Here is a 52,129-nt window from a genome sequence, read left to right on the forward strand (position 1 = left end):
CCCGTGTCCAGCACCTCCGCCGCCACGCCCTCGTCCGCGCGCACCCGCTGGGAGAACACCGCCTGCAGCCGCACGCGCGCCTCCGGCACCGCCGCCGCCGACGCCACCGTGCGCAGCCACAACCCGTCCTCCGACAACAGCCGCAGCGCGCACGCGGAGCCGAGCAGGGGCACCACCAACCCGCACAGCCGCTCCATCACCGCCGGGGGCTCCAGCGACGCGTCCGCCAGCACCCGCGAGGCCTCCGCCAGCAGCGCCAGCCGCTCTTCAATCTCCGGAAGCCGCGCCCCGTACTGCCGCGCTTCCCCCAGCCTGGTTGCGACCATCGTCATGCCACGTCCCCCCGTTGCACCCGCCATGGGAGCACGCCCTCGCTCGCGGCGCTCTGCGTCCCAGGTCCCGCCATCCCTGACTTCTGCGGATGCTCGACACCCACCCGCCGGAAGCGTTGGTGACGGGCACCTGCCTCGTTCCGGGGCCCGGCACCCCCGAGGGCAGGGCGCTCAAGCGCGCACATGGGAACACCTGGCGCGGTTGGAAACCAGAGGAGCGGCAAGGCGCCGGTTGCTCCGGGCCCGCGTTCGGCTAAAGCGGGGGCCGTGAACGCACCCTCGGAATCACCGGCCGCCCCTTCGGAGGGGCCGGAATCTCCCAAACGCATCGCGATGCTCGCCCTGAGCGCGCTGGGCATCGTCTACGGAGACATTGGAACCAGTCCGCTCTACGCGCTGCGCGAATGCTTCACCGGAGCGCACGGCGTCACGCCGACGCCAGCCAACGTCCTGGGCGTGCTGTCGCTCATCGTGTGGTCGCTCATCATCGTCGTGTCGGTGAAGTACATCATCTTCGTGATGCGCGCGGACAACCGGGGCGAGGGCGGCATCCTCGCGCTGATGGCGCTGGCCATGCACCGGCCCCGGGGGCAGTCACACCGCGCACGGCCCGTGCTCATCACCCTGGGCCTCTTTGGCGCGGCGCTCATCTACGGTGACGGCGTCATCACCCCGGCCATCTCCGTGATGAGCGCGGTGGAGGGCCTGAGCGTGGCCACCCCCGTCTTCCAGCCGTACGTGATTCCCATCTCGCTCGTCATCCTGCTGCTGCTGTTCATGGTGCAGCGCAAGGGCACGGCGGGCATCGGCACGGTGTTCGGCCCCCTGATGACCGTGTGGTTCCTGGTGCTGGCGGTGCTGGGCGTGAAGGAGCTGCTGCACAACCCCGCGGTGCTCTGGTCGCTGTCGCCCGTGCACGGCGTGCAGTTCTTCATGGACAACGGGTGGCACGGCTTCCTGGTGCTGGGCGCCGTCATCCTGGTGGTGACGGGCGGCGAGGCGCTCTACGCGGACATGGGCCACTTCGGCGCGGGGCCCATCCGGCGCGCCTGGTTCCTGCTGGTGCTGCCGTCGCTGGTGCTCAACTACCTGGGCCAGGGCGCGCTGCTCCTGCGCCACGCGGAGGCCGCCCGAAACCCCTTCTTCCTCCTGGCCCCGGAGTGGGCCCTGTATCCGCTGGTCGCCCTGTCCACCGCCGCCGCCGTCATCGCGTCGCAGGCCCTCATCTCCGGCTCCTTCTCCACCACCCGGCAGGCCATGCAGCTGGGCTACTGCCCGCGCATGGAGGTGGTGCACACGTCCGCGGAGGAGATGGGGCAAATCTACCTGCCCGGCGTCAACGGGGCGCTGCTGGTGGGCGTCATCGCGCTGGTGCTGGGCTTCGGCTCCTCCAGCCGGCTGGCGGCCGCGTACGGCATCGCGGTGACGACGACCATGGGCATCACCACCGTGCTGGCCTACGTGGTGGCCCGGGAGCGCTGGGGCGTCCGCCGCTCCGTGGCTCTGCCCATCGCCAGCCTCTTCATGGTGGTGGACCTGGCCTTCTTCGGCGCCAACGCGGCGAAGATTGCCGACGGCGGCTGGTTCCCGCTGCTGCTCGCCGTCTGCATCTTCACGATGATGACCACCTGGAAGCGCGGCCGGGACATCCTCGCCGGCAAGCTGCGCGCGGCCAGCCTGGGCCTCAAGGACCTGTTGGGCAGCTTCGGGGACCACCCGCCCCTGCGCGTGCCCGGCACCGCCATCTTCATGACGGGCAACCCGGAAGGCACCCCGCCCGCGCTCCTGCACAACCTGAAGCACAACAAAATCCTGCATGAGCAGGTGGTGCTGCTCACCATCATCTCGGAGGAGATTCCCCACGTGGTGGCCCAGGAGCGCGTGGAGGTGGAGCCCCTGGAGCAGGGCTTCGTGCGCGTCGTGGCCCGCTACGGCTTCATGGAGAACCCCAGCATCCCGGACATCCTCAAGCGCTGCCGGGAGAAGGGCCTCCAGTTCCAGCTGATGGGCACCAGCTTCTTCCTGGGTCGCGAAACGCTCATCCCCACCAAGAAGCCCGGGATGGCCGCCTGGCGCGAGGCCCTCTTCACCTGGATGAGCCGCAACGCCCGCAGCGCCACCGCCTACTTCCGGATTCCACCCAACCGCGTGGTGGAGCTGGGCAGTCAGGTGGAGCTGTAACCCAAAGCGTTACCGCACCGCGACTTCACCCCAGGAGTAGAAAACCTACTCGGGCGGTGTTGCACTTGTTTTACCGGGCTTGAGGTTTATTCCGCCTCGTAACTCCTTGAAAAGACATGGGCAGGGTTCTCCAGGGAGGGGTTGTTCCGACCCAGGGGTGTCAGTAACTGACTGCCACACGGCCCTTTACGCAGGGGCTTGCCTGCTTCAGATTACACCGCCCCTGTCCGTTTTTTCCGGTTCAGATAGAAAAATACGGCAGGGCAGCAACACTTTCGTCGATGAATCGAGAATCTTTTCGCGGGGCAGAGAAAAATACTGTCCCAGCGCAATAGAACTTGGTTACCCTGCGGCCAGGTGTCCCCCGGCACCCGGCGTCTGAAACGAGGTCAGCCCTTCCATGCTCCAGGCCATCTCCCCCGCCCCCGTGTCGTCCCCGGCCGTCTCTCCGGTGAAGTCCGTCATGTCGTGGATGGCCGAGCCGAGGATGCCGCTGTCGGAGGCGGCGCCGTACACGGTGCTGAGCGCGCAGGAGCTGTACCCGCGCATCTGCGTGCGTGATCCGTACTTCGCGCTGAAGGACGTGACGGTGCTGCCGGGTGAGGTGGTGGCGCGCGTGCCGGTGCAGATGGCGTCGGACGCGGAGGCGATGCCGCTGGGCCTGGGCGAGGCGGGCCGGCACCTGGCCATCCTGGGCTCGTGCGGCGCGGCGCTGGTGGCGCCCAAGGACGGGCAGCACTTCTACCTGGCCAGCGCGGCGCGCGGTCAGTGGCTGCAGCCGGCCCCGCAGGAGCGCGCCACGGACATGCTCTGGGCGCTGGCGCAGGCGGAGTACACCGGCAAGCGCACCTGCACGGCGCGCACGCTGCTGTCCTCGTCGGACGGCACGCCGCTGTTCAAGCTGGAGGTGGACTACAACGTGCTGTCCGCCGCCGCCTTCACCCGCCTGTTCGGCGAGGCGCGCCAGGAGATGCGCCGTGAGCCGCGTCCCGCGGACACCGTGCAGCGCACCCCGGAGGAGTGGGCGAAGCTGCGGCAGAACCCGTACAGCAAGCCGTTGGACCTCCAGGACTTCCGCGTGGAGGGCGACATCATGCGCTCGTCGCTCGTCGTCACCCCGGAGCTGTGCAAGGGCCACTTCGCCATGCACCCGGTGATGCCGGTGGCGGTCGTCGCGGGCGGCATGACGCGCATGGCGACCACGCTGGGCCGTTCGCTGGAGCGCGCGCCCGGCGCCCGCTTCGTGGCCAAGGACGTGAAGCTGTCCGCGGACAGCCTGGCCTACGCGGGCCAGACAGTGGTGTTCGGCGCGCACCGCACCCGCGTGCGCGGCGCGGACCACACCTTCGCCTGCTGGGCGTCCGTGGGCGAGCGCGTGGTGGCGCAGCTGGACGTGACCTACACCCGCGTCGACTGAAGTCCGCTTGGAGCGCACCCGAAGCGCTGTCGACGCGCGGCCCCGCGCCCCGCTTCAGGCCCACTCGATGTCGTAGTCCACGCGGTCGATGCCCTGCGGCTTCGCGGTGGCCTTGCCCGTCAAACCCAACACCTTGAGCGAACCGGTGAGGATGCCCACGTGGTACGCGGGCGGCATCATGTCCCGGCGCATGCGCAGGGTGCCGGACTTGGGGCCCGTCGTGAGGTACTCGCGGTTGCCGTAGGACACCGCCGCGCTGTACGCCATCTGCGCGCCCGCGAAGAGCTTCTGGGGGTCCCCCCGGGAGATGATGCCGAACACCAGCATCCCCGGCCCGGTGGAGTAGCGGGTGATGCTCACCTCGCCGCACGCGTGGAACACCGCGTCCTGGGCGCCGAGCGCGCTCTCCAGCACGTCCGCCGCGCTGTACAACAGCGTGAGGAACTCCCGCGCCGGGTATGAGCGCAGCTCCGCGTAGTCGTGGTTCAGCTCCCCCACGCGCAGCTTCTCCATGCCGATGGCGCCCGAGTGCTGCTGCACCAGGCCGAAGACGGACTTGAAGATGAGTCCACGGATGGAGTCCCCCGACTGGAGGATGGCGATCCGGGCGGCGAGTTCGGCCTTGTCCGACGGCATGACTTCCACTCCTTGGTTCACGGGCGAACCCGGGGCCAGCTTAACGGCCCCTTTTCACCTGTCGACAAAGCGCTTCACCGGGCGTCACACCCGTCCCGACCTCCCATGTCCGGTGTCCGGGCCGACGCGGCAGGTTCCTTGGGGCTCCCGTGACTTCGGGCGCCGGGGAGGGCGTCAGCGCTCGTCCAGCAGCATTGGCGCGAAGCCGGCCGCGTCGCAGGACGCGAGCACGTAGCGCACGCCCGCCCGTTCGCCGGTGAAGCCCGCGGGGATGCCGCTCGAGTGCAGGTGCCCGTACACGCACACCTTGGGGGCGAACGCTTCGATGGGGGCGCTGAAGGCGGTGGCCCGCTCGTTCGCGTACACGGGCGGGAAGTGCACCGCGACGATGCGGGTGAGCGGCGTGGGGGAGGCCGCCTCCTTCTTGAGCGCGTCGTCGATGGACGTGGTGAGCCGGCGCGTCTCGCGCTCCACGTAGCCGGAATCCCCCTGCTCGTCGCCCATCTCCCCGCCCGGCATGGGCGGCGCTTCGGGCGCGGTCCACAGCCGCGTGCCGGCGATGACCCAAGGCCCCAGCACGAACGCGTTGTTGTGGAGGAATCCCTCCAGCGTGCGGAACGGCTCCAGCAGCTTGCGCAGCTTGGACGCGGAGTCGCCCCACCAGTAGTCGTGGTTGCCGCGCACCAGCACCTTGCGCCCCGGCCGCGCGTCCAGCCACGCCAGGTCCTCCATCACCTCGTGGGCGCGAGTGGCCCAGGAGATGTCGCCCGCGACGATGACCGCGTCCTCCGGCCGCACCCGCTCGTCCCACGCGCGCTGCAAGGGCAGCGGGTGGTCCGTCCAACCGAAGCGGTGCATGTCCTTCTGCCGGGTAGAGGGCAGGTGCGTGTCGCCGATACCGAAGAGCCGCATGATGGTGGCGTCATAGCGGATGCCCTGGCCCCATGTCGGCCCTTCCAGCGCGGCGCGCGCCCGGACGGCTCTCTGGCTTGGTCCGCCATGGGTGCAAATAGTGATTAATACAAGAAATGATGTAACAAAACGTTACGTCACGGATGTCCTGAATTGCGGCAGTGCGGCATCCGTGTGCCATCTCGGACTCCGCGTGAAACGGCGGGTCCTGGGATGTAGGTAATTCCGTGATTTCAGGTGCTTGAAGTCACAAGGAACTTCGCGCGCCCGGTGCGGGTGGAGCATGCATGCACCGGTCGAGGAAGAAAACTGGACGAAGGTGACGGATGGAGGCGGCTGGCACGCACGGTGCTGTGAAGGCGTGGAGTTCCTCCCCCCGACTTTGGAGTCCCCTCATGTCAACCTTCCGCAATCCCTTCGCGGCGGCGGCCGTCGCCCTGGTGCTCTCCGCGTGCGGTCCCCAGGCGCAGCAGCCCTCCGAGACCCCTCCGGCCGAGACGCCGTCGCAGCCCTCCCCGGACACGGCGGGCAGCACGCTGCCGCGTGAGATGGACCCGCTGTTCGCGCAGGCCGCGCAGGAGTTCAACGTCCCGGCGGAGCTGCTCAAGGCGGTCTCCTACGCGGAGACGCGCTGGCAGATGGTGCGGGGCGAGGCGGAGTTCCCGGGCCAGCAGCCGGCGTTCGGCCTGATGGCGCTGCGGGGTGAGGACCTGGAGCAGGGCGCGGCGCTGGCGGGCGTGACGGCGGAGGAGGCGCGCACGGACGCGCTGTCCAACCTGCGCGCGGGCGCGGCGCGGCTGTCCCAGCTGGCCATGGACGCGAAGGTAGAGCGCGGGGACCTGGCCGCGTGGGCGCCGGTGGTGGCGCAGCTGAGCGGCATCACCAACCCGGAGGCGCAGGCGGAGCACGTGCACCGCTCCGTGTACGCGGTGATGAACGAGGGCGCGGTGGCGCTCAACCAGGACGGCTCGGTGGCCGTGTCGCTGGAGCCCGTGAAGGTGGAGGCGAAGTTCGAGCGTCCCCAGGTGCGCGCCATGGCGGCGGGCCCGGACTACGCGTCGTCCATCTGGCGGGCGGCGCCGTCGGGCAACTACAGCACGAGCAGGTCGCACAACCCGTTGATGATCATCATCCACACCTGTGAGGGCTCCTACGGCTCGTGCTGGAGCTGGCTCACCAACAGCGCCGCGGGCGTGAGCGCGCACTACGTGGTGAACGAGAGCGGCTCCGAAATCTCCCAGCTGGTGCGCGAGGCGCACCGGGCCTACCACATCGGCGCGACGTACGACTCGTCGCTCAACAGTGGCAAGGAGGCGTGGCTCAACGGCGTGCAGTCCAACAACTTCACCATCGGCATCGAGCACGGCGGCTACGCCAGCCAGACGTCCTTCCCGGCCGGGCAGATTGACGCGTCCGCGAAGCTGTCGTGCGACATCGCGCGCGACAACTCCATCGTGAAGGACAGCTACCACATCGTGGCGCACGGCAAGCTGCAGCCGGCGACGCGCACGGACCCGGGTCCCAACTGGCCGTGGTCCACGTACCTCAGCAAGGTGAACAGCTACTGCGGCACGACGACGCCGACCGGTGAGATCATCATCGACAGCAACAGCGCCAACAACGACGCGTCCAAGGCGAGGTTCTCGCTGACGGGCGCGTGGTCGGACGGCTACAGCGCCGGCTACTACGGCAGCGGCTACTACTACGCGACCACGGAGGCCATCTCCGCGCCGGCCACGTTCGAGTTCTACCTGCCCACCGCGCAGACGCGCACCATTTCCGCCTGGTGGGTGGCGGGCACGAACCGCTCCACCACGGCGCCGTTCATCTCCTACAACGCGGCGGGCGCCGAGGTCGGCCGCGTGTCCGTCAACCAGCAGGCCAACGGCGGCAAGTGGGTGACGCTGGGCACGTACAGCTTCACGGCCGGCTGGAACAAGGTGCAGCTGAGCCGCTGGACGACCCCGGGCTACGTGGTCATGGCCGACGCCGTCCGGGTGCAGTGAGGTGATGCACGAGGGCCTCGAACGACGGAAGCGTTCCGGGCCCTCGCGGGCACGGTGGGGTTGGGCCGTGCTCGCCCTGCTGGGCGCCATGGGCTGTCAGGGCCGCTGCGGCGGCGCTGGCGGAGTCCAGGCGCCCGGCACGTTGTCGGAGGCGGAGCGGCGGGCCCTGCCGGGCACCATCGTCTTCCTCTCCGAAAGGGCGGGACAGAAGGACGTCTGGAGGGTGACGCCCGCCGGAGAAGAGAAGCAGGTCACCTCCGCGCCGGAGGACGAGTACCCCGGCCCGCCGTCACCGGATGGCCGCACGCTGCTGGTGATTGCGTCGGGCGAGGCGAACGGGCGCGTCTTCCAGCAGCTGCGTCTGCAGCCGCTCGAGGGAGGCCGCCAGGTGGCGCTGCATCCGCCCCGGCCCCGCGCGCGCAACGCGAGCTGGGCGCCGGACGGCACGTGGCTGGTCGCGGAGTCCGACGCGCAGGGCTTCAGCGACGTGGTGCGCGTGCTGCCCGAGGCGAACGCGGTGGACACGCAACTGACGCACGTGAAGGAGGGCTGCTTCGAGCCCGCGGTGTCTCCGGACGGCACGGAGGTGGCGTGCGTTTGCAGCGGTGACGGTGACCCGGAGGTCTACGTCTTCCGAGCGGACGGCACGGGCGAGCCTCGCCGCATCACCACGTTCTACATGGAGGACCGGACGCCGCAGTGGAGCCCGGACGGCAAGTGGCTGCTGTTCGTGAGCAACCGCGAGCGCAAGGAGCGCGTGTACCTGGTGCGCGCGGACGGCGCGGACCTGCGAGCCCTGTCCGGAGAAGGCTTCGCGGGCGACGAGCGCGAGGCGGTCTTCAGCCCGGACGGCAAGCGCGTGGCGTACGTGGCCCGGCACCCGGACGGCAAGAGCCGCATCTGGGTGGCGGACGTGGCGGGAGGCGCGCCGGTGGCGCTGACGGACGGACAGCACCGCGACGACATGCCGGCATGGAGCCCGGACGGCAAGGCGCTGGTGTTCGTCTCCGAGCGCGACGGCGACACCGACCTGTACCTCATGCGTCCAGACGGCACCGGTCAGACGCGGCTCACCACGGCGAAGGGCGCGGACTGGCTGCCGCGCTGGTTCGTGCCGCGCTAGGCCCTGCTTCCCTGCAACGGAGTCGTCCCCTCGTTCAGGATGGCGAGGTAGCCGCGGTACGCGAAGACGCGGCCTCGTTTGCGTCCGGTGACCTCCTCGACGATGCCCAGCCGCTCCAGGTCCGCGAGCGCTGCGTTGACGGTGGGAGCGGTCAGCCCGGTCCGAGCGACGAGTTGGTTCGACGTCAGGTACGGGTGCGTCTGCAACAAGTCGTGCACACGAAGCGCTGAGCTGGTGCGCTCACTCTTGTTGTTGATGAGCTCCCGGTCCTGCTTGAAGCGCTCGGCGATTCTTGTCGCCGCGTCGAACGCCTGGTTCGCTGTCTTCTCGACGCCCTCCAGGAAGAACTCGAGCCAGGCCTCCCATGCGCCACGTTCGCGGACCTCCTGGATCAGCCGGTAGTAATCGGCCCGGTGCGTCTTCAGGTAGAGGCTCAGGTAGAGCAGTGGCTTCCCGAGCACGCCGTGGACGCACAGATAGAGCGTCACGAGGAGTCGTCCGATACGGCCATTGCCGTCGAGGAAGGGGTGGATGCTCTCGAACTGCACGTGCAGGAGCCCCGCCTTGATGAGCGGGGGCAGCCGGGACTGCTCCTCGTGCATGAAGTTCTCGAATGCAGCGAGGCAGCCGTCGAGCTCCGTCACTGGAGGTGGAACGTACAGCGCGTTTCCAGGCCGCGTTCCTCCGATCCAGTTCTGCGAGCGACGGAACTCCCCCGGATCCATCGTGCCTCCGCGACCGCTTTGCAGCAGCCGCGCATGCATCTCACGGATGAGTCGGAGCGAGAGTGGCAACTCCTTGAGGCGATCGAGCCCGTACATCATCGCGTCGACGTAGTTGGAGACCTCTCGCACGTCGTCGATGGGCTGTCCTTCCTGGGCCCCGAGCTCGAACTGGAGCAGGTCGGAGAGCGTCGACTGCGTCCCTTCGATCTGCGAGGAGAGCACCGCCTCCTTTCGCACGTACATGTAGAGGAACAGTTCCTGGCTCGGCAGGAGCACCGTGATTCCATCGAGGCGGCCCAACGCCCGGTCGGCTCGGCTGAGCCGGTCCAGCAGGCCCAGAACGTCGATGGAGGGGATTGGCGGCAGGGGCGGCGGGACGAATGACCGCACGCGCTCGCCGGCGGCGGTGGTCTCCACGAACCGGCCCAGCCTCGAAGGTGCCATTGAGGCGTCAGTCATTCGGCCAGCATTCGACCGAGGATTATTTAAGTCAAATGGCCTTGGCTTAAATAGAGTCCAGCCCAAGGAAAGCTGGCTTGAATAGCCTCATTTCCATTGTGATTCCAATGGGTTAGCCCGCACGCTGGCGCAGCGGTGCGGGCGCCGTGGGGGCGGCGGGGGCTTCCAGGGGCACGCTGAAGAAGAAGGTGACGCCCCGGTCCGGCTCGCTCTCCACCCAGATGTGACCGCCGTGGGCCTCCACGATGAGCCGGCTGATGTAGAGCCCCAGGCCCAGTCCCTTGCCGTCCGCCGAGCGGCCGTCCTCCGTGCGGTAGTACTTGTCGAACAGGCGCGCCGCGTCCCTCGGGGACAGGCCCGCGCCCTGGTTGGTCACCGACACCACGGCCTGGTCGTGCGCGGCGGCGAGCCGCACGTCCACCGGCGTCTCCTTGGGGCTGTACTTGAGCGCGTTGGTCAGCAGGTTGGTCACCACGCGCTCCAGGCGCGCGGCGTCCATGGGCACCGGCGGCAGCGGATCCACCCGGTGCAGCCGGAAGCGCTCGCGCGCGTCGGGCGGCACGTCGCGCTCCAGCACCTCCTCCAGGAAGCGGCCCAGGTCGCGCGCCTCGCGGCGCAGGTTCACCCGGCCGGACTCCAGCCGCGAGCCCTCCAGCAGCTCTTCGATCATCGTGCTCATCCACTCCACGTTGTGGATGATGGCCTGGGCCATGATGCCCTCGCGCTCCAGCTTCCGCTCGTGCAGCGCGCGCTGGAGCAGGTGGGCGCGCAGGTTGATGGTGTTCAGCGGGTTGCGCAGGTCATGGGAGATGAGCCCCACGTACTCCTCGCGCAGCTTCTCCAGGTCCCGGCGCTCGGTGACGTCGCGCAGGATGGCGATGCGCGTGGCGTCGTCCTCGCCCTTCATCGGGCTCAGCCGCACCTCCAGCGGCACGCTGGTGCCGTCCTGCCTCTGCCCGACCACCAGCCGCCCTCCCGTGGCGCGCTCCGGGCCCTCTCCGGGGGCGGCCGGGCCGTGGAGCCCCTCCGGCACCAGCAGCTCCACCTCGCGGGCCAGCAGGGCCTCCCGGCGGTAGCCGAAGACGCGCTCCGCCTCCGCGTTGGCGAAGCGCACGCGGCCGGTGGCGTCCACCACCACCATGGGGTCCGGCGCGGTGTCCAGGAAGGTGCGGAAGCGCTCCTCGGAGGCCTCCAGCGCGGCCGTGGCCCGCATGCGTTCGGTGTCCAGCACGTCCAGCGCCCGCGCCGCCAGCAGCACCAGCGTGACGCCGCCGGCGGCCACCACCGTGGCGAAGAGCGGCAGCTTCGCGTCGTGGCTGAGCCCGCCTATCAGGTGGAGCAACACCAGCGTCAGCCCCAGCACCGGCGGCCCCAGCAGCATCACCGGCACCAGCCGCCGCGCCACGAAGCCGCCCAGCGTGTCCCGCGTGAGCCGCGCCATCAGCCCCAGCTCCGGCCGGGCGCACAGCGTGCCCATGGCCAGCAGCATCAGCACGCAGGTGGTGTGCAGCCCCATGCTGCGCTCCTGGAAGAACGGAGCGGCGACGGGCGTCACCAGCGGGCCCAGCAAGAAGCCGTTGAGCCCCGTCAGCGCCGCCATCAGCGCGAGCACCACCAGCGCGTCCGACCACGACAGCCGCTGCGGGTGACCCCGGTCCACCAGCGCCAGCGCCGGCCCCAGGAGCATCAGGCACAACCCCGTCAGGGGCGACGGCACGATGCCCGGCGACGCGCTGACGTCCTCGCCAAAGAGGCGCAGGAACAGCGCGTCCAGGCCCCCGTTGCCTCCGGTGATGACGCCATCCACGAGGCTCGCCGCGCCCAGCAGGGCCGTGGCCAGGGCGAGCGCGGTGCCCAGCCGGTGTTGGATGCGGTGGGGAGTGGCCGGCAGCCGCAGGCCCAGCGCGGCCCCACCCAGCATCAACCCCAGCGCGGCGCTGGGGCGCATGGCGGGGAGCGCGGCGCCCATGGACTTGAGCACCATGACATCCAACGCCCAGCCCACCAGCACCAGCAGGCCCACCAGGCAGGAGGCCGCCGCGGAGCTGCGCGCAAGGGCACGGACCAACGCCGTGCTTCGTGGCATGGATTGGCCGCTCATCATCCGCGTCCCCCCGGAACGCCAGCCCTGCATCCTGCCACAACATCTCGCCTCATGGGCCCCCCCGGCAATGGGACGCCGGGGTTGGAAGGATGTCCGTCCTAGGCGGGGATGTCCGACTTGTCCAGGGTTGGGTCAGGGTGCGTAGCGGCCTGGATACACGGTGAGGACGACGCCCAGGCCCGGGCCCACGTCGACGTTGCGCGGCACGTACGTGTCGGTGCCTTCCACGGACAGCTGGAAGGAGGAGGCCCCGGCGCCGGAGTGGACGAAGAGGAACAGCCCATGGGCCGCCGTGCCCGCGGTGTCCACGGACGTCAGGTCACCGGACGGGTAGTAGACGCGGTCCGCCAGGTCGGCGCGGTTCAACGCCACGCGCGCGCCGCTCACGGGCTGACCGTTCAGGTCCACCACGCGCCCCAGCACGAAGCCCGCGGAGGCCAGGGTGGCCTCCGGGTCCCCGGTGTGGCCCTGGAGGCGCGGCGCACCCACGGCGGCGCCCAGCTGATCCACGAACGCGATGGGGAGGGCCCACGCGTGCGCGTCGATGACGTCCGTGCGCGGACGGGTGCCGGTGAAGGCGGTGTCGTAGACGAGCGTGGTGCTGCGCACGAGGCCTTCGTGCACCAGGCCCACCGCGAGCCCCTGGTGCACGTCTCGCACGGGCACGTCGGTGATGCGGAAGGCGCCGTCCTCGGACACCTCGCCGGTGGCGAAGGTGGCGGCCGCGTCGTTGACGGCCACGCGCAGCGGCTCCTCCACGGTGAGCGCCATCCCGGTGAGCGACGCCGGTGCCGCGGCCGAGCCCTCGGCCTCCGGGAACACGCGTGCCTCGCCCGTCACGAGGATGCGAAGGTTTTCCAGATCCACCGCCTCGGCGTCCTCGGTCCGCACGCCGGGGTCCGGTGTGAAGCCGCCGTCGCCACAGGCCATCGCCAACAGCCCGAGCACGGCACCACCCGCCGCCCGAATGTAGTGTTTCATCGGGCGGCAACATCTTCACGGCGGGGGAGGCACGCAATCCGTCCCCGGGTGTCGTCCGTCCCCTTCACGACGCACCGCCGCGCTCGCGGGCAGGACGCACCGGACATCGGGCCCTCCGGGTGTTGAAAACACGTCGGCACCGGGAGCCTGCCTTCCGCTGGAAACGGAAGGCCGCGCCCGGTGCCGCGGGTCACGCCAGGGAGGAGGAAGCGGAGCGTCTACCAGCCCGAACCGCTCCTGCCGGAGGAGCCGGAGCTCTTGCCGGTGTTCCATCCGCCGCCGCTACTGCCGCTGTTTCCGCTGCTTCCACTGCTACCGCCGCTGCTCCGGCCACCGCTGCTGCCGCTGCTGCCGCCGCCGCTGTTGCCACTGGGAGGGGTGCTCCAGCCGCCGCTGCTCCTGCCGCTGCTCCCGCTATTGCCGCTGTTGCTGCTCCCGCTGTTGCTGTTGCCGCGGTTGTTGTCCTTGTCGTCGTCGCGGCTCTTGCTGGCCGGGGTGTCCCAGCCGCCGCTGTTGCGGCTGTTGTCCCTGTCGTTGTCCCTGTCGTTGTCCCGAGCGTTGTTGGAGGGAGCGGCGTTGTTGCCGCGGCCCCAGCTGGAGCCGCTGGGAGGCCGGGCGCCGGTGCCCGTGCCGCCGGGAGGCGCGTTGCGGCCCTGGTTGACGGGGGCCGGAGCGGGCGCGGGCCGCGAGGGGGCGATGTTGTTGCGGCCGCCAGGGACCGCGGAGGCCGAGTGGCTGTTGCTCCAGCGGTAGCCCCGGGTGCCGCGGTCGTAGCTGTAGCCCGCGCCCCACGAGCCCTGCGGATAGAAGTCGTGCTGGTGGCGGCCGTGGAAGTTGCAGTACGCGCCGCTGGGGGTGGGGTGGTAGTCCCAGTACCAGACCACCGTCGGGCCCCGGTAGTAGTAGACGTCGTCCGTGTAGACGTAGGACGCCTGGGGCGGCTGGTAGTCGTGGACGTGGGCGTAGTCTTCCGGGCACCAGCCGCCGCCGTAGTCGTCAGGGACGGGGTGCGCGCCGGCGAACCGGTACTCCACCACGGCGGCGGGGGCGATGTAGGCCGCGCGGCGGACGACGGGGCGGTGCGAGTGGGCCTCGACGACACAGCCCGTCCCCATCAGCAGGGCCACGGGGACGACCAGGGCGAGCAAGCGGTTCATGAAGAGTCTCCTGTCGCGGAAGTGGACCCTCAAAGCATCCCGCTTCGCAACCTCTGCCCCTCATGACGGCCCGCTGCCCCGGAAATTCACCCGGGACGCCTGCCCGCCGGGAAGGGAAGGGGCCCGCCTGATATGACACCCGGGTCGCGGCCCCTGGGGGCGTCGCGCCTTGGGAGGCATACGGATGTCGGATGTGGATTTCGGACGCGCGATGGGGGCGTCCTGCGCGCTGCACCCGGGGCGGGAGGCCACGGGCACCTGCGCCCGCTGCGGCAACTTCACGTGCGACACGTGCAGCCAGAACGGCGCGTCGCCCCGCTGCCCCACGTGCCGGGAGCGCTCCGGCGCCACGTTCCCGCTCCAGCGGGAGAACTGGAACTTCAGCAAGCTGTGGGACGTGTGCTGGGCGGCGTTCCAGCGCGAGTGGGGCATGTTGTCGCTCGCGGTGTTGATCACCCTGGGCGTGTCCCTGGGCGCGAACCTGCTCGTCAACGTGGCCACGGGCATTGGCGCGGCGGTGGACAGTGTCGTCGTCGCCGTGGTGCTGAGCGTGGTGGGGCTCGTGGCGCAGCAGCTGGTGCAGGGCCTGGTGCAGCTGGGCCTCTTGCGCGTGTGCTTCGACGTGCTGCACGGAGGCCGCGCGGACGTGGCGCGCCTCTTCAGCCAGATGCACAAGGCGGTGCCCTACACGCTGACGATGCTCCTCGTCTTCGCCATCGTGATGGTGCCGCTGGCCCTGCTGAGCGTCCTGGTCATCCTCGCGCTCGTGGGCACGGGCATCCTGAGCGGCGTGGACCTGAACTCCTCATCGGACCAGGTCTGGAGCGCGCTGGCACCCATGCTCGGCGTGATGGGGCTGGGGTTCCTGGTGCTGCTGGGGCCCATCGCGTACCTGGTGCTGCCGCTGTACCTGGTCCAGCCGGAGCTCGCGTACGAAGAGGTGCCGCCCTCGCCCGTGGAGGTGCTGCGCCGCAGCTGGGAGGCCGCGCGCGGTCAGCGCCTGAGCATCCTGGGCGTGGGGCTCGCGGGGGGCGCCGTCATGGTGGCGGGGTTCTTCGTGTGCTGCGTGGGCTTCATCCCCGGCATGGCGCTGGCCCAGCTGCTCATCGCGGGGATGTTCCTGTCCATGCGCTCCCCGCGGGAGGACGCCGCGGAGTCCTTCCCGGGCTGAGAAGCCGCGGGAAGCCAGGAGGCGCGCCTTCGCGAACAGGGCGAAGGCGCGCGGGCGACTTCAGTGCACCAGCCGCTCGGAGTAACCCGAGCGGGGTGTGACGACCTTGCCCAGGCACGCGAGGATGTGCTCGCGGTACTCGGACAGCTCGCGCAGGCCACACAGCATCCACCGGCCGCCAATCACCAGCGAGGGCACGCCGCGCACGCCGCGGCTGCCGGCCAGCCGGTGCTCGTCGTAGATGAGCCGGCGCGTCTCTTCCGAACGGAAGGCCGCGGAGAACTGGTTCATGGACAGGCCCACGCGCGACGCCAGCTCGAACACCACATCCGAGCGCGACACGTTGACGCCCTGCTCCAGAGCGGCGCGCTGCATGGACCGGGCGAGGAAGGCCCGCGCCTGCGGTCCCTGCAACCGCGCGGCTTCCAACGCCGCCAACGCCGGCACGCTGGAGCGCGGCGGATCACCGCCAAGCCACAGGTCCGTGGAGAGCAGCGAGGCCGTGGGGTCGGGTTCGCGCTGCGCGCGCTTCACCTCTTCCACCAGCCCGCGCACTTCGCGCTCCGTGGGCAGTACGTCGTGCAGACGCAAAGGGTAGGGACGCACGCTCCAGCGGACGGCATCGCCAAACTCCTGGCGAAGCACCTCCAACCGTTGGTCGGCGAGGTAGCACCAGGCGCAAAGCACATCCTGGTAGACGGTGATCTGCAGCGGCTTGTGCAGCGTTTTCATCGGGGGTCGCCAGATTAGAGGCGCATCCCCACCGCTGCCAACACCCCTGGACAATCCCCGCCCGAAGGCATTCCCGTATTCCTGAGGAGCATCCAAGGCACCGTGCGCACCGTGAAGTCCCGCACGCATGCCATGGAGCAGGCGGGCAGGCACGCAGGTGCTGCTCGCGTGCCTGCTTTCAACACAACATCTCGATCAGGAAGCGCGGCCTGCCCGTGCGCGCAACGCGCTGCCCCGGGTCCCCGCGTACACCAACGCGTGCTCCACGATGTGGCCCGCGATGTCCTGACCGGTGGCGCCCTCCAGGCCCTCGAAGCCGGGGCTGGAGTTGATCTCCATCAGGCGCGGGCCTTCGCGGCCCTCCAGCATGTCCACGCCCGCGACCTCCAGGCCGATGATGCGCGCAGCCTTCACCGCGGCCTCCATGTAGTCCGAGGACAGGGTGATGGCGCGGCCCTCGCCGCCGCGGTGGATGTTGGAGCGGAACTCGCCCTTCTTCGCCTTGCGGCGCATGGCGCCCACCACGGTGTCGCCCACCACCAGCGCGCGCACGTCGCGGCCCTCGCTCTCCGCGACGAACTCCTGGAGGACGATCTCCTGGCCCAGGTCCCAGAAGGTGTCGAGGATGGTCTGCACCTCCGGCAGCGTGTGGGCGATCATCACGCCCACGCCCTGGGTGCCCCTGATCAGCTTGATGATGACGGGCAGTCCGCCCACCTCCTGCACCAGCTTGCGCACGTTGCCGCGGTCGTGCGCCATCACCGTGCGGGGCATGTCCAGGCCCGCGCGGGCGAGGAACTGGAGCGCGCGCAGCTTGTCGCGGCTGCGCGCGATGGCCGTGGGCGGGTTGAGCACCGGCACGTCCATCATCTCGAAGTGATTCACCACGGCCAGGCCGTACGCGGTGATGGACGCGCCGATGCGCGGAATCACCACGTCCACGCCCTTCACCTCCGCGCCGCGGTAGGTCATGCGCGGCTGGCCCCGCGCCAGCAGCAGGCAGCAGCGCAGCGTGTCGAACACGAGCGCCCGGTGCCCCCGGGCCTTGATGGCCTCCACCAGCCGGCGCGTCGAGTACAGCGAGCGCTTGCGGGACAGGATGGCCACGGTCTTCTTCACGCGGGGCCGCTTGGGTCGCGGTGCGTCACCGCGCTCGGGTGCCTGTGCGCCAGGCGGAACCGGCGCCTTCTTCGGCTGGGCTTTTCGGGGGGGCATGCGGGGCGCGGGACACTAGCACGCACAGGCGTGGAGGCACGGCACGTGGGCACCCTTTGCTATCCTCGCGTTCACTGATGACCGCACCCAACCCGCATCCCGACGACATCCACACCAATCCAGGAGACGTCGGCCTCGAGCTGTCCTCCCAGTCCCCTCTGCTGGGGGAGACACTGGTGGTGGATCCGCGCGCCAGCGTGAAGATGCACAAGTGCCGGTTGCTGGTGACGTCGGGACCGGACACCGGGCGCTCCATGGTCAGTGACAAGGAGCGGCTGCGCTGCGGGGCCCACCCGGGCAACGACCTGGTGCTGGTGGAGGACCGCACCGCCAGCCGCCACCACTTCGAGGTGCAATACACCGAGCGCGGCCGCCTCCTGGTGGACCTGAACTCCACCAACGGCACCTTCCTGGACGGCCGCCGCATCGAACGGGCCTACCTGTCCCCGGGCTCGCAGATTCGCGCCGGCTCCTCGGTCATCACCTTCGCTCCCATGGACGAAGAGGTGGCGGTGGAGCCCGACCGCGAGGGCGAGCTGTGCGGCATGGTGGGCCAGAGCGTGAAGATGCGGCAGGTGTTCGGGCTCATCAAGCGCATCGCGCCCATGGACGTGTCCGTCATCATCCAGGGCGAGACGGGCACCGGGAAGGAGCTGGTCTCCAGCGCCATCCACGAGCTGTCCGGCCGCGAGAAGGGCCCCATGGTGGTGCTGGACTGCGGCGCCATCCCGCCCAACCTCATCGAGAGCGAGCTGTTCGGCCACGAGAAGGGCGCCTTCACCGGCGCCACGTCCAGCCGCCCCGGCGCCTTCGAGCGTGCGCAAGGGGGCACCATCTTCCTGGACGAACTGGGCGAGCTGCGCCTGGACCTGCAGCCCAAGCTGTTGCGCGTGCTGGAGAACCGCGAGGTGCGCCGGGTGGGCGGCAACGACGTCATCGAGGTGGACTGCCGCGTCATCGCGGCCACCCACCGCGACCTGGTGAAGGAGATCGCCGCGGGCAACTTCCGCGAGGACCTCTACTTCCGCCTGTCCGTCATCCACATCCAGCTGCCGCCGCTGCGCCAGCGCCGCGACGACATCCCACTCATCCTCAAGCGGGCGCTGGCGGAGCCGGAGGTGGTGGACACCCACGGCCGCAAGCGCTTCTCCGCGGAGGCCCTGGGGCTGCTCATGGCCTACCCCTGGCCCGGCAACGTGCGCGAGCTGATGAACGTGCTCTCCCACGTGCTGACCTTCTCCGACGAGGGCGAGGAGATTCTCCCCTCCCACCTGCCCCCGCGCGTCCGGGGCCAGGCCCGCGAGGGGCCGCTGCCCTTCAACGAGCACCTGGCCTTCAAGGACGCCAAGGAGCAGCTCCTGGAGAACTTCGAGCGCGAGTACGTCACCAGCGTCCTCACCCGCTGCGAGGGCAACCTGTCCCGCGCCGCCCGGGAGAGCGGGCTGCACCGAAAGTCCATCGAGCGGCTGGTGAAGAAGTATCAGCTCGACGCCAAGGGGCTGAAACCGCGCTGAAACAGCGTCGTCACACGGTTTCACTGAGAGTGTTGATTCCCCAGGAAGTTTTCACCGGGCCCATCCTCTGAGACAATCCCGGCCCCCTTTCAGACCCCGACGCAGTGTGTCGGCGGTCACTTGACGGATACTGCGAGATTCCCCCATCCCGCAGGATGAGTCTCCGTATGAGCGCACGATCCCCCCGTGAAGCAGGCGAATCCGGCCAGGCCCTGGTGGAGGCCGCGCTGTCGCTGCCACTGGTGACGTTCCTCATCCTGGGCGCGTTGCAGCTGTTCCTGATGATGCAGGCGCGGGTGATGACGCACTACGCGGCCTTCCGGGCGACGCGCGCGGGCAGCGTGGCGCACGGGGACTGCGAGCGGATGACCCACGCGGCCATCCTGGCGCTGATTCCGACCTTCCACTCGTTCATGGGGCAGGGGACGGGTTCGCTCAACGGTCCGCTGGCCCGAGGCGCGGGTTCGGACGCGCCCCGGCTCCTGGCGGAGGCGTTCGCGGCGCGGATGAACAACCGCTACTCGGGCCCGGGCCTGGACGGCGTGCACAACCGCAGCATCGTGTGGATCCAGCGGGACCTGGCGGGCGGCGGCGTGGACAGCCCGGAGGACAGCGACTTCGACCGGCCGGGCCACCTGCGGCGGCTGGAGGTACAGCTGGTGTTCTGGTACCCGCTGCGCATCCCGTTCGCCAACTGGGTGATGTCGCGCATGTTCCTGGCGCACTTCAACCTGCGTCCCTACACGGACGCGAACCCGCTCATCGTCGCCGAGCGCAACGCCAACTGGAACGGCAGTGACGTGACGGCGGTGCACGATCTGGACGGCGAGCTGGGCATGGAGCTGGCGGACCGCGTGCTCAACCGGCAGTACGTGTTCCCCATCATCACCACGTTCACCATGCGAATGATGACGCCCGTGAAGTCGCGTTTCTTCGCCACCATGGCCTGTCCCCGGTGAAAACGATGAAGCGCTCCTCCCCCCAGCGCGGTCAGACCCTGGTGCTGTTCGTCCTCAGCATGCTGCTGCTGTTGCTGATGGTGGCCCTCACGCTGTCGTTCACCATGAAGGTGCGTGAGCGCATCGAGGTGCAGACGGTGGCGGACGCGGCCGCGTACTCCAACGCGGTGGCCACGGCGCGCACGTTCAACACCATCGCCGTCAGCAACCGCGCGGAGATCGCCCACATGGTGGCGAACGCGGGCGCGGCCAGCCTCTTGAACTGGGCGAGCCTCTACCGCGGCGAGCTGAACGCGGCGAAGTTCGGTTACGCGGCGTGGGTGCCCGTCTACCAGGCGTTCGCCACCGCGGGCTGCCCCTGCGCCTGGTCCAACGGCTTCTGCGCCCGCATGTGTCAGTGCGGCTTGCGCGGGGTAGGCGACCTGAACCTGCTGATGGGGAAGCTGCAGATAGAGGACCTGCGCGTGGAGGCCGTGTTCCAGGCCCTGGACCCCATGGTGGGCCTGCAGATGCGCCTGCACCAGTTGGCGGCGGGCGCGCTGTACGCCTCTTCGTATGAGGACTTCAGGAGCCTCAAGAACAAGGTGGACGACCAGGGCTTCGCCAACGACATCCTGGGAGACCTGATGGCGGGGAGGAATCCTCACGACGCGGGGTGGCGGGCGCCATCCGCGGGCAACGTCTCCAAGAATGAGCTGTCGGACAACGCGGTGTGTGTGGGCGGGGGCGCGGTCTGTGATCCGCTGCCGCTGACGGTGGCCCACAGCGTGGATGCGGCCATGGGCAGCCGCGGCTTCACCTTCGTCACGTCGCGCATGCTCCACCAGTACATCGCGCACGAGGCGAACCTGGCCTACGTCATCATGCCGCCGGACATCGTCACGCTCCCGTTCGCCGCGGGCACGTCCCACTTCGGCAAGCCGATCCTCCAGTACGGCCTCTTCCCCCCCTACGCTCCCGCCGTCACGGCCGAAGACGAGGGCGTCGTGGCCTTCATCTACAACCACATCGCGCATGGCGGTGGACCGCCGTGCCCGGTGATGGTGGGCGGTACGGTCCCGACCCTTGCCCTGTTCGCGGCCTCCGGTGGCGTCATGCCCACGCCCACGCATATGTGGTTTGGCGGCACGGACCCCGCGCCCTTCGCGCGGCACATGCTGGCGCCGTGTCTGGGCGGCCCGTCCAGCTGCCCGGGCATCTGGCCGCCGTTCCTGGACTACAACCTGACGGAGCTGTGGCCCAACGGCGCGGACAACAACTTCGGGCAGCCGAAGAACTTCGCGGTCATCCAGCGCGACCGCAGCACCATGTCCGCGATGGATCAGGACCCGTGGAACCTGGCGTTCCGCTTCCGCTTCAAGGCGGCCAATCCGAACCCGAACGCGGGCAAGTTCGACAACACCAGCGTCACCATGGCGGACGGCGTCACGCCGCTGGGCGTCCAGACGGCGTTGTCCACGGGCATCGCGTACTACCACCGTGGCCGCAGCCTGGGCGTCTCCCACTGGAGTGAGCCGCCCAACCTGCTCAACCCGTACTGGCGCGCCACGCTGGTGCCGGTGGACACGGACGAGTCGGGCCTGCAGGACGCCATCGACGCGTTGGGTTCCAGCTCTCCTTCCTCCGCCGCCACCATCCAGGAACTGCGGCGCGTGGGCTTCAGGGGGTTCCAGTGATGCACCGCCAGCTTCGTCGTCACCGCCGGCAGGCGCGGGGCCAGTCCATCGTCGAGGCGGCCCTCGGCGTCACGCTGTTCATCACCATCCTGGTGTTCGGCATCCACTTCGCGGAGGTGGGCTTCCTGTCGCTGAAGGTGCAGGAGGCCGCCGTGTCAGCGCTGTGGAACGGCACGCACGGGGAGATGCACGACATCCCGCTGGACTACGGCTCGGCGCATGACTCCATGCGGCAGGCGGGTGAGGACGCGCAGGCGCGGTACGCGGACTTCAACGGCCTGTCGTCCGTCAACCACGGTGACACCATCACGCAGGTGTTCACGCAGGGTTCGGGCCTGCGTGTGAACTGCAGCCGGAACGGGGGCCTGGACTGGGATGGCCCCGTGCTGACCCGGTTGATGTACCGCGACGAGGGCGGCACGGCGTGCACGTCCCAGGCGAACCTGAGCTCCTGGAACATTCCCACCCGGTTCCTGGATCAGTCCTCGGAGACGGGCCTGTACAACGAGCAGCACCAGGAAGCGGCCAACGCCAACATCCAGGTGTGTGGCATTGGCCGCGCGGTGGGCGGTACCTGCCGGGGCAGCTTCTCCATGCTCGTGGACGACTGGGGCCTGTCCAATGAGATGGAGTCCTCCACCTGCTTGTTTATCCAGGACATGGCGCTGCCGTGCAGCAACGGGCCGTTCTACGCGGCCACGAAGGGCGTCTACGAGCCCACCACGCTGCCCATCCCGACCTACGCCAGCTTCCTGGCCATGGATGCCCTCTTCATGAATCCGCTGCCGCCCCTGGTACTGATGCAGCGGGAGAACACCTTCTGGATGAGCGCGGCGGGTGAGGAGAGCCAATTCATGCAGGCCTGGCTCACGCCGACGCCCCTGGGCAACCTGTGGAACACGTCGCCTGGCGCGCTGATTGGCATCACCACGCCCCATTACGGTCTGGGCTATCTGGACCGTAACGGCTGTTTCCTTGGAAAGGACTGCTGAGATGAAGATGCGAAGCCTGCTGTCGGGTGGAGTGCTGGCGTTGGTGCTGGGCGTGTGCCTGACGGCGTCTCCGGCGCGCGCGGACAGCAACTCGTGCAACACGGACTGTGCGACGAAGAACGGGGACACGCTCAACGCCTGCATCACCGCCTGCCCGGCGCCGAGCAGTCCGGGGGCGGCGAAGGATAGCAGCCGTACCTGCTCCGCACGCTGCGCGCAGAAGTTCCAGGCCCAGTTCAACCAGTGCAAGTCCCGCTGCCCCAAGCCGGAGGGCGACACGGGTCCGAAGTCGGGCAAGTCCGTCAAGGCCGCGCGGTCGCACCGGCAGTAGGAAGGAACCGGGGATGAAGCGTTTGATTTGGCGCTGGAGCCTGTTGCTGGCGCTGGCGGGGGCCGCCCCCACGTGGGCACAGCGGGCCAACTTCACCTGGGACATCCCGAAGACCGTCAGCGTCGTGGACGTGCCGGGGCAGGTGGACGCCAACGGCGTGCCGGTGAAGCTGCTCGCGGTGCGCAGCAAGGAGAAGGCGCAGGTCATCCTGCAGAGCGTGGTGGACCGCTTCCAGTCCTGGGGCTTCGCGGTGCAGGAGGCGTACAAGCAGCCGCAGCTCCTGCGCGAGCCGATGGTGACGGCCCTCGACACGCGCAACTTCATCTCCTACACGGCCATCCTCCAGGTGAACCCGGACGGCACCACCACGGTGTTCCTGGGGCAGGCGAACCTGGGCGCGGCGAAGGCCCCGCAGCCGGCCGGGCTGCCCGTCTTCCCCGGCGGCTCCGGGGTGCTGACGGCGCAGACGGAGGGCTCGCACACGGTGAGCTATTCGGTGCCGGGCAAGACGACCGCGGACGTGGAGGCCTTCTACCGCGAGGTGCTCACCAAGGCGGGGTTCAAGGAGATCCAACCCCGCGTGTTCAAGTCCTCCACGGAGGAGGTCTCGCTCACCCTGGGCGTCACCAAGGAAGGTCCGGTGGCGGTGCGGCTGGTGCGCCGGGCCGTGGCGGCGGACGATGACATTCGCCCGGGCGAGTGACGCCATCGGGCAAGGGAAGACGAGAGCGACATGATGACGCGTATCGCGGTGCGGGGCTGGCTGGGACTGATGGCGTTGGGCGCGGTGCTGGTGGCGCCCCAGGCGCTCGCGCAGACGTGCGACGAGAAGTGCTCCATCAACGCCGGCCCCACGATGCAGGCCTGTGTGAAGAAGTGCTCCGCCAAGGACAGGAACTGCACGGACAAGTGCACCAAGGCGTTCCAGGCCGCGAAGGCGAAGTGCGCCAAGAAGTGTCCCAAGGGCAAGGGCAAGAACACGCCCCAGCCGCACACGCACGAACACGGCGACGACCACCACGACGAGTGAGTCCGCGGGTGTGATTGAAGGACCGGCGGGAGGGTGTTACGGGCGCTCAAGCCATGAGCGACGCCCCCTCCCGCAAGGACCTCGACGCCACCGTCCACCTGCCGCGCACGGAGTTCCCCATGAAGGGGAACCTGGGCCAGCTCGAACCGCGCCTGCTCGCCTGGTGGCGGGAGCAGGACGTGTGGACACAGTTGCTCGCGAAGAACGCGGGCCGTGAGCCCTTTGTGCTGGCGGACGGGCCGCCGTACGCCAACGGCCACCTGCACGCCGGGCATGCGCTCAACAAGGTGCTGAAGGACATCGTGGTGAAGTTCCGGAACCTCACCGGACGCCCGTGTGACTTCATCCCCGGCTGGGACACCCACGGTCTGCCCATCGAGCAGGCGGTGGAGAAGCGCCTCAAGGAACAGAAGCTGGACAAGCGCACGCTGTCGCGCGACGCGCTGCTGGAGCGCTGCCGCGAGTACGCGCTGGAGTTCGTGGACATCCAGCGCGCGGAGTTCCAGCGGCTGGGTGTCTTCGGGACGTGGGACGCGCCCTACCGGACGCTCGACTTCAGCTACGAGGCGCAGGAGGTCCGCGAGCTGGCCGCGTTCGCTCGCCGGGGCATGCTGTACCGGCGCAAGAAGCCCGTGGCGTGGTGTCTCCAGGACCAGACCGCGCTCGCGGAGGCGGAGGTGGAATACGCGGAGCACACCTCGCCATCCGCGTACGTGGCCTTCGACGCCGGGCCCGCGCTGGTGGACAAGCTGCCGCAGCTGAAGGGTCAGCGTGTGTCCTTCGTCATCTGGACCACGACGCCGTGGACGCTGCCGGCCAACCTGGCCATCGCGGTGAATGCCGAGTTCGAATACGTCTTCTACCGGCTGGAGGACCGCGTCCTCTGCGTGGCGAAGGACCTGCTGGCGAAGGTGCTGGCGGAGGTGAAGTCGGACGAGCTCGCCGTGAAGCACGTGCAGCTGCCCACGGGCGAGGTGTCATCGCCGGCGCTGGTGGACCCTTCACGCATCCTCGCGTACGCGACGGGCGAGGACCTGGAGCACGTGACGTATCAGCATCCGTTCCTGGAGCGTCAGGGGCGCGTGGTGCTGGGCGAGCACGTCACGTTGGACGCGGGCACGGGGCTGGTCCACACGGCGCCGGGACATGGCCAGGAGGACTACGAGGTCGGCCTCAAGTACGGCCTGGACATCTACAACCCGGTGCGCGCGGACGGCCGCTACGACGACACGGTGGGCGAGGGGCTCGCGGGCCGGCGCGTGTTCGAAGCGAACCCGGTGGTGCTGGACCTGCTAATGCAGCGGGGCGCGCTGCTCAATGACAGGTCGGACACCGTCACGCACAGCTATCCGCACTGCTGGCGCTGCCACCAGCCGGTCATCCAGGCGGCGACCTACCAATGGTTCATCCCGATGGATGCGCCGTTCCACGGCACGCAGACATTCCGGCAGGTGGTGCTGGAACAGGTGGAGCAGGTTCAGTGGGTGCCGTCGTGGGGACAGTCACGCATCCGAGGCATGCTGGAGGGCCGCCCGGACTGGTGCATCAGCCGGCAGCGCAGCTGGGGCGTGCCGATTCCCATCGCGTACTGCGACGGGTGCGACGACGCGGTGGTGTCCTCGGAAGTGATGGAGCGGGTGGCGGCGGCGGTGGAGAAGGAGGGCGCGGGCGTGTGGTACCGCACGCCGGTGAAGGATTTCCTCGGGCAGGACTTCACGTGCCCGCGCTGCGGCAAGGGCGAGTTCCACCGCGAGACGGACATCCTGGATGTGTGGTTCGACTCGGCGTGCATGGCGTCCGCGGTGCTGGCGAAGCGGCAGCGTGTGCCGGCGGACCTGTTCCTGGAGGGGAGTGATCAGCACCGGGGCTGGTTCCATTCCTCGCTGCTGGTGTCGGTGGGCACTCGCGACGTGGCGCCCTACAAGGCGTGCTTGACGCATGGCTTCGTGGTGGATGGCCAGGGCGAGAAGATGTCCAAGAGCCGGGGCAACACGGTGGCCCCGGACAAGGTCATCCAGCAGTACGGCGCGGAGGTTCTCCGGCTGTGGGTGGCGGCGAGCGACTATCGCAACGACGTGCGCCTGTCGGACGCCATCCTCAAGGGCCTGTCGGAGGGCTACCGGAAGATCCGAAACACATTGCGGTACGCGCTGGGCAACCTGCACGACTTCGACCCGGCGAAGGATGCGGTGGCGGGGGACGCGCTGTTGCCCCTGGACCAGTGGGCACGCGGACGGCTGGCACAGGTGGCCGCACGGGTGCGGCAGGCGTACGAGGACTACGAGTTCCACCTCGTCTACGCGACGGTGGTGGACTTCTGCGCCAATGACTTGTCGGCCGTGTACTTCGACATCCTGAAGGACCGGCTCTATACGGCGAAGCAGGATGGGCCCGCGCGGCGGGGCGCGCAGATCGTGCTGCATGAGGTGCTCACGGTGCTGTTGCCGCTGCTGGCGCCGGTGATGAGCTTCACGGCGGAAGAGGCGTGGCAGCACCTGCCGGGCGAGCGCACGAAGAGCGTGTTCCTGGCGGGCTTCTCGGATGTGCAGGCCACGATGCCGCCGGAGCTGGAGGCACGCTACGCGAAGCTCTTCGCGGTGCGCAGCGCGGTGCAGGGCGTGCTGGAAGTGGCGCGGCGGGACAAGCGCATCGGCGCGTCGCTGGAAGCCCGCGTGGTGCTGAGCGCCACGGGTGCGGTGCGGGAGCTGCTGGAGGCGCACCTCACGGAACTGCCCGGGCTGTTCATCGTGAGCCAGGTAGAGCTGACAGAGACTCCGTCCGAGGCCGCGAAGGCGCTGGACGTTTCACAGGCCTTCGGTGATGGCGCGTCCCTGTCCGCGGAGGTGCTTCCTGCGCTGGGTACCAAGTGCCCCCGCTGCTGGGTCTACTCTGAAGCGGTGGGGCAGGGCGGGGACGTGTGCCTCAAATGCCGTGAGGCGTTGGGCTGAAGCCAAGCGTGGATTGCAAGAGGAATCTCGCGTTGCCGGCGGGCTCTGATGTGAGCGATGGGGCAGGCAACTATATTTGCATGCCATCCATTCAGCGCTGACTTCTGTCAGGCAATGGGATAGTCCAGACGTCGAAGTACTTCGGCTGCTGCTGAGGGGGCTATCTCTTGTCGTTCAAGGAGTTGTGCGCGCTGATGTTAAAAATCCAGACATATTCAATTCTTTCCTTGGGACTGCTGGCTCTGTCGGCTTGTCAGGCTGCTTCTTCGCCTGATAGCGAGTTGGGGACGATAGACACGGCGAAAGTCCAACAGGCAGTCGAAACGCCTGTGAGCAGGGTGACTGCCCAGCCCACTTGGGTTGGCTATCTCAAGGTCCGGAGTTGGAGCAGTGGGAGTTGGACGACGCCGTCGACTGCCAACCGCCAGTGGAAAACCAGTTACAGCTTCGTCTCGCCCGTCGTGGTGACCATGATACCGGCGTCCATGTTCGCGCTGGTCGACATCAAGCCTGGGTTTTCCAGCTTTGATGTCGTGGATGACTCCACCTTCCAGGGGACATCGGTCCTGAAGCATGTCGCGAAGTGCTTCAGGGCAACGCCGGGGAACTTTTCGTTCATGCAGTTCCCCACGGACAGCAGTTATGCGTTCCAGCCTGCTCCATTCAACGGTTCTGCGTGTTGGGGAACTGGCACCCAGGGAGACGTCACGACTCCGTCGAACGTCGGGTGGCACTCGTACAACACGATGAGCTTCGCGAATGAGTTTGTTTTCCCTGTCCCCGCGGTGGATGCGCCCCTTCGCCTGCATCACACGAAGCACTTCATCACGGTGGATGGTGCGATCGTCCAGAGCGTTCCCTCTCCGTTGCCCTATGGAATCATGCCTGTGGAGTGGGACTTCGAGTGGGACCTGATGCCCGAGGATCCCGACGTCGACCTCGTCCTGAGCGCTGACGGCTACGAGACTTGGCTGCCGAAGGCGACCATCTCTCCTGGAGGAGTGTCCCTGACCAGGTCTACGCAGATCGAGCCGGGCTCCACCCTGGTGGTCAAGGCGAAGGCTGAGCCCAAGGACCCGTCGTTGCCCGCCGTCGCGATGAAACAGGTCACGTTCCTTCTCGATTCTTCGAGCCTCCCGGGCATCGCTATGAACAGGACGCTGCAGGATCTTGTGATGGTGAATGGCGACGACGCGGATCTGATTTTCGAGCAGGATCGTAATGCAGCGTATGGACTCATCTCCGTAGATCCTACTAAGGTCGAAACGCCGGTTGGCTCGTTCACAGAAGCAACGGCGGAAGTGTCTTCGTTTGACTTTGGTGGCTATGGGCAAATCATGGCCGTGGGTATCACGGAGAATGACCGCATGGTCTACTCGCGGATCAAAGACCCTTCCGTTCCTCCAGGGAGTTCTAGTCCCCCTGTGGAAGGGTCTCTTCTTCTTCCCAAGCGTTCGGCCGCCTCGTATATCGCCGACTCATGGAAGTCGGATGAGAACAGTTCGCTCAAAGCAGACGATGACGATAGTGACGATCTACCTGCTTCCATGCAGAATGCGCATCTAGGGGATGCTCTGACGCTCTTTGAAGAGTACCGGGGGTTCGTCATCCGAGGCGCGCACGTCCGAACAAAGCCGTCTGAGCCGGATTATTTTCTTGATGATCAGATCAAAACCTCTGAATCCAGTGCTGGGATTCAGAGGTTTGCGGATGCGACGAACCTGAAGGTTCACCTTCTTGGAGGCGTGGACTATCTCCCGAATATTCGGGTCATCAATGGCAACTACCAGGGTGGGGTTCATGGTGGCGATAAGTATTTTGTGCGGATGAGGAACGAGTGGGAGGAGAATGGGACCTCCAGGGCAGTTGGTGGGCCTGGAACTCCCAAAGCCATCGACCGGGTCGCGATTGCGAGCAATGCCCGCGACGGAACGGTTGTCTCCACCATTGCCCATGAATTGGGGCATACTGTAAATCTTCATCATCACGGTGAAGGAGCGGCTTTTCTGGCCAACTGGGATGATATTGCGGGAGGAAGAGCGGAAGAGCTTCCCATCAAAGCTCCGGAGTTGGTGCCAGGTACAATTGAAATATATTATGAGACGCTTTTCGCCAGGGGCAATAGTTCACTTGCTGGGAATTTGAGCAAGTTGATGATTGGCGGCCGTTGCGAGGAGAGCGGAGTAGGGGGGCGCTTCAGTGGAGATGTCGGATGCATTATGCGAACCCCTCCGCAAGTGTTCATACCGCACGAGTTCGGACATCGGCATGAGCGTTGGTTTGTGACAGAACCCGAAGGAACGTCAGTTTGTCTGTCGCGCACTGGAACTGGGATTAATGCGGGAGGTGCGTCCTCCAGGTATGGCGATGCTGCGCAAGGTAGGGGAGCATGTGCTAAGAGAGTCTGTGTCAATGATAATCATGTGCATGATAGCCCTCCTGCCGCGCCGACCTGCACATTGATCCGGACTACGCTGTAGTCCCTGATTGTGGCCCCTGGGCTGGAACGGTCTTTCTGGATGTGCCTCAGGCGGACTGTTCCAGCTTGCGCAGCGTCTCCACCAGGTTCTGCATGCGTTGGTGGTGCGTGCCGGGCCAGAAGACGCGCTGGCAGCCGGGGCACTGCTGGAAGTGGCTGTGGCGTTGGGCCACGCCTTCCGGGACGCGGCCCTGCACTTCTTCCGGGGTCGCGGTGGACAGCGGCGCGTTGCACGCGATGCAGCGGGAGAAGGGCCGCATGCGCGAAGTCAGGCCGTACCTCCGCACCACCTCCACCAACTGGTGCGCGGGGTCGGTCGCTCGCGGGAAGTAGCCGTGCACCACCTCCGAGCGCTTCAGCACGCCCAGGTCCCTCGTGAGGAGTACTCGCGATTCGTCGTGGGACAGGCGCGCCAGTTGGTCGTCCGCGTAGTCGTTGCGCCAGAGCGTGTCGAAGCCCAGCATCCGCAGGAAGCCCGACAGCCTCCCCAACCCCACGTCCAGGATGAAGCGCGGCATCTCTGGCAGGGGCGGCCCCACTCGCGCTTCCCTCGCCACTTGCGGCGCTGATGGATCCGACGCCGGATACACGTCGAGGCTCGTGCCCTCCTCCGCGCGGTGCGCGAAGTCCACCGGCGCTCCATCCACCAACACCACGTCCACCTCCGGGTGCGGTGGACCCAGCGACTCGATGAGGTCCTTCACGGACGGGCTTCCCTGCAGCACGTGCGTGAACGCCTGCCCCCGGCGCTCCGGTGCGACGAAGTCGTTCAGTGCGCCGTGGATCCGCACCGTGAGCTGCCGTGATGACATCCTGGACTCCTCACGTCCTGCTGCGTCGTAGCCAATGCCCGTGATGCCTTTCTTTGAATCCCCGCCTTCCCCAGCTGCGGAGCGACGAAAATCTCGGATTCTTGAAAGGCAGTGACGCAATCCTCACGGGCGGTCAGAGGACAGCCTTCTTGCAAACTTCTATACTCACGCGCCAGTCGGCGCGCCGAAGCCGATGGGTCACCCCCTCGACACCCTCGGAAGCAAGGATCCAGGCCCTGCATGGCAATGAAGCTCCCCCCGTATCTCCGCCCCCTCCTGGCGATGGGCTTCTTGGCCCTCGCTTGCGGCGAGGGTGAAGAGCCCACCGCGCCTCCGGACTCGGGGACCTCCGTCGATGCCGGGACCCGCACCGACGCGGGCACCACCGTCGATGCCGGATCCGACGCGGGTCAGTCCACGGACGATGCGGGCACCACCGAGGACGCCGGATCCGATGTGGATTCAGGCACCAATGATGCCGGCACCGAGGTCGAGGTGGACGCGGGCACCACCGAGGACGCGGGCACCACCGAGGACGCGGGCACCACGGTCGACGCGGGCACGACGGTCGATGCTGGCACCACGACCGACGCAGGCACCACCGAGGACGCGGGCACCACGACGGACGCGGGCACCACGACCGACGGTGGCTCCGCGGACGCGGGCCCGATTGGCGAGACGGATACCGACGGTGGCTACACGCAGATCCGCCTGATGGCCGCCAATCTCTCCAGCGGCAACGGCCAGGACTACGACCCGGGCCACGGCATCCGGCTGATGCAGGGCGTGAAGCCCGACGTCGTGATGATCCAGGAGTTCAACTACAAGTCGGACTCCGCCTCGGACATGCGCTCCATGGTCGATATGATCGGCGCGGGCTTCTACTACTACCGCGAGACCGGCGCGCAGATCCCCAACGGCATCATCAGCCGCTACCCCATCATCGAGTCGGGCGAGTGGAAGGATGCCAAGGTCTCCAACCGCGACTTCGCCTGGGCCCGCATCGACATCCCCGGGCCTCGCGACCTGTGGGCCATCAGCGTCCACCTGCTCACCACCAGCTCCAGCAACCGCAACGCGGAAGCCACCCAGCTCGTGGGCTACATCAAGGCGAACATCCCCGAGGGCGACTACCTGGCCATTGGCGGTGACTTCAACACCGACTCCCGCTCCGAGGCGTGCCTCACCACCTTCAAGCAGGTGGTCGACATCGCGGGCCCGCACCCCGCGGACAAGAACGGCAAGGAGGGCACCAACGCCGGCCGCAGCAAGCCCTACGACCATGTCATCGTGGACTCCGACCTGCGCCAGTACCAAGTGCCCACCGTCGTCGGGACCAGCACCTTCAACAACGGACTGGTGCTCGACAGCCGCGTGTACACGCCCATCTCGGACATCTACCCGGCGCTGAACTCCGACAGCGGCGCATCCAGCATGCAGCACATGGGCGTCATCAAGACGTTCCGCACGCCCAACTTCTAACGGGCACCCCGCAGGCAACTCGGGCCGGTCATCGGGAGCTCCCCGGTGCCCGGCCCGCGCCGTTTCAGAGCAGGTTGCTCCACTTGTGCCGGTTGCGCTCCAGGAAGCGCGCCACCGGCGGGATGCGCGCCACCAGCGGCGTCAGCACGAACACCGCGCCCAGGCGCAGCGGCTTGATGACCTGCGTGGCCACGTACGCCGCGCCCCACGCACCCGCCTGCGCCCCCGTGCCCTCCGGCTGGAAGCCGGCGCGGATGGCCGCCCAGAAGCCCGCCAGCGATAGGAAGAAACTCAGCCAGTACAGGGCGAAGGCCACCGGGCCGTACTCCAGGAGCAACGCCTTGAAGCGCGCCATCAACGTCGGCTTCGCCGCCGGCGGTGCGGTGGTTCCGGGTGGGGCAATGTCGGGAGTGGAAGGTTTCACGTCGGGCTCAACAGGCGCCATGGGCGCACCATGCCCGAAACGGGCGGACTCCGGGAGGGAGAGGGCAGGCGGGCCGGCGGCGTGCGGCCCGGGTCCGGGTTGTCAGGGCTCCCGGGGGCGCGATAGAGGTTCGGGTACCCCATGAAAGCCTCCTTCCGTCTTCTCCTCGTGGTGGTCCTCGCCGTGCTGGCGGCGGATCAGGTGACCAAGTACCTGGCCGTGTCCCGGCTGACGGAAGCGCTGGATGGCCGCAGCGGCATGGCGCGCGTGTCCGGCTTCCTGAGCGAGCAGAACCTGGACAACGACCCTCCGGTGGAGGGCGTGTTCCGCAAGAACACCCGGCCGTACCGCTTCATCGAGGACTACTGGCACTTCCGCTACGTGGAGAACCCGGGCGCGGCGTGGGGCATGTTCTCCAACCTTCCGGAGACGGCGCGCAAGGCGTTCTTCCACGTGGTGAGCCTGGTGGCGCTGGGGTTCATCCTGACGCTGTACCGGAAGACGGAGCCGTCGCAGAAGCTGGTGCGCGTGGCGCTGGCGCTCATCACCGGCGGCGCGCTGGGCAACTTCGTGGACCGGCTCATCCGGGGCTACGTCATCGACTTCATCGACTGGCACTGGCGCAACCAGCCGGGCATGCGCTGGCCCACGTTCAACGTGGCGGACGCGGCCATCTGCGTGGGCGTGGCGCTGATGCTGCTGGACTCGGTGCGCCGGCCGGAGGCAGCCGCCGCTCAGCCGCTGCCCCAGGGCAGCAGCCCGCAGCCGTGACGCGCGGGGGTGGGCTGGTATAAGCCCTCTCCGTGCCGCGCAAATACGTCATCCTCCTCGCCCTCACGTTGGGCGTCATCGTGCTGGACCAGTGGACGAAGTACCTGGTCGTGCGCGATCTCACGACCCGCTTCGACGGGGCCACCACCCTGTCGGAACGGCTGGGCGAGTTCTATTCGCCCGCGGAAGCGCCGGGCTTCCGAGGCCTGCACTTCCAGCCGAAAACGCACGTGGAGGTGGCGGAGAACTTCTTCCGCCTGCGCTACGCGGAGAACCCGGGCGCGGCGTGGGGCATGTTCAGGAACCTGGCCCCGAACGTGCGCGGCCCGCTCTTCCACCTGGTGAGCCTGGGCGCGGTGCTGCTCATCGTCTTCTACTTCCGGAAGCTGTCCGGCAAGGACCCCGCGGAGGTGTGGGCGCTGTGGGGCCTGCCGCTGGTGCTGGGCGGCGCGCTGGGCAACTACATCGACCGCCTGTCGCGGGCCTTCGTCATCGATTTCCTGGAGGCCCATTGGTACGACAAGGCCGCCTGGCCGTCGTTCAACGTCGCGGACATGGCCATCTGCATCGGCGTGGGCATGCTCGTGGTGGATGCCTTCGTGCGCAAGGAGAAGCCGGAGGCCTCCGCTTCCGCGAAGGCCGCGCAGTGACGTGACGGCGGGCCGGGAATGTCCCTCCCGCCCGTCCCGGTTGTCCCCGCCGTTCGTCCGGGCCTCCCGGGCAAGAGGTCCCCATGCTCCCCGTCCTGTTCCGCCTGTCCTTCACCACGCTGTGGATGCAGCTGTTGCTGTACGCCGCCGCGGTGGGAGTGGTGGCCTCCGTCGCCGTCAACGGCTGGCGCGGCACGCTGGGGCCGGTGGACGCGAAGACGGGCAAGGAGGGCCCCGCGTCGCTCCAGGACAAGCTCCTGCGCGCGGTGGGGTTCGCGGTGGTGGGCGGCTTCCTCGCTTACTTCGGCCTGATGTACGCGCTGCCCGCGGACGCGTTCCCCGGGGGAAGGGGCGAGGGCATCCCGCTGCACACCTACGGCGTGCTCCTGGCCGCGGGCTTCGTCACCGCGGTGTCGGTGGCGGGCCGGCTGGCGCAGGACGAGTGGCGCCGGGTGAGCTTCGTGGACGGCCGGGGCTGGGTGGACACGGAGGGGCCCCAGAAGCGCGAGCAGGTGCTCGACATGGCGTTCTGGGTGCTGGTGGGCGGGCTCGTGGGCAGCCGCGTGCTGTTCGTGCTCATCAACTGGAAGGAGTATGCGCGCGACTGGACGCAGGTCTTCTCCCTGGGCGGCGGGCTGGTGTTCTACGGCGGCCTGATTGGCGCGGGGCTGGCGGCGTTCCTCTTCGCTCGCAAGAACAACCTGAACTTCCTGCGGCTGGCGGACGTGTGCATCCCCACCGTGTCGCTGGGGCAGTGCCTGGGGCGCCTGGGGTGCTTCTCCGCCGGGTGCTGCTGGGGCGACATGGCCGGGAGCCACTCGCACACGGGGGTCACCTTTCCGGGCTCCGGGCTGGCCCAGGACCTGTTTGGCCAGTTGGGGCGTGCGTCCAGCCTGGCGTATGGCTCACAGGCCTCGGATCCCCGCTACGTGGTGGAGGCCACCGGACAGGTGCTCCACGAGTGGGCGCCGGGCGCGGTGCGCATCTCCGACTGGGTGGCCCAGCACGGCACCACGCTGCCGGTGTACCCCACGCAGCTCTTCGAGTCCGTGGGGCAGCTGGTGCTCTTCGTGGCGCTCCTGTACGCGCGCCGCATCCGCCGCTTCCATGGGCACATCTTCGCCCTGTGGCTGATGGCCTACGCCGTCCTGCGCACCACGGTGGAGCTGTTCCGGGGCGACGTGGAGCGCGGCACCCTGCACGGTCTGCTGGAGTCGCTGGGCGCCCAGGGGCTGGCCGGGGCGGTGCCCCTGGAGGCCTGGTACAACCTGTCCACCAGCCAGTTCATCTCCCTGGGCATGTTCACCTTCGGTGTGCGGCTGATGCTGCGCCACCGACCGGCGGGTGAGGCCGCTGGCCTGGGGCCTACACCGTCGGCGGCCTGAGGTTGCGAGCCGCGCCCGGGTTGGGGACACTCCGGGAACATGCCGCCGCCCGACAACGCACGGTCCGCCGCCAAAGGTGGGGTCCGGCCCGCGCAACTGGACGCCAGTTCCTCCAGCGAAGCCGCCCTTCAGCAATGTGAAGAGCTGGAGGCGGCCATCGCGGAGCTGCGCCACAGCTACGAGCAGTACTTCCTGGGCATGGAGCGCCAGGCGCCCATCCGCGCGCATGAAGACCTGAAGAAGCGGATGCTGAAGCTCAAGGGGGCCTTCATCCGCAGCACGTCGGTGAAGTTCCGCGTGCAGAGCCTCCACAACAAGTTCCTCACCTACGAGCGGCTGTGGGTGCGCACCATCCAGGAGATTGAAGCCGGCACCTACCGCCGCGACCTGGCCAAGGCCCGCCGCCGCGCCGGGCCGAAGCAGGCCGGTGCCGCTGGCGACCGCCCGAAGGGCGTGGTGGAGATCCCCGAAGAAATCGACGACATGGACTTCGAGGAGATTGAGGAGCTCACCGGCCGCCGCCCCATCAACGAGCCGAAGCTCTCCTCGGAGTACCTGGCGGAGCAGCAGTCCGCGGGCGGTACGCCCTTCCGCGGCAGTCCGTCGGTGGCCCCTGTCGCGGCGCAGCCGGCCGGCGCGCCCCGGGGCACGCCCGCGGGGCTGGTGCCTCCGAAGCAGGGGACCCCGGCGGTCGCGCCCGTGAGCGGGCTGCCGTCCATCTCACCCGTGGCGGGCACGCCGCAGAAGGGGACCCCGGCGGTGGGGACGTCGAAGCTGCCCCCGGTGACGCCGGCGGTGGCCCCGGGTGGGACTCCGGCGGCGGGGCGTCCGGCGGTGCCTCCGGGCATGGCCACCAGGGCTCCAGCGGCGGCCCCGCAGCAGCCCGCGCGTCCGGTGGCTGCCGCCGCGCCCCGTCCCGCGGCGGCCGGTCCCGGTGGCGGCATGTCCGACGACAAGCTGCGCGCGGTGTACGACGCGTACGTCACCGCGAAGCGCCGCTGCCAGGAGGACACGTCCAAGCTGTCCTACGAGTCCGTGGCGGCCACGCTGCGCAAGCAGGTTCCGGAGTTGCTCAAGCAGCACAACGCGAAGGCCGTGGAGTTCAAGGTCGTCATCAAGGACGGCAAGGCCTCGCTCAAGGCCGTGCCCAAGTAGCGAAAGGCACGGATGAACCAGGACCTGGAGTCGCTCAAGGCGCGGGTGGCGCGCCTGTCGGTGATGATCTTCGACATCGACGGCACGCTCACCGACGGCCGCATCTTCTGGGTGCCCAACTCCGGCTGGACGCAGATGTACAGCGTGCGCGACGGCATGGGCATCAAGCGCCTGCAGGAGGTGGGCATCGAGGTGGCCGCCATCTCCGGCGGCGACAGCCTCTCCGCGCAGATGCGCATGCAGTCGCTGGGCTTGCGCCACGTGCACTTCGGCAGTCAGGACAAGGTGGCGCATTTCGAGAAGCTGCTCACCCTCCTCAACGTGTCCGCCGAGCACTGCGGCTACATGGGTGACGAAGTGGTGGACCTGCCGCTGCTCAATGCGGTGGGCTTCTCCGCCACCGTGCCGGAAGCGCCGGACGAGGTGCGCGCCCAGGTGCACTACGTGGCCCAGCGCGCCGCGGGCTTCGGCGCCGCGCGCGAGGTGTGTGAGTTCATCCTGAGGCATCGGACGCGCGTCGCGCCGTGATGTGAAGAAGGGGAAGCACCGCATGAAGTGGGGGATGTTGTTGGGGGTGGGAATCCTGGGGCTGACGGGTTGCGCGAGCGTCATGGGGCCGAAGGAGCCCGACTCGCCGCCCATCGGGCGTGCCACCGTGAAGTGCATCATCACGAAGAAGGGCCGGGCGGAGCAGTGCCGCGCCATCACGTGGGACCCGACCGTCAGCAACGCGCGTCTGGCGCAGGGCATCCGCGACATCGAGTCGACGCAGTACGGACCCGAAGAGGGAGAACGGTTCGGATGGTACGCGGAGGACCACCCGTACACCTTCGAGCTCAGGTTCTGGGATCCGCCCGTTACGGACGGCGGGGTGACGGCGTCCACGCAGTGAGGGCATGACCCTCCCGACCTGGGACAGGCCCGGGGCGTGTGCGGCGCGCGAAATTCACGGGCCTTCTGCCTCACCGTCAAACCGGTGGGACAGGAAAGAGGCCCAAACGTTCGCTCCTGGAAACGCCTACCTCCCCGGCTGGCGTTCGGGTTGTCGCTCCCAGGGCCCGTTCCTACCTTGCGCTGCCTGAAGGCCGGTGGACGGCCCGAGACACCTGGGAGGCGATGTGGGGATGCGGCGGATGTGGCTCGGACTGGCGGTGGCCGTAGGGGTCGCCGTGGCCACCGGATGCGGGCAGTCCCCCGAGGATTCCGAAGCGCGGCTCGCGGCCCTGGAGGCCGAGGGCAAGCAGATGGACCAGGCCCTGGACGCGGTCGAGGACCGGCTCCTGGGCAGCCAGGGACGGCTCGCCATGTGGAACGAGCTGGGGCGGCGTCACCAGGAGGTGAGCGCCATCCAGTGCAAGGTGGCCGACGCCCACATGGCCGCCATCCTCAAGCACGAGGGCAAGCAGAACCAGAAGGCGCGGATGGTGAAGCAGCGCAACTCGATGGCGTCCGTGGACGCCACCGTGCTCACGTCCGGCAAGGGGCCCACGCAGCAGCGCAGCAACTGAGGTTCTAGCCGGGGATGCGCGCGGTGCGCTCGCGGAGGCGCTTCTCCACCGCGATGACGCCCCGGAGGAACAGCCCGGGCGCCAGCCGCCGCAGCCGCCAGAACCAGCGCGCATCCGCCATGGGCAGCGCGTGCGGCGCGCCCTGGTCCACCGCCTTGAGCAGCCGCTCGGCGACCCACTCCGCGCCAATCTTGGACTGGTCCACCAGCTTCACGCTCATGCGGCGCGTCTCCGGGTCGGAGTAGGGCGCGGCCGCGGCGGCGATGTTCGTGCGGAAGAACGTGGGGCACGCCACCGTGACGCCCAGCCCCAGCGGCTGCAGCTCCGCGTAGAGCGTCTCCGACAGCGCGACGACGGCCGCCTTGGACGTGTTGTACGCCGCCAGGTTCGGCGCGTACACGAGCCCCGCCGCGGACGCGATGTTGAGCACGTGCCCGGAGCCCTGCTTCTTCAGGCGGGGCACGAACGCGTGGCAGCCGTGGATGACGCCCCACAAATTCACGTCCAGCACGCGCTTCCATTCCGCCAGGGGCAGTGTGCCCACCGCGCCTCCGGTGGCGACGCCCGCGTTGTTCACCACCAGGTCCACGCCGCCGAACGCTTCGTCCGTGGCGCGCGCCAGCGCCTCCACCGCGTCCGGGTCCGTCACGTCACACGGGTGCACGCGCGCCTCGCCGCCCAGCTCCGTGACGCGGCGGGCGGTCTCCTCCGCGCTGGCCGCGTTCATGTCCGACACCATGACCCGCGCCTGACGGGCCGCCAGCGCTTCACACAGCGCACGGCCCAGACCGCTGCCGGCGCCCGTCACCACCGCGCGAGGACGAGAGGGAAGGCTCATGGTTTTCGGACTCCTGGGGCGAGAGGGAGAATGGCATGACGCGACAGGGCTAGCACGGCGGGCGAAACGCTGGCCATGCATGGGTGCTCGCTTTCCCGGGGAACTCCTGCTTCCGGGCGGGCAGGCGGGCGCACGGTTCGTGACCCGGGGTCGGAAGTTGGCTAGAACCCACAGCCGTGCAACGCGCCTTGGTGGCAGCAATGGCAGTCGCGGCGGCGGCGCTCCTGGGATGCAACGACCTGGAGAACTGCGGCTCGACGGCGGTGGACATCACCCGGACCGACGGGGGCCTCTACCGTTGTGTGACGTCGGAGGACTGCCCCAGGACGTCGCGCGTCTCCGTGTGCGTGACGGACGTCTCCTCGGAGCGCGAGTGCGTGCGCTGCGACGAGACGCGCTGCGTGCGCGTCATCCCGGAGTCCTGCTGATGACGCGCGCGCTGTCGCGGTGGGCATGTGTCCTGGCGGTAGGGGCGCTCGCCGTCACGGGTTGCCGCGACAAGCCGGTGGACCACATGCAGCGCGCCCGCGACGCCATCTTCGAGAAGCGTCCGGACGAAGCGCTGGTGGAGTACCGCAAGGCCTACGAGATGCTGCTGCGCGACGAGACCCCGGAGGCGCTGGTGATGCGCGCCCGGGCGCTCAAGGGCGCGGCGGACGTGTACTGGCTGGAGCAGCGCAAGGTGAAGGAGGCGGTGAGCGTCTACCGCCAGCTCATCCAGCAGTGCCCGGAGGCGCCGGAGTCGCTGGAGGCGCGCATCATCCTGGCGGAGCTGCTGCGGGTGCACTACCGCGACCTGCGCGGCTCCATTGATCAGCTCACCGCCGCGCTGCACCGCAACCCGCCGCAGGGCGCGGAGCTGCAGTACCAGGTGGCCAAGACGTACTTCGAGCTCCAGGACTATCCGCAGTGCGAGCTGGAGGCGAAGAAGCTGCCGGACCGCTTCGCCACCAGCCCCTACGTGGACGACGCGCTCTTCCTCCAGGCGCAGGCCCTGGCCATGGTGGACGGCAAGCGCCAGGAAGCGCTGAAGACGTACGCGGACCTGCGCACGCGCTTCCCGGACTCGGAGCTGGCGCCGCACGCCCTCTTCGAGATGGGCAAACTGCGCGCGGACGCGGGCGACAACGAGAAGGCCATCGAGACCTGGGTGGAGTGCTTGAAGACGCACCCCGACCCGTCGCTGGTGCAGGACGCCATCACCCGGGCACGCCGCCGCCTGGCCAACCTCACGGTGGAGGGGATTGGCAAGAAGGAGGTGGCGTTCGACCGCAGCAAGCAGGCGCGCACCTCCGTGGAAGCCATGGGCGGCAGCGCCGAAGAGGCCGCCCGCGACCGCGGCGACTGACGTTGTTCCGTCGGGCGCATTCGCGTGCGCCCGTTCCTCCCGCGTGCCATGTAACGGCCGGGCCATGCCCTGACGGGGCGCAAGCGGCCCTTCTCGCGTGGGAGGCATTCACATGATCGTGCTGGTGACAGGGGCCACGGCGGGCATCGGGCAGGCCATCGCGCGCCGCTTCGTGAAGGAGGGCGCGCGGGTCATCGCCGCCGGACGGCGGAGCGACCGGCTGGACGCGCTCAAGGCGGAGCTGGGCGAACGGCTGCTGCCGGTGACGCTGGACGTGACGGACAAGGCGGCGGTGAAGGCGGCGTTCGCCTCGCTGCCGGCGGACTTCGCGCAGGTGGACGTGCTGGTGAACAACGCGGGGCTCGCGCTGGGGCTGGAGCCCGCGCAGGCGGCGCGGCTGGAGGACTGGGACGTGGTGGTGGACACCAACGTGAAGGGCCTCCTGTACTGCACGCGTGAGGCGCTCGCGGGCATGGTGGCGCGCGACCGGGGGCACGTCATCAACATCGGCTCCATCGCGGGCGAGTTCCCGTACCCCGGCGGCAACGTGTACGGCGCGACGAAGGCGTTCGTGCATCAGTTCACGCTCAACCTGCGCGCGGACCTGCACGGCACCGCGGTGCGCGTCACGGACATCCAGCCGGGGCTGTTGGGCGGCACGGAGTTCTCCCACGTGCGCTTCCGCGGCGACGAGGCGAAGGCCGCCGCGCTCTACGACAAGACCCAGCCGCTCACGCCCGAGGACGTCGCGGACACGGCGTACTGGGTGGCCACTCGCCCCGCGCACGTGAACATCAACGTCGTCTCCATGATGCCGGTGGCGCAGGCCTTCGGGCCGCTGCTGGTGAAGCGCGGCGGCTGAACAAGCGAAGGCGCCACGATGCCGGCGTGAGGCGCAAGGCCTCGCCGCGACGCTGGCGGCGCGCCAGGCGCTTCAGCCCGGCACGGGCAACGCGGCTTCCAGGAGCGGCGCGGGCACCGACGGGTCGTCCGCGTCCGCCACCAGCAGCACGTGGACGCGGCCACCCTCCACGCGCGCGTCCACGCCCTCCAGCTTCACGGGCACGTCCACCGCGTCCAGGTACACGGGCGTGCCATCTGGCGCGAGCACGCCCACCGCCGAACCTTTCAACGGCCCATCCGCCACGCGGTCGCGAGACGCCTCCGCCGTGGCGGTGAACACCACGCGCCCGTCCGGCAGCGGCGACGCGTCCGTGAAGGACAGCCGGACGCCGTTGGCTTCACCCAGCTCCCACCGCCGCACGGTGCGCACGGCCTCCGGCCCCATCACGCCCACGTCCAGGCTGGCCAGCACGCGGTCCAGGTCCAGGTCCACCAGCGCGTCCACGCCGCCCTCGCCGTTGCCCCGGTTGAGCAGCCGCAGCCGCTTGCCCGCCACCGCCGCGCCCTCCACGTTGAGCGCCACCAGCTCGCGCTCCAACTGCACGTAGAGCGACGTGCAGTCCACCGTGCGCGGCTCGCCCGCGAGCGTCCCGTCCGCGTTCAAGGGCAGCACCGACGCCCGGCGCCGCGCGGGCGTGGACCCCGAGGGCAGGGCCAGGAGCGCCCCGTGCGCGAAGGACGCGGACGGACCCAGCCTGCACAGCGCCTCCAGGTCCGGCTTCGCAGCCTTGCGCTCCGCGTGTCCTGCCGGAAGCTCTCCGGGAAAGAGGCGCACGGTGTGGCCCGGCGCGTCTCCGGCCGCGGGGAACACCGCGAGGTGGAGCGCGTCGTCCGCGACGACGTAGAGCCAGTCCCCCGCGCGCACCAGACCACTGGCGGCGGAGACGTGCGCGGGACGGCCGGGGGCTTCGGGCGCCGCGAGGGTGAGCGTGCGCCGACGGGTGGTGGGAATCATGGGTCCCGGGAGCGTCGCCGACTACAGCAGGGTTCCGCTCAGGAAGAGGCTCGCGGCCGTGAAGTAGATGACGAGTCCGGACACGTCCACCAGCGTGGCCACGAAGGGCGCGGACGCGCTCGCGGGGTCGAAGCCCACGCGCCGGAGGATGAACGGCAGCATGGAACCGGACAGTGTGCCGAAGATGACCACGCCCACCAGGGACACGCCCACCGTCATGCCGATGAGGAATGCGTGTTCGCCGTAGCTGTGGAACAGGCCCTGCCACACCATCACGCGGGTGAAGCCCACGACTCCCAGGATCGCGCCCAGCGCCAGGCCCGTGCTGAGTTCGCGCCGGGCCACGCGCCACCAGTCCTTCAGCCGCATCTCCGACAGCGCCAGCGACCGGATGATGAGCGTGGTGGCCTGGCTGCCGGAGTTGCCGCCGGAGCTGATGATGAGCGGGATGAAGAGGCTCAGCACGACGGCGCGAGCAATCTCATGCTCGAAGTAGCCCATGGCCGTGGCGGTGAGCATCTCCCCCAGGAAGAGCACCATCAGCCAGCCGGCGCGCTTCTTGAGCATCGCCAGGAAGCCCACGTCGAAGTAGGGCGCGTCCAGGGCCTCCATACCGCCGACCTTCTGGATGTCCTCCGTGGCCTCTTCCTGGACCACGTCCACGATGTCGTCCACCGTGACGATGCCCTTCATGCGCCGCTGCTCGTCCACCACGGGCATGGCCATGAAGCTGTGTTCGGAGAAGGTGCGGCTCACCGCCTCCTGGTCCGTGTTCTCCGCCACGGTGATGACGTCGCGGATCATCACGTCCGCCACGCGCTTGTCCGGCGCGGCCTGGAAGAGCTGGCGCAGGGACAGCACGCCCTGCAGCCGCTGCTCGGCGTCCAGCACGTACGCGTAGTAGACGGTCTCCACCTTCTCGCGCGCCTGCTTGCGCAGATACCCGATGGCCTCGTCGATGCTCATGTCCGGGCGCACGCGGGCGAAGCGCGGGTTCATGAGACCGCCGGCGTCGTCCTCCGAGTAAGCCAGCAGGACGTTCACCTCGCGGCGGCTGGCGTCGTCCAGCTGCGACAGGATGGCGTCCACCTGCTCCGGCTCCACGGCCTGGACCAGGTCGGCCAGGTCGTCCGGGGGGAGCAGGCGGACCCAGGTGCGGCGCTCGCCCTGGGGGAGGCTGAGGATGAGCTCGGATTGCTCGCGCGCGGTGAGGCCCAGGAAGAAGTCGTCCGCCACCGCCGCGGGCAGCAGGCGGAACCCCTCCAGGCGCTCGTCCATGGAGAGCACGGCCCACGCCTCGTGAAGCTCGTCGGGGGACAGCGCGTTCTGGCTCTGGGGACTCTCCACCATGACGACGGCCTCGAAAGAAGAGGGGGAGGGTGCGCGCCTCGCTGCATCGCGCGCGGGCCTCTCTACACCCCCGCAGGGGGCGCGGCGAGCGGAAGGCGCGAAACATCGTGTGGAAATCGCGTCCGCCTGCCTGCCCATGCCGCCCGTGTCCACGGGTTCACGGGAGGGCGCCCCGGTTGTTGGGGGCGCCACGGATGGGTCAGGCCTTCTGCTGGATGAGCTCCACCTTGTAGCCGTCCGGGTCCTCCACGAAGGCGATGACGGTGGTGCCGTGTTTCATGGGGCCGGGCTCGCGGACGACCTTGCCGCCGGCCTGCCGGATGGCGTTGGCGGTGGCGTGGATGTCGCTGACGCCCAGGGCGATGTGGCCGTAGGCGGAGCCCAGCTCGTACTTCGCCGTGTCCCAGTTGTGGGTGAGCTCCAGGGCCGGGTGGGTGTCCTCCGGGCCGTAGCCAACGAAGGCGAGCGTGAACCGGCCGTCCGGGTAGTCCTGGCGGCGCAGGAGCTTCATGCCGATGACGCGGGTGTAGAAGTCGAGCGACTTCTCCAGGTCGCCGACCCGGAGCATGGTGTGGAGGATGCGCATGCGGTCGCTATAACCGCGCCAGCGTGTAGGTGCGCAGGCTAAAGCGCGCCGTCCGCACGGGGGACGGGCCGGGTGGCCGCATCGAAGCAGGCCCTGGCGGTGCCGGTGAACGCGGCGATGAGCCGCTGGCGCATGTCCGCGTCCGCCGCGAAGACAGTCATCCAGATGGACCAATGGCCCAGCGCCGTGGCCTGCCGGATGACCAGCCTCCGCATGTGGGGCGTGTCGGAGGCAGCGAGGCAGTCCCGGGCTTCTTCCGCTCGTGCCCACGCCTCCCTGCGATGCTGCCAGCGGCGGTCGCTGGCCCTGGGGTGGTGGGGCGGCAGCTTGTCGAGCCCCGTGAGCTGAAGCGTCCGCTCCGCGCGACGCCGCTCCTGGGGGCTCAGGTTCGGCGCCGCGGTCACGACTCCGTCCGCGGCGTGGACGAAGGCCCGGGCCGTGTTGTCGCGGTCCGGCCAGTAGTAGCTCCCCAGGCGGATGCGTTTGGCGCTCTTGGTGCTGTTGCAGTTCACGCAGGCGAGCAGGAAGTTGTGCCACTCCCGCGCGAGCCCGGGGTGATGCTCCTGGGGAAGCATGTGCTCCACGGCGAGGCTGGCGTTCATCCGGCCCTCGCAGAACGAGCAGTACTCACCCATCCGCTCGATGAGGGCGCCGCGCGCCTCCGGGTAATCGGAGAAGGTCCGGCGCACGCCCTCGCCGTCGACGGGCCAGTCCCCCCGCTCCACGGGCCTCACGATTCGTCTCCGGGGAGCCCGGCCTTGCCTCGCTGCATCTCCAGGAAGGCGTGGTAGGCGACGTCGTCGCTGAAGGGCGCGGAGAGTTCGTCGAGCTCCTGCTTGAGGCGTTGGAGTTCCTTGCCCTTGGAGCCCTTCGCCTGCTCCAGCGCCGCGTAGTACTTCCGCGCCGCCTCCATCATCACCTGATGGCGATGGCTGCGCTGGGGAAGGTCCACGCCCATCACCTCCTGTGCGATGTCCTCGATGCTCCGGCTGGGGAGCGTCTCGCGGGATTGATCATCCAGGTTGATGAGCTCGTTCTCGCGCAGCGACTGGATGATGAAGGGCGAGTGGGTCGTGGCCACGAACTGCATCTGGGGGAAGACCTTGCGCAGGTCGTCCACCACTTCGCGTTGCCAGTTGGGGTGCAGGTGCAGGTCCAACTCGTCGATGAGGACGATGCCCGGCGTCTGGGAGGGCGCCTGCTCACGCAGGTGCGGATTGAGGGTGGCGGTGCGGTAGGCGATGTTGCCCACCATGGCCAGCATGCTCCGGGCGCCGTCGCTCAGCATGTCGAAGGGCAGCTGGGCGCCGTCCTTCTTGCTCGCGACCAGCATGCCCAGCCGCAGGTCGTAGCGGACGTCCGTCCAGTCCCGCATGCACTCGCGAAGCGCGTGCTTCACCGCGCCCAACGTGCCGAGCGCGCGCCCCTCCTGGAGCTGGATCAACTCCATGGTCTTGAACCAGGAGATGAAGTCCTTGTGATTGGAGGAGGGGTCGAGGCACCCGTGATAGCCCCTGAACCGCGAGCGGGGCTTGAGGACCCTGGCTCCATCCGACGCCGTGGACTGGCGGGCCCGGCGTTGCAGCCAGAGGCGTCCCGTCCCGTAGTAGGCGATGAGCGGCAGGGCGACGTCCTTGCCCTTGCGCACCTGCGAACGCCAGGACAGCGTCCGCTTGGACAGGTCGGATGTCTGTCCATGGGTGGTGTGCTTGTTGGGGCCTTCGAGCGTCCGCGCCCACTCCAGGCTCTTCCCTTCGATGAGGCCTTTGCAGCGCACCTCCACGGGGTAGAGGGCCTCCAGCGTGGGGACCTCGCCCGCGGTGTGCATCACGCGCCGCACGTCATCGCGATGGATGCCGGGAGGCGTGGCGCCCTCCAGCCCCAGGAAGATGGCGCCCGCCGCGATGGAGAGCGCGTCGAGGATGGCCGTCTTCCCCGTGCCGTTGTCGCCGATGAGCACGTTGAACGAGGGCGAGAACTCGAAGGCTCGCGACGCGAATCCACGGAAGTTCTTGACCTCGATGCGCTCGATTCTCATCGGTGCTTTCGTCGGGACCTGTGGGACATCGTGTCCGCCAGTATCTTCCAGGTCCCTGGCGACGCACGTGAATTCCCTACGTTGCGAGAGCGCCCCGGTCAGCCAGGCAGGCGTCCGCTCTGGGGTGAAAAGGCGACATCGGAGGGCCACTCGGGGCAGGGACGCGCGTCCGGCGCGTGCTATGCCCACCGGCATGAAACACGCTCAAAGCCAGGCCCTCTTCGCCCGTGCGCAGGCGCGCATCCCGGGCGGCGTGAACTCTCCGGTGCGTGCCTTCCGTGGCGTGGGAGGCGACCCCGTCTTCTTCAAGGAAGGCTCCGGTGCGTGGCTCACCGACGTGGACGGCAACCGCTACGTGGACCTGGTGGGCAGCTGGGGCCCGCTCATCCTGGGCCACGCGTACCCGCCCATCGTGGAGGCCATCGTGGAGGCCGCCCGGCGCGGCACCACGTTCGGCGCGCCCGTCGCCGCGGAGGTGGAGTTCGCGGAGCTGCTCTGCGCCACGGTGCCTTCGGTGGAGAAGGTGCGCCTGGTGTCCAGTGGCACGGAGGCCACGGTGGCCGCCGTCCGCGTGGCGCGCGGCTTCACCGGCCGCGACTACATCCTCAAGTTCGAAGGCTGCTTCCACGGCGCGGGTGACCCGTTCCTCGTGAAGGCGGGCAGCGGCGTGGAGACGCTAGGCCTGCCGGACTCCCCGGGCGTGCCGTCCGCGCTGGCGTCGCTCACGCTCACCGCGCCCTTCAACGACCTGGAGGCCGTGGAGCGCATCTTCAACGAGAAGGGCAAGGACATCGCCTGCGCCATCATCGAGCCGGTGGTGGGCAACATGGGCGTGCTGGTGCCGCGCCCCGGCTTCCTCGAAGGGCTGCAGAAGCTCTGCCAGAAGCACGGCGTGCTCTTCGTGCTGGATGAGGTGATGACGGGCTTCCGGCTCGCTCGCGGCGGCGCGCAGGAGCTGTACGGGCTCAAGCCGGACCTGACCACCATGGCGAAGGTGGTGGGCGGCGGCATGCCGCTGGGCGCGTACGGCGGCCGGCGCGACATCATGTCGAAGGTCGCGCCGGAGGGGCCCGTGTACCAGTCCGGCACGCTGTCCGGGAACCCGGTGGCGGTGGCGGCGGGCCTGGCGTGCGTGAAGGCGCTGGCGGCGCCGGGGACGTACGCGCGGCTGGAGCAGCTGGGCCTGCTGTTGGAGGAGGGCTTCCGCGCGGAGGCGAAGGCGGCGGGCGTGCCGGTGACGGTGAACCGCGTGGGCAGCATGATCACGGTGTTCTTCACGTCGGAGCCGGTGTTCGACTACGCGTCCGCGAAGAAGGCGGACACGGCGAAGTTCGGGCGCTTCTTCCACGCGATGCTTCAGGAAGGTGTGTACCTGCCGCCCAGCCAGTTCGAGGCGGCGTTCATTTCGCTGGCCATCGGCGAGCCGGAGGTGGCGCACGTGCTCGCCGCGGCTCGCAAGGCGTTCCGCGCGCTTGGCGACGCCCGTTGAACCAGAGGCCCTGACCGGGCCCGTGCGCTTCGGTCCCTATACCCTCGTGCGCCGCATTGGCGCCGGGGGGATGGGGGAGGTCTTCCTCGCGCGCGAGGAGGGCGTGGGGCGCGCGGTCGTGGTGAAGAAGGTGCTGCCGGGGCTCGTGGACAGCCGGCAGTTCGTGGGCCGCTTCCGCGACGAGGCCCGCGTGGTGGTGCGGCTGGCGCACCCGAACATCGCGCGCGTGTACGCGATGGGCGAGGTGGACGGGCAGCTGTACCTCGCCATGGAGTACGTGCTGGGCAAGACGCTCAGCCGGCTCGCGTACCGCCTGCGTCAGCGCCAGCGGATGATGCCCCTGGGCCCGCTGCTCCAGATGGGCATCCGGCTGTGCGAGGGCCTGGCGTACGCGCACGACGCGACGGATGAGGAAGGGCACCCGCTGCACCTGGTGCACCGTGACCTGTCCCCCGCGAACGTGTGCGTGAGCTACGCGGGCGAGGTGAAGATCATCGACTTCGGCGCGGCGCAGTCCACGCTGAAGGAGCAGCAGACGGCGCCGCGCGTGGTGATTGGCAACCTCACGTACATGGCGCCGGAGCAGGCCCGCAAGCGCACGGTGGATCGGCGCGCGGACCTGTACGCGGTGGGCGTGGTGCTGTGGGAGTTGTTCTCGTGGAAGCCGCTGTCGCAGCGGGGCGACCCGTTGGAGCGCTGGCGGCGCGCGGCCTATCCGCAGTGGGAGCCGGCAGGGCACTACCGGCCGGACCTGCCGCGCGCGGTGGACGCGTTCCTGGCGCGCGCGCTGGCATCCGAGCCGAACGACCGCTTCCCCACGGCGACGGCCATGGCGGAGGCGCTGGGCGCGCTGAAGGAGAAGCTGGCGCCCAACGTGACGGATCAGGACCTGGTGCGGCTGATGTCCGCGGCCTTCCCGCGCGAGAAGGTCATCGAGCAGCAGATGCTGGACGACCTGCTGCGCGAGCAGCCCGAGCGCGCGAACACGCGTCAGGAGTTCCCGTCCGTGCTCGCGCCCCCCGGGACCATGGATCCGGCGGAGGGGCTCCGAGCACAGGAGGACATCGCGACGGAGGCGCTGGACGCGGCGAAGTTGCGGCGGGCGGAGGGCCCGGAGACCGGAGCGCTGGGCGCCGCGAAGCCGAGGCCGCCGGAGAGCACGCGAGCGGGCCCGGAGACCGGAGCGCGTAACGCCGCGAAGCCGCCACCGCCGGAGTACGCCAGCGTGGGGCAGCAGACCGAGGCCCTGGACGCGACGCAGGTGGAGCAGGCGCTGCGCGCGGCGGCGGAGGCGAAGAGGCTCCAGGAGGAGTCTGGCGACGCGTCGGAGCTGCCGCGCAAGGCGCCTCCGGCGCGGCTGCACAACCTGGAAATCACCATGGATGCCTGGCTGCCAGGCATCGGCGCCGCGGAGCCCACCACGCCAGGACTTCCTCCCCAGACCCCGGAGGTGGGCAAGGCCCCGCCGGCACCGGCGGTGGACCTCCAGTGGACGCCCGGGCCGGGCGAGGACGAGGCCACCTCCCAGGAGGTTCCCGGCCCGCTGGAATCCCGTGGGGGCCCGGGCTCCGAGGACACCACCGACCCGGGGGAGCGCACCCCCGCGGGCAGGCAGGCTCCGGCGGAAGAACCGTCCCGGCCGGATTGGAATCCGGGCCCGGACGCGAAAGACTCCGTTACACACCTTCGAGCGTCTCACAGTGAGGGGCCCCCCCCGGCCCCGGAGGACTCACCGATGCAGAACCGCCCCTCGCGCCCGGGCTGGACTCCTGGCGCAGGCAGTGAGGACTCCACCACCAACGAGCGGCCCACGCGCAAGAGCGCCACGGGTCTGCCCGCCACCGGCAAGGGTGGCTGGACTCCGGGCTCCGGCGAGGAAGACGCCACCGAGGGCGCTGGTTCCTCGCCCATGGCTGCGCGCCCCAGCACGGACGACGCGGAAGAAGAGAGCACCGACGTCGAAAAGCCCGGCCGCCCCAAGGCGAACGCGGCGCCGCGCGCCCCTGCCTCCCAGCCTCGTCCCCAGACCTCCGTGGGACCCGCGCCGCAGTCGCGTCCCGCCACCTCCGTGGGGGCCGCCCCCCAGGCGCGTCCCGCCGAGGCGTTCCCGGACGCCACCCGCCCCATGTCCCAGGACGAGCTGCCGGTGCCCTGGTCGCCGCAGGGCGCGGGCGAAGCCACCGAGGCCCTGGAGGCCGCGAAGATCTTCGGAGCCCTGTCCCAGACGACGGGCAACATGCCGGCCTACCTGGACGAGAAGGCGACCCCCTACGTCCCGCCCAAGGAAGTCCCTCGCCGCCAGGCCCCCGTCGTGAATGAGCGGCCCCATGAGACGCGCCCCATGCAGGTGCGGACCAAGACGCGCGAAACGCTCGTGGGCTACGACATGGACATCTCCGAGGCGCTCCGGCAAGCGGAGCTGAAGCGCCGCGAAGCCGAGCTCGCCGCCGAGAAGCGCAACACCAAGAAGAAGAAGCCCGTGAAGTCCAAGGGGGGCAACCCGCTCCAGGGTCTGTGGCCCATCCCGCCTCAGTACCGCTTCTGGGCCATGCTCGTGGTGGTGGCCCTGGCGTGCGGCCTGGGCTTCGGCGTGATGTGGCTCTTCCTGGGCGGCGGCGAAGGCGGCACCTGAGCGCGCGCCTCTTCGTCAGGCGCCCGTCAGGGGCAGGTTCGGCGCCACCGGCGGCTCCAGCGGCAGGAAGAGGCGGAAGATGGTGCCCTTGCCCGTCTCCGGCGCGTCCAGCGACACCTGGCCCACGTGTGAGTCGATGATGCGCTTCACCACGGCGAGCCCCAGCCCGGTGCCCTGCGCCTTGGTGGTGAAGAAGGGCTCGAAGACGCGCGCGCGCAGCTCCGCCGGGATGCCCGGCCCCGTGTCGCTGATCTCCACCTGCACGCCGGCCCGGTCCATCCACGCCTTGCGCGCCATCACGCGCAGCGTGCCGCCCTGGGGCATCATGGCCTGCACGGCGTTGAGCGCCACGTTGAGGAAGCACTGGCGGATGAGCCGCTCGTCCACCGTCACCGTCGGCACGTCCTCCTCCATCACCCACTCCACCCGCACCTGGGACGGCGAGGTGCCGCCCACGTCGGCGAGCGCGCTGCCCACCGCCTCCTCCAACAGCTGTGTCACCGACACCGGATACAGGTGCGGCGACGGAGGCCGCGCGAACGTGAGCAGGTCCGCGACGATGCGGTTGAGCCGGTCCGCCTCCTCCCCCACGATGTCCACCAGCGGGATGGCCGGATTCTCCGGACCGATGATGCGGCGGATGGTGGCCACCGAATTGAAGATGGCGCCCAGGGGGTTGCGCACCTCGTGGGCCACCACCGCGGACAGCTCGCCCAGCGCGACCAGCCGCTCGCGGTTCACCAGCTGCTCCTGCGCGCGCGCCAGCTCCGCGTAGCTCTGCTTCAGGTCCTCCACCAGCCGCGCGCCCTCCAGCGCCAGCGATAGCTGATTGGCGATGGCGTCCGCGCGCTCCAGCTCCGCGGGCGTGAAGCGGCGGGGCCGGCGCGTCTCCACCATCACCGCTACGCCCACCATCTGGTCGTGCACGGCGAGCGGCAGCACCATGTACGACTGGGCCTCCGCGGCGCGGCGCAGCTCGTCGTCCGCCCGCACCTCCAGGCTCGCGTCCTCCACGCGGAGCGGCTGGCGCGTGCGGAACACCAGGCCCGCGAGCGAATTCTCCGACGGGTCCAGCGACACGTGACGCCCCACCAGCTCCGGGTGGCTGCCCGTCGCCGCGCGGATGGCGAGCTGTTTCCCCTGGGCATCCGGCAGAAGCACGTACGCGTCCGGCACGTCCACGATGCGCGCCAGACTGGTGACGCCCGTGGCCAGCAGCCGGTCCAGCTCCAGCGTGGCCGCCAGCGCCTTGCCCACCTCGTGCATCAGCGCCAGGTCCTCCGCCCGGCCGCGCACCTCGTCCAGCAGCCGGTGGGACTCGATGGCAGCCGCGAAGTGCGTGCCCATGGCCTGGAGTGTCTCCACCTCCAGCGCGGTGAGCCGGCGGCGCGCGTGGAACAGCACGCTCAACGTGCCCACGCCGCGCGAGCGCACCCGCAGCGGCACCGATACCAGCGTCTGGAACGCCAGCGCCCGGAGCGCGTCGCGCGTGGGCGCGGGACACGTCTCCGCGTCCAGCACCTGCACGGCGTCCGGCATCCCGCCCGGACGGGGAAGCGACCCCAGCCGCGCGCGGCGCACGCGCGCCACCGCGTCCTCGGACAGGCCGCGCGCGTACACGAGCTCCAGGGCCTCGCCCGACTCGTGCCGCGTGTCCGCGGGCAGGAGCAGGCACACGGCGTCGCAGCCCAGCAGGCCTGAGATTTCTTCCGTGCCGGAGCCGAAGAAGGCGCGCGGGTGGGGCGCGGACGCGGCCTGTGACGCCAGCCGTCCCAACGCGGTGAGCGCCGTCGCGCGCACGCTCAGCCGCTGGATGGTGCGCGCCGCGTCCAGCGCGGAGGACACCTGCTGGCCGAACAGCCGCACCGCGGCCACGTCCTCCTCGCTCAGCCAGTCGGAGGCGAGCACCAGCATGGCCGTGGGCGCGTTCTCCACGTCGATGCGCACGCCCACCGCCCGGTGCGTCTCCACGCGCCGGAACACCGCCAGCACCGCGTCCATGCGCGCTTCGGACACGAAGCGGGACGCCTCCACGCCCAGGTCCTCCATCCACGCATCGCCCTCGCGCCAGGTGCGCACCAGCGCGGGCGCCCAGCCGCCAGGGGTCTCCACCCGCACGCGACCTCCCAGCGACGGCGCGTGCGGCACCAGCCGGGGGGACAGTCCCGCCACGGACAGCTCCACGCCCACACCCCGGGGCGTCAGCCACGCGAAGCCCAGCTCCAGCGCCTCCAGCCCCCGGAACACCTCCTCGCGCACCGCGTCCTCGGAGTGCAGCGCGCGCACCGCGCTGCCCAGCTCCGCCAGCCGCCGCAGCACCGTGCGGCGCCGGACGCGGGACGTCACGTCGCGCACCTGCACCACCCAATCCCTGGCATGCGGATGCACCGTCAGCTCCACGCGGAGCCCTTCGTTGCCCACGGCCAGCCACGCCTCGTAGGTGCCCGCCACGGGCGACGAACCCAGCCTCCGCGCGAGCCGATCCGCTGGGTCCTCCAACGGTCCCGGCTCCCACAGGAGCGCCGTCACGGGCTTGCCCGACAGCTGCTCTCGCTCCACGCCCATCAGGCGGGAAAGGGCCGCGTTTGAATGGATGAGCAGGCCGTCCCGAAGCACGAACATGCCCAGGGGCATGTCGTCGAAGAGGCGGTACTCCGCCCCTGGCTCCTCGGAAACCGTCCCCACCCGACGGTTCGTGCGCTCTGTGCTCCTCACCCCCCTAC

Annotated in this window: 44 protein-coding genes and 1 pseudogene; 27 read left to right on the plus strand and 18 right to left on the minus strand. The window is 69.3% G+C overall.

From position 1 onward, the window contains the following. Positions 1-332, minus strand: a pseudogene (locus D7V77_RS07275) (histidine kinase); the annotation flags it as partial. Positions 333-665: 333 nt separating this feature from the next. Between D7V77_RS07275 and D7V77_RS07280 the strand changes: the two are divergent. Continuing rightward, complete coding sequence (locus D7V77_RS07280) at positions 666-2,513, plus strand: potassium transporter Kup (RefSeq protein WP_120575538.1); 1,848 nt, start codon at positions 666-668, stop codon at positions 2,511-2,513. 400 nt (positions 2,514-2,913) lie between these two features. Continuing rightward, positions 2,914-3,930 (plus strand): hypothetical protein, encoded by a 1,017-nt coding sequence (locus D7V77_RS07285; protein WP_120575539.1) that lies wholly within the window; start codon positions 2,914-2,916, stop codon positions 3,928-3,930. A 54-nt stretch (positions 3,931-3,984) separates the two neighbouring features. Here D7V77_RS07285 and D7V77_RS07290 read toward each other — a convergent pair whose 3' ends face one another. Then, positions 3,985-4,566 carry a DUF2378 family protein gene (locus D7V77_RS07290; RefSeq protein ID WP_120575540.1) on the minus strand — a complete coding sequence of 194 codons (582 nt, stop codon included), beginning with the start codon at positions 4,564-4,566 and terminating at the stop codon, positions 3,985-3,987. Positions 4,567-4,740: 174 nt separating this feature from the next. Next, positions 4,741-5,478, minus strand: coding sequence for a metallophosphoesterase (locus tag D7V77_RS07295; RefSeq protein ID WP_120575541.1), 738 nt, complete (start codon positions 5,476-5,478; stop codon positions 4,741-4,743). A gap of 395 nt (positions 5,479-5,873) precedes the next feature. Here D7V77_RS07295 and D7V77_RS07300 point away from each other — a divergent pair, with 395 nt between their 5' ends. Together D7V77_RS07300 and D7V77_RS07305 are read left to right on the plus strand one after the other, a co-directional pair. Beyond that, positions 5,874-7,484, plus strand: coding sequence for an N-acetylmuramoyl-L-alanine amidase (locus D7V77_RS07300; protein ID WP_120575542.1), 1,611 nt, complete (start codon positions 5,874-5,876; stop codon positions 7,482-7,484). A gap of 76 nt (positions 7,485-7,560) precedes the next feature. Continuing rightward, positions 7,561-8,607, plus strand: coding sequence for a PD40 domain-containing protein (locus tag D7V77_RS07305; protein ID WP_199733750.1), 1,047 nt, complete (start codon positions 7,561-7,563; stop codon positions 8,605-8,607). Here the strand turns inward: D7V77_RS07305 and D7V77_RS07310 are convergent. From D7V77_RS07310 to D7V77_RS07330, 4 genes are all read right to left on the minus strand, one after another. After that, positions 8,604-9,776 (minus strand): Fic family protein, encoded by a 1,173-nt coding sequence (locus D7V77_RS07310; protein WP_199733747.1) that lies wholly within the window; start codon positions 9,774-9,776, stop codon positions 8,604-8,606. The genes D7V77_RS07305 and D7V77_RS07310 overlap by 4 nt on opposite strands. Before the next feature lie 127 nt (positions 9,777-9,903). Continuing rightward, a complete protein-coding gene (locus tag D7V77_RS43635) occupies positions 9,904-11,877 on the minus strand; it encodes a cell wall metabolism sensor histidine kinase WalK (protein ID WP_158624353.1) in 1,974 nt (657 codons plus the stop codon). 150 nt (positions 11,878-12,027) lie between these two features. Beyond that, positions 12,028-12,876 carry a carboxypeptidase-like regulatory domain-containing protein gene (locus tag D7V77_RS07325; protein WP_120575545.1) on the minus strand — a complete coding sequence of 283 codons (849 nt, stop codon included), beginning with the start codon at positions 12,874-12,876 and terminating at the stop codon, positions 12,028-12,030. Positions 12,877-13,094: 218 nt separating this feature from the next. After that, positions 13,095-14,033, minus strand: coding sequence for a hypothetical protein (locus tag D7V77_RS07330; protein WP_120575546.1), 939 nt, complete (start codon positions 14,031-14,033; stop codon positions 13,095-13,097). 184 nt (positions 14,034-14,217) lie between these two features. Between D7V77_RS07330 and D7V77_RS07335 the strand changes: the two genes are divergently transcribed. Beyond that, entirely contained in the window at positions 14,218-15,204 is a 987-nt protein-coding gene (locus tag D7V77_RS07335; protein ID WP_120575547.1) for a hypothetical protein, read from the plus strand. Positions 15,205-15,264: 60 nt separating this feature from the next. Here the strand turns inward: D7V77_RS07335 and D7V77_RS07340 are convergent, their stop codons facing one another. Both D7V77_RS07340 and D7V77_RS07345 read right to left on the minus strand, forming a co-directional pair. Beyond that, a complete protein-coding gene (locus D7V77_RS07340; RefSeq protein ID WP_120575548.1) occupies positions 15,265-15,936 on the minus strand; it encodes a DsbA family protein in 672 nt (223 codons plus the stop codon). A 195-nt stretch (positions 15,937-16,131) separates the two neighbouring features. Next, complete coding sequence (locus tag D7V77_RS07345) at positions 16,132-17,151, minus strand: RimK family alpha-L-glutamate ligase (RefSeq protein WP_120575549.1); 1,020 nt, start codon at positions 17,149-17,151, stop codon at positions 16,132-16,134. Between the two features lie 77 nt (positions 17,152-17,228). On the opposite strand from D7V77_RS07345, the gene D7V77_RS07350 reads away from it, so the two are divergent. From D7V77_RS07350 to D7V77_RS43205, 9 genes are all read left to right on the plus strand, one after another. Further along, a complete protein-coding gene (locus D7V77_RS07350) occupies positions 17,229-18,665 on the plus strand; it encodes a sigma 54-interacting transcriptional regulator (RefSeq protein ID WP_172812962.1) in 1,437 nt (478 codons plus the stop codon). Positions 18,666-18,832: 167 nt separating this feature from the next. Beyond that, positions 18,833-19,624 (plus strand): TadE family protein, encoded by a 792-nt coding sequence (locus tag D7V77_RS07355; protein ID WP_120575550.1) that lies wholly within the window; start codon positions 18,833-18,835, stop codon positions 19,622-19,624. Positions 19,625-19,629: 5 nt separating this feature from the next. Further along, positions 19,630-21,300, plus strand: a complete 1,671-nt coding sequence (locus tag D7V77_RS07360) for a pilus assembly protein TadG-related protein (protein WP_120575551.1) — start codon at positions 19,630-19,632, stop codon at positions 21,298-21,300. Continuing rightward, positions 21,300-22,292: a pilus assembly protein gene (locus tag D7V77_RS07365; RefSeq protein ID WP_120575552.1), complete on the plus strand. Its 993-nt coding sequence runs from the start codon at positions 21,300-21,302 to the stop codon at positions 22,290-22,292. The genes D7V77_RS07360 and D7V77_RS07365 overlap by 1 nt, the downstream gene beginning before the upstream one ends. A gap of 1 nt (position 22,293) precedes the next feature. After that, positions 22,294-22,623 (plus strand): hypothetical protein, encoded by a 330-nt coding sequence (locus tag D7V77_RS07370; RefSeq protein WP_120575553.1) that lies wholly within the window; start codon positions 22,294-22,296, stop codon positions 22,621-22,623. A gap of 13 nt (positions 22,624-22,636) precedes the next feature. Continuing rightward, positions 22,637-23,326, plus strand: coding sequence for a hypothetical protein (locus tag D7V77_RS07375; RefSeq protein ID WP_120575554.1), 690 nt, complete (start codon positions 22,637-22,639; stop codon positions 23,324-23,326). Between the two features lie 30 nt (positions 23,327-23,356). Continuing rightward, positions 23,357-23,653 (plus strand): hypothetical protein, encoded by a 297-nt coding sequence (locus D7V77_RS07380; RefSeq protein WP_120575555.1) that lies wholly within the window; start codon positions 23,357-23,359, stop codon positions 23,651-23,653. Between the two features lie 53 nt (positions 23,654-23,706). After that, the gene (gene ileS, locus D7V77_RS07385; RefSeq protein WP_120575556.1) at positions 23,707-26,601 is read left to right on the plus strand and encodes an isoleucine--tRNA ligase; all 2,895 of its coding nucleotides are present in this window, start codon (positions 23,707-23,709) and stop codon (positions 26,599-26,601) included. 167 nt (positions 26,602-26,768) lie between these two features. Further along, positions 26,769-29,081 carry an ImmA/IrrE family metallo-endopeptidase gene (locus D7V77_RS43205; RefSeq protein WP_147452008.1) on the plus strand — a complete coding sequence of 771 codons (2,313 nt, stop codon included), beginning with the start codon at positions 26,769-26,771 and terminating at the stop codon, positions 29,079-29,081. A 46-nt stretch (positions 29,082-29,127) separates the two neighbouring features. Here D7V77_RS43205 and D7V77_RS07395 read toward each other — a convergent pair whose 3' ends face one another. Further along, positions 29,128-29,892 (minus strand): Mut7-C RNAse domain-containing protein, encoded by a 765-nt coding sequence (locus D7V77_RS07395; RefSeq protein WP_120575558.1) that lies wholly within the window; start codon positions 29,890-29,892, stop codon positions 29,128-29,130. 240 nt (positions 29,893-30,132) lie between these two features. Between D7V77_RS07395 and D7V77_RS07400 the strand changes: the two genes are divergently transcribed. Next, positions 30,133-31,374: an endonuclease/exonuclease/phosphatase family protein gene (locus tag D7V77_RS07400; protein ID WP_120575559.1), complete on the plus strand. Its 1,242-nt coding sequence runs from the start codon at positions 30,133-30,135 to the stop codon at positions 31,372-31,374. 64 nt (positions 31,375-31,438) lie between these two features. Here the strand turns inward: D7V77_RS07400 and D7V77_RS07405 are convergent, their stop codons facing one another. Then, positions 31,439-31,798 carry a hypothetical protein gene (locus tag D7V77_RS07405; RefSeq protein WP_233596744.1) on the minus strand — a complete coding sequence of 120 codons (360 nt, stop codon included), beginning with the start codon at positions 31,796-31,798 and terminating at the stop codon, positions 31,439-31,441. A gap of 141 nt (positions 31,799-31,939) precedes the next feature. On the opposite strand from D7V77_RS07405, the gene lspA (D7V77_RS07410) reads away from it, so the two are divergent. The 7 genes from lspA (D7V77_RS07410) (at position 31,940) to D7V77_RS07440 (ending at position 37,267) form a co-directional block, all read left to right on the plus strand. Continuing rightward, positions 31,940-32,569, plus strand: a complete 630-nt coding sequence (gene lspA, locus D7V77_RS07410; RefSeq protein ID WP_120575561.1) for a signal peptidase II — start codon at positions 31,940-31,942, stop codon at positions 32,567-32,569. Between the two features lie 32 nt (positions 32,570-32,601). Then, positions 32,602-33,219, plus strand: coding sequence for a signal peptidase II (gene lspA, locus D7V77_RS07415; protein WP_120575562.1), 618 nt, complete (start codon positions 32,602-32,604; stop codon positions 33,217-33,219). Positions 33,220-33,302: 83 nt separating this feature from the next. Beyond that, entirely contained in the window at positions 33,303-34,604 is a 1,302-nt protein-coding gene (locus tag D7V77_RS07420) for a prolipoprotein diacylglyceryl transferase (protein WP_120575563.1), read from the plus strand. 39 nt (positions 34,605-34,643) lie between these two features. Further along, a complete protein-coding gene (locus D7V77_RS07425) occupies positions 34,644-35,759 on the plus strand; it encodes an MXAN_5187 C-terminal domain-containing protein (protein ID WP_120575564.1) in 1,116 nt (371 codons plus the stop codon). Between the two features lie 12 nt (positions 35,760-35,771). Then, complete coding sequence (locus D7V77_RS07430; RefSeq protein ID WP_120575565.1) at positions 35,772-36,287, plus strand: HAD family hydrolase; 516 nt, start codon at positions 35,772-35,774, stop codon at positions 36,285-36,287. 22 nt (positions 36,288-36,309) lie between these two features. After that, a complete protein-coding gene (locus D7V77_RS07435) occupies positions 36,310-36,651 on the plus strand; it encodes a hypothetical protein (protein WP_126933262.1) in 342 nt (113 codons plus the stop codon). A gap of 241 nt (positions 36,652-36,892) precedes the next feature. Next, entirely contained in the window at positions 36,893-37,267 is a 375-nt protein-coding gene (locus D7V77_RS07440) for a hypothetical protein (RefSeq protein ID WP_233596745.1), read from the plus strand. A gap of 4 nt (positions 37,268-37,271) precedes the next feature. Here D7V77_RS07440 and D7V77_RS07445 read toward each other — a convergent pair whose 3' ends face one another. After that, entirely contained in the window at positions 37,272-38,105 is an 834-nt protein-coding gene (locus D7V77_RS07445; RefSeq protein ID WP_120575568.1) for an SDR family NAD(P)-dependent oxidoreductase, read from the minus strand. Between the two features lie 200 nt (positions 38,106-38,305). Here D7V77_RS07445 and D7V77_RS07450 point away from each other — a divergent pair, with 200 nt between their 5' ends. From D7V77_RS07450 to D7V77_RS07460, 3 genes are all read left to right on the plus strand, one after another. Beyond that, positions 38,306-38,533, plus strand: coding sequence for a hypothetical protein (locus D7V77_RS07450; RefSeq protein ID WP_169820314.1), 228 nt, complete (start codon positions 38,306-38,308; stop codon positions 38,531-38,533). Next, the gene (locus D7V77_RS07455) at positions 38,533-39,453 is read left to right on the plus strand and encodes a tetratricopeptide repeat protein (RefSeq protein WP_120575569.1); all 921 of its coding nucleotides are present in this window, start codon (positions 38,533-38,535) and stop codon (positions 39,451-39,453) included. Before D7V77_RS07450 ends, D7V77_RS07455 begins: the two co-directional genes overlap by 1 nt. 112 nt (positions 39,454-39,565) lie before the next feature. Next, a complete protein-coding gene (locus D7V77_RS07460; protein WP_120575570.1) occupies positions 39,566-40,315 on the plus strand; it encodes an SDR family NAD(P)-dependent oxidoreductase in 750 nt (249 codons plus the stop codon). A gap of 72 nt (positions 40,316-40,387) precedes the next feature. Here D7V77_RS07460 and D7V77_RS07465 read toward each other — a convergent pair whose 3' ends face one another. From D7V77_RS07465 to D7V77_RS07485, 5 genes are all read right to left on the minus strand, one after another. Further along, on the minus strand, positions 40,388-41,311 hold the full coding sequence (locus D7V77_RS07465; RefSeq protein WP_120575571.1) for a hypothetical protein: 924 nt from the start codon (positions 41,309-41,311) through the stop codon (positions 40,388-40,390). Between the two features lie 21 nt (positions 41,312-41,332). Beyond that, the gene (gene mgtE / locus D7V77_RS07470; protein ID WP_120575572.1) at positions 41,333-42,661 is read right to left on the minus strand and encodes a magnesium transporter; all 1,329 of its coding nucleotides are present in this window, start codon (positions 42,659-42,661) and stop codon (positions 41,333-41,335) included. A 199-nt stretch (positions 42,662-42,860) separates the two neighbouring features. Continuing rightward, on the minus strand, positions 42,861-43,247 hold the full coding sequence (gene gloA, locus D7V77_RS07475) for a lactoylglutathione lyase (RefSeq protein WP_120575573.1): 387 nt from the start codon (positions 43,245-43,247) through the stop codon (positions 42,861-42,863). Between the two features lie 38 nt (positions 43,248-43,285). Next, positions 43,286-43,981: an HNH endonuclease gene (locus D7V77_RS07480; protein ID WP_120575574.1), complete on the minus strand. Its 696-nt coding sequence runs from the start codon at positions 43,979-43,981 to the stop codon at positions 43,286-43,288. Further along, positions 43,978-45,285, minus strand: coding sequence for an AAA family ATPase (locus D7V77_RS07485; protein WP_120575575.1), 1,308 nt, complete (start codon positions 45,283-45,285; stop codon positions 43,978-43,980). The genes D7V77_RS07480 and D7V77_RS07485 overlap by 4 nt, the downstream gene beginning before the upstream one ends. 193 nt (positions 45,286-45,478) lie before the next feature. On the opposite strand from D7V77_RS07485, the gene hemL reads away from it, so the two are divergent. Then, complete coding sequence (gene hemL / locus D7V77_RS07490; RefSeq protein WP_120575579.1) at positions 45,479-46,774, plus strand: glutamate-1-semialdehyde 2,1-aminomutase; 1,296 nt, start codon at positions 45,479-45,481, stop codon at positions 46,772-46,774. After that, positions 46,758-49,406: a serine/threonine-protein kinase gene (locus D7V77_RS44225; protein ID WP_199733748.1), complete on the plus strand. Its 2,649-nt coding sequence runs from the start codon at positions 46,758-46,760 to the stop codon at positions 49,404-49,406. The genes hemL and D7V77_RS44225 overlap by 17 nt, the downstream gene beginning before the upstream one ends. Positions 49,407-49,421: 15 nt before the next feature. On the opposite strand, the gene D7V77_RS07500 is transcribed toward D7V77_RS44225, so the two are convergent. Beyond that, a partial coding sequence (locus D7V77_RS07500; RefSeq protein WP_368666177.1) for a GAF domain-containing protein occupies positions 49,422-52,129 on the minus strand: 2,708 nt, incomplete at its 5' end.

Origin of the sequence: Corallococcus sp. CA041A (assembly GCF_003612075.1) — a bacterium.
Lineage (GTDB): Bacteria > Myxococcota > Myxococcia > Myxococcales > Myxococcaceae > Corallococcus > Corallococcus exiguus.

Excerpts from the sequence above, each read along its gene's own strand:
- D7V77_RS07280 (WP_120575538.1), top strand. The coding sequence starts at position 666 with ATGCTCGCCCTGAGCGCGCTGGGCATCGTCTACGGAGACATTGGAACC.
- D7V77_RS07285 (WP_120575539.1), top strand. The coding sequence starts at position 2,914 with ATGCTCCAGGCCATCTCCCCCGCCCCCGTGTCGTCCCCGGCCGTCTCT.
- D7V77_RS07290 (WP_120575540.1), bottom strand. The coding sequence starts at position 4,566 with ATGCCGTCGGACAAGGCCGAACTCGCCGCCCGGATCGCCATCCTCCAG.
- D7V77_RS07295 (WP_120575541.1), bottom strand. The coding sequence starts at position 5,478 with ATGCGGCTCTTCGGTATCGGCGACACGCACCTGCCCTCTACCCGGCAG.
- D7V77_RS07300 (WP_120575542.1), top strand. The coding sequence starts at position 5,874 with ATGTCAACCTTCCGCAATCCCTTCGCGGCGGCGGCCGTCGCCCTGGTG.
- D7V77_RS07310 (WP_199733747.1), bottom strand. The coding sequence starts at position 9,776 with ATGGCACCTTCGAGGCTGGGCCGGTTCGTGGAGACCACCGCCGCCGGC.
- D7V77_RS43635 (WP_158624353.1), bottom strand. The coding sequence starts at position 11,877 with ATGCCACGAAGCACGGCGTTGGTCCGTGCCCTTGCGCGCAGCTCCGCG.
- D7V77_RS07325 (WP_120575545.1), bottom strand. The coding sequence starts at position 12,876 with ATGAAACACTACATTCGGGCGGCGGGTGGTGCCGTGCTCGGGCTGTTG.
- D7V77_RS07330 (WP_120575546.1), bottom strand. The coding sequence starts at position 14,033 with ATGAACCGCTTGCTCGCCCTGGTCGTCCCCGTGGCCCTGCTGATGGGG.
- D7V77_RS07335 (WP_120575547.1), top strand. The coding sequence starts at position 14,218 with ATGTCGGATGTGGATTTCGGACGCGCGATGGGGGCGTCCTGCGCGCTG.
- D7V77_RS07340 (WP_120575548.1), bottom strand. The coding sequence starts at position 15,936 with ATGAAAACGCTGCACAAGCCGCTGCAGATCACCGTCTACCAGGATGTG.
- D7V77_RS07345 (WP_120575549.1), bottom strand. The coding sequence starts at position 17,151 with ATGCCCCCCCGAAAAGCCCAGCCGAAGAAGGCGCCGGTTCCGCCTGGC.
- D7V77_RS07350 (WP_172812962.1), top strand. The coding sequence starts at position 17,229 with ATGACCGCACCCAACCCGCATCCCGACGACATCCACACCAATCCAGGA.
- D7V77_RS07355 (WP_120575550.1), top strand. The coding sequence starts at position 18,833 with ATGAGCGCACGATCCCCCCGTGAAGCAGGCGAATCCGGCCAGGCCCTG.
- D7V77_RS07360 (WP_120575551.1), top strand. The coding sequence starts at position 19,630 with ATGAAGCGCTCCTCCCCCCAGCGCGGTCAGACCCTGGTGCTGTTCGTC.
- D7V77_RS07365 (WP_120575552.1), top strand. The coding sequence starts at position 21,300 with ATGCACCGCCAGCTTCGTCGTCACCGCCGGCAGGCGCGGGGCCAGTCC.
- D7V77_RS07370 (WP_120575553.1), top strand. The coding sequence starts at position 22,294 with ATGAAGATGCGAAGCCTGCTGTCGGGTGGAGTGCTGGCGTTGGTGCTG.
- D7V77_RS07375 (WP_120575554.1), top strand. The coding sequence starts at position 22,637 with ATGAAGCGTTTGATTTGGCGCTGGAGCCTGTTGCTGGCGCTGGCGGGG.
- D7V77_RS07380 (WP_120575555.1), top strand. The coding sequence starts at position 23,357 with ATGATGACGCGTATCGCGGTGCGGGGCTGGCTGGGACTGATGGCGTTG.
- ileS (WP_120575556.1), top strand. The coding sequence starts at position 23,707 with ATGAGCGACGCCCCCTCCCGCAAGGACCTCGACGCCACCGTCCACCTG.
- D7V77_RS07395 (WP_120575558.1), bottom strand. The coding sequence starts at position 29,892 with ATGTCATCACGGCAGCTCACGGTGCGGATCCACGGCGCACTGAACGAC.
- D7V77_RS07400 (WP_120575559.1), top strand. The coding sequence starts at position 30,133 with ATGGCAATGAAGCTCCCCCCGTATCTCCGCCCCCTCCTGGCGATGGGC.
- lspA (WP_120575561.1), top strand. The coding sequence starts at position 31,940 with ATGAAAGCCTCCTTCCGTCTTCTCCTCGTGGTGGTCCTCGCCGTGCTG.
- D7V77_RS07420 (WP_120575563.1), top strand. The coding sequence starts at position 33,303 with ATGCTCCCCGTCCTGTTCCGCCTGTCCTTCACCACGCTGTGGATGCAG.
- D7V77_RS07425 (WP_120575564.1), top strand. The coding sequence starts at position 34,644 with ATGCCGCCGCCCGACAACGCACGGTCCGCCGCCAAAGGTGGGGTCCGG.
- D7V77_RS07430 (WP_120575565.1), top strand. The coding sequence starts at position 35,772 with ATGAACCAGGACCTGGAGTCGCTCAAGGCGCGGGTGGCGCGCCTGTCG.
- D7V77_RS07435 (WP_126933262.1), top strand. The coding sequence starts at position 36,310 with ATGAAGTGGGGGATGTTGTTGGGGGTGGGAATCCTGGGGCTGACGGGT.
- D7V77_RS07440 (WP_233596745.1), top strand. The coding sequence starts at position 36,893 with ATGTGGCTCGGACTGGCGGTGGCCGTAGGGGTCGCCGTGGCCACCGGA.
- D7V77_RS07445 (WP_120575568.1), bottom strand. The coding sequence starts at position 38,105 with ATGAGCCTTCCCTCTCGTCCTCGCGCGGTGGTGACGGGCGCCGGCAGC.
- D7V77_RS07450 (WP_169820314.1), top strand. The coding sequence starts at position 38,306 with ATGGCAGTCGCGGCGGCGGCGCTCCTGGGATGCAACGACCTGGAGAAC.
- D7V77_RS07455 (WP_120575569.1), top strand. The coding sequence starts at position 38,533 with ATGACGCGCGCGCTGTCGCGGTGGGCATGTGTCCTGGCGGTAGGGGCG.
- D7V77_RS07460 (WP_120575570.1), top strand. The coding sequence starts at position 39,566 with ATGATCGTGCTGGTGACAGGGGCCACGGCGGGCATCGGGCAGGCCATC.
- D7V77_RS07465 (WP_120575571.1), bottom strand. The coding sequence starts at position 41,311 with ATGATTCCCACCACCCGTCGGCGCACGCTCACCCTCGCGGCGCCCGAA.
- mgtE (WP_120575572.1), bottom strand. The coding sequence starts at position 42,661 with ATGGTGGAGAGTCCCCAGAGCCAGAACGCGCTGTCCCCCGACGAGCTT.
- gloA (WP_120575573.1), bottom strand. The coding sequence starts at position 43,247 with ATGCGCATCCTCCACACCATGCTCCGGGTCGGCGACCTGGAGAAGTCG.
- D7V77_RS07485 (WP_120575575.1), bottom strand. The coding sequence starts at position 45,285 with ATGAGAATCGAGCGCATCGAGGTCAAGAACTTCCGTGGATTCGCGTCG.
- hemL (WP_120575579.1), top strand. The coding sequence starts at position 45,479 with ATGAAACACGCTCAAAGCCAGGCCCTCTTCGCCCGTGCGCAGGCGCGC.